Annotated in this window: 55 protein-coding genes and 2 riboswitches (2 of these 57 running past the window's edge); of the genes, 11 read left to right on the top strand and 44 right to left on the bottom strand. The window is 54.4% G+C overall.

From position 1 onward, the window contains the following. The 3 genes from KI809_RS14890 to KI809_RS14880 all read right to left on the bottom strand — a co-directional run. On the bottom strand, window positions 1–555 hold the 5' end (the start) of the coding sequence (locus KI809_RS14890) for an MMPL family transporter (RefSeq protein WP_214172374.1). It extends 2,127 nt beyond the left edge of the window; 555 of the gene's 2,682 nt are visible here — the first part of the coding sequence; the start codon lies at window positions 553–555; its stop codon lies off the left edge, out of view. 63 nt (window positions 556–618) lie between these two features. Further along, the gene (ltaE, locus tag KI809_RS14885; protein WP_214172373.1) at window positions 619–1,638 is read right to left on the bottom strand and encodes a low-specificity L-threonine aldolase; all 1,020 of its coding nucleotides are present in this window, start codon (window positions 1,636–1,638) and stop codon (window positions 619–621) included. Window positions 1,639–1,774: 136 nt separating this feature from the next. Beyond that, window positions 1,775–3,154: a TldD/PmbA family protein gene (locus KI809_RS14880; protein ID WP_337833325.1), complete on the bottom strand. Its 1,380-nt coding sequence runs from the start codon at window positions 3,152–3,154 to the stop codon at window positions 1,775–1,777. A gap of 1,476 nt (window positions 3,155–4,630) precedes the next feature. Between KI809_RS14880 and KI809_RS14875 the strand changes: the two genes are divergently transcribed. From KI809_RS14875 to KI809_RS14865, 3 genes are all read left to right on the top strand, one after another. Next, complete coding sequence (locus tag KI809_RS14875) at window positions 4,631–5,647, top strand: FRG domain-containing protein (RefSeq protein WP_214172372.1); 1,017 nt, start codon at window positions 4,631–4,633, stop codon at window positions 5,645–5,647. Between the two features lie 101 nt (window positions 5,648–5,748). Continuing rightward, entirely contained in the window at window positions 5,749–6,747 is a 999-nt protein-coding gene (locus tag KI809_RS14870) for a virulence RhuM family protein/type II toxin-antitoxin system death-on-curing family toxin (RefSeq protein ID WP_214172371.1), read from the top strand. Window positions 6,748–6,852: 105 nt separating this feature from the next. Continuing rightward, window positions 6,853–7,428 (top strand): hypothetical protein, encoded by a 576-nt coding sequence (locus KI809_RS14865; RefSeq protein ID WP_214172370.1) that lies wholly within the window; start codon window positions 6,853–6,855, stop codon window positions 7,426–7,428. 197 nt (window positions 7,429–7,625) lie between these two features. Here KI809_RS14865 and KI809_RS14860 read toward each other — a convergent pair whose 3' ends face one another. Continuing rightward, window positions 7,626–8,594: a DUF5666 domain-containing protein gene (locus KI809_RS14860; protein ID WP_214172369.1), complete on the bottom strand. Its 969-nt coding sequence runs from the start codon at window positions 8,592–8,594 to the stop codon at window positions 7,626–7,628. Window positions 8,595–9,062: 468 nt separating this feature from the next. Here KI809_RS14860 and KI809_RS14855 point away from each other — a divergent pair, with 468 nt between their 5' ends. Beyond that, window positions 9,063–9,470 (top strand): bacteriohemerythrin, encoded by a 408-nt coding sequence (locus KI809_RS14855; protein WP_214172368.1) that lies wholly within the window; start codon window positions 9,063–9,065, stop codon window positions 9,468–9,470. A gap of 47 nt (window positions 9,471–9,517) precedes the next feature. Here the strand turns inward: KI809_RS14855 and KI809_RS14850 are convergent, their stop codons facing one another. From KI809_RS14850 to KI809_RS14835, 4 genes are read right to left on the bottom strand one after another with little or no spacing between them, the layout of a single operon-like run. Further along, window positions 9,518–9,967, bottom strand: coding sequence for an N-acetyltransferase (locus tag KI809_RS14850; RefSeq protein ID WP_214172367.1), 450 nt, complete (start codon window positions 9,965–9,967; stop codon window positions 9,518–9,520). Beyond that, window positions 9,957–11,627: a DNA repair protein RecN gene (gene recN, locus KI809_RS14845; protein ID WP_214172366.1), complete on the bottom strand. Its 1,671-nt coding sequence runs from the start codon at window positions 11,625–11,627 to the stop codon at window positions 9,957–9,959. The genes KI809_RS14850 and recN overlap by 11 nt, the downstream gene beginning before the upstream one ends. 4 nt (window positions 11,628–11,631) lie before the next feature. After that, complete coding sequence (locus KI809_RS14840; RefSeq protein ID WP_214172365.1) at window positions 11,632–11,778, bottom strand: hypothetical protein; 147 nt, start codon at window positions 11,776–11,778, stop codon at window positions 11,632–11,634. Continuing rightward, complete coding sequence (locus tag KI809_RS14835) at window positions 11,775–12,632, bottom strand: NAD(+)/NADH kinase (protein WP_214172364.1); 858 nt, start codon at window positions 12,630–12,632, stop codon at window positions 11,775–11,777. The genes KI809_RS14840 and KI809_RS14835 overlap by 4 nt, the downstream gene beginning before the upstream one ends. A gap of 143 nt (window positions 12,633–12,775) precedes the next feature. On the opposite strand from KI809_RS14835, the gene KI809_RS14830 reads away from it, so the two are divergent. From KI809_RS14830 to KI809_RS14820, 3 genes are all read left to right on the top strand, one after another. Continuing rightward, window positions 12,776–15,310, top strand: a complete 2,535-nt coding sequence (locus tag KI809_RS14830; RefSeq protein ID WP_214172363.1) for a glycogen/starch/alpha-glucan phosphorylase — start codon at window positions 12,776–12,778, stop codon at window positions 15,308–15,310. Between the two features lie 14 nt (window positions 15,311–15,324). Then, window positions 15,325–16,692, top strand: coding sequence for a replication-associated recombination protein A (locus tag KI809_RS14825; RefSeq protein ID WP_214172362.1), 1,368 nt, complete (start codon window positions 15,325–15,327; stop codon window positions 16,690–16,692). Window positions 16,693–16,765: 73 nt separating this feature from the next. Then, a riboswitch (cyclic di-GMP riboswitch) is annotated at window positions 16,766–16,842 on the top strand. 115 nt (window positions 16,843–16,957) lie between these two features. Beyond that, window positions 16,958–17,034, top strand: a riboswitch (cyclic di-GMP riboswitch). Between the two features lie 60 nt (window positions 17,035–17,094). After that, the gene (locus KI809_RS14820; protein ID WP_214172361.1) at window positions 17,095–17,685 is read left to right on the top strand and encodes a cytochrome c3 family protein; all 591 of its coding nucleotides are present in this window, start codon (window positions 17,095–17,097) and stop codon (window positions 17,683–17,685) included. A gap of 66 nt (window positions 17,686–17,751) precedes the next feature. Here the strand turns inward: KI809_RS14820 and KI809_RS14815 are convergent, their stop codons facing one another. Both KI809_RS14815 and KI809_RS14810 read right to left on the bottom strand, forming a co-directional pair. After that, window positions 17,752–19,932, bottom strand: a complete 2,181-nt coding sequence (locus KI809_RS14815) for a putative bifunctional diguanylate cyclase/phosphodiesterase (RefSeq protein WP_214172360.1) — start codon at window positions 19,930–19,932, stop codon at window positions 17,752–17,754. Then, window positions 19,929–20,762 (bottom strand): PstS family phosphate ABC transporter substrate-binding protein, encoded by an 834-nt coding sequence (locus tag KI809_RS14810; protein WP_214172359.1) that lies wholly within the window; start codon window positions 20,760–20,762, stop codon window positions 19,929–19,931. The genes KI809_RS14815 and KI809_RS14810 overlap by 4 nt, the downstream gene beginning before the upstream one ends. Window positions 20,763–20,895: 133 nt before the next feature. Between KI809_RS14810 and pfkA the strand changes: the two genes are divergently transcribed. Further along, window positions 20,896–21,855: a 6-phosphofructokinase gene (pfkA, locus tag KI809_RS14805; RefSeq protein ID WP_214172358.1), complete on the top strand. Its 960-nt coding sequence runs from the start codon at window positions 20,896–20,898 to the stop codon at window positions 21,853–21,855. A 190-nt stretch (window positions 21,856–22,045) separates the two neighbouring features. On the opposite strand, the gene KI809_RS20780 is transcribed toward pfkA, so the two are convergent. Further along, complete coding sequence (locus KI809_RS20780) at window positions 22,046–22,171, bottom strand: site-specific integrase (RefSeq protein WP_281416918.1); 126 nt, start codon at window positions 22,169–22,171, stop codon at window positions 22,046–22,048. Window positions 22,172–22,319: 148 nt separating this feature from the next. Here KI809_RS20780 and KI809_RS21040 point away from each other — a divergent pair, with 148 nt between their 5' ends. From KI809_RS21040 to KI809_RS14790, 3 genes are all read left to right on the top strand, one after another. Further along, the gene (locus KI809_RS21040) at window positions 22,320–23,075 is read left to right on the top strand and encodes a macro domain-containing protein (RefSeq protein WP_214172357.1); all 756 of its coding nucleotides are present in this window, start codon (window positions 22,320–22,322) and stop codon (window positions 23,073–23,075) included. Between the two features lie 55 nt (window positions 23,076–23,130). Then, window positions 23,131–23,451 carry a hypothetical protein gene (locus KI809_RS14795; protein WP_214172356.1) on the top strand — a complete coding sequence of 107 codons (321 nt, stop codon included), beginning with the start codon at window positions 23,131–23,133 and terminating at the stop codon, window positions 23,449–23,451. 207 nt (window positions 23,452–23,658) lie between these two features. Further along, window positions 23,659–24,081 (top strand): hypothetical protein, encoded by a 423-nt coding sequence (locus tag KI809_RS14790; RefSeq protein WP_214172355.1) that lies wholly within the window; start codon window positions 23,659–23,661, stop codon window positions 24,079–24,081. Between the two features lie 62 nt (window positions 24,082–24,143). On the opposite strand, the gene KI809_RS14785 is transcribed toward KI809_RS14790, so the two are convergent. The 33 genes from KI809_RS14785 to lpxA form a co-directional block, all read right to left on the bottom strand. Beyond that, complete coding sequence (locus tag KI809_RS14785; RefSeq protein WP_214172354.1) at window positions 24,144–24,755, bottom strand: transglutaminase-like domain-containing protein; 612 nt, start codon at window positions 24,753–24,755, stop codon at window positions 24,144–24,146. 100 nt (window positions 24,756–24,855) lie between these two features. Next, entirely contained in the window at window positions 24,856–25,491 is a 636-nt protein-coding gene (locus KI809_RS14780) for an HAD family hydrolase (RefSeq protein WP_337833324.1), read from the bottom strand. Next, on the bottom strand, window positions 25,488–25,784 hold the full coding sequence (locus KI809_RS14775) for an HNH endonuclease (protein WP_214172353.1): 297 nt from the start codon (window positions 25,782–25,784) through the stop codon (window positions 25,488–25,490). Before KI809_RS14775 ends, KI809_RS14780 begins: the two co-directional genes overlap by 4 nt. Before the next feature lie 35 nt (window positions 25,785–25,819). Continuing rightward, on the bottom strand, window positions 25,820–26,647 hold the full coding sequence (gene lpxC, locus KI809_RS14770; RefSeq protein WP_214172352.1) for a UDP-3-O-acyl-N-acetylglucosamine deacetylase: 828 nt from the start codon (window positions 26,645–26,647) through the stop codon (window positions 25,820–25,822). A gap of 70 nt (window positions 26,648–26,717) precedes the next feature. Beyond that, a complete protein-coding gene (locus tag KI809_RS14765) occupies window positions 26,718–27,308 on the bottom strand; it encodes a hypothetical protein (protein WP_214172351.1) in 591 nt (196 codons plus the stop codon). A gap of 57 nt (window positions 27,309–27,365) precedes the next feature. Beyond that, window positions 27,366–27,707, bottom strand: a complete 342-nt coding sequence (locus KI809_RS14760; protein WP_214172350.1) for a P-II family nitrogen regulator — start codon at window positions 27,705–27,707, stop codon at window positions 27,366–27,368. A gap of 26 nt (window positions 27,708–27,733) precedes the next feature. Continuing rightward, window positions 27,734–30,838, bottom strand: a complete 3,105-nt coding sequence (locus KI809_RS14755) for an efflux RND transporter permease subunit (protein ID WP_214172349.1) — start codon at window positions 30,836–30,838, stop codon at window positions 27,734–27,736. Window positions 30,839–30,899: 61 nt separating this feature from the next. Further along, a complete protein-coding gene (locus tag KI809_RS14750) occupies window positions 30,900–32,177 on the bottom strand; it encodes an efflux RND transporter periplasmic adaptor subunit (protein ID WP_214172348.1) in 1,278 nt (425 codons plus the stop codon). Continuing rightward, entirely contained in the window at window positions 32,174–33,433 is a 1,260-nt protein-coding gene (locus KI809_RS14745; protein WP_337833323.1) for a TolC family protein, read from the bottom strand. Before KI809_RS14745 ends, KI809_RS14750 begins: the two co-directional genes overlap by 4 nt. A gap of 170 nt (window positions 33,434–33,603) precedes the next feature. Then, window positions 33,604–33,960 (bottom strand): hypothetical protein, encoded by a 357-nt coding sequence (locus KI809_RS14740; RefSeq protein ID WP_214172346.1) that lies wholly within the window; start codon window positions 33,958–33,960, stop codon window positions 33,604–33,606. Window positions 33,961–34,040: 80 nt separating this feature from the next. Next, window positions 34,041–35,510, bottom strand: a complete 1,470-nt coding sequence (gene rfaE1, locus KI809_RS14735) for a D-glycero-beta-D-manno-heptose-7-phosphate kinase (RefSeq protein ID WP_214172345.1) — start codon at window positions 35,508–35,510, stop codon at window positions 34,041–34,043. Further along, window positions 35,503–36,462, bottom strand: a complete 960-nt coding sequence (locus KI809_RS14730) for a GSU2086 family protein (RefSeq protein WP_214172344.1) — start codon at window positions 36,460–36,462, stop codon at window positions 35,503–35,505. The genes rfaE1 and KI809_RS14730 overlap by 8 nt, the downstream gene beginning before the upstream one ends. Then, a complete protein-coding gene (gene waaC / locus KI809_RS14725) occupies window positions 36,459–37,478 on the bottom strand; it encodes a lipopolysaccharide heptosyltransferase I (protein ID WP_214172343.1) in 1,020 nt (339 codons plus the stop codon). The genes KI809_RS14730 and waaC (KI809_RS14725) overlap by 4 nt, the downstream gene beginning before the upstream one ends. Next, window positions 37,478–38,542 carry a lipopolysaccharide heptosyltransferase I gene (waaC, locus tag KI809_RS14720; RefSeq protein ID WP_214172342.1) on the bottom strand — a complete coding sequence of 355 codons (1,065 nt, stop codon included), beginning with the start codon at window positions 38,540–38,542 and terminating at the stop codon, window positions 37,478–37,480. Before waaC (KI809_RS14720) ends, waaC (KI809_RS14725) begins: the two co-directional genes overlap by 1 nt. Before the next feature lie 37 nt (window positions 38,543–38,579). Then, window positions 38,580–39,446, bottom strand: a complete 867-nt coding sequence (locus tag KI809_RS14715; protein ID WP_214172341.1) for a DUF6492 family protein — start codon at window positions 39,444–39,446, stop codon at window positions 38,580–38,582. Beyond that, a complete protein-coding gene (locus KI809_RS14710) occupies window positions 39,446–40,792 on the bottom strand; it encodes a glycosyltransferase family protein (protein ID WP_214172340.1) in 1,347 nt (448 codons plus the stop codon). Before KI809_RS14710 ends, KI809_RS14715 begins: the two co-directional genes overlap by 1 nt. Further along, window positions 40,785–41,906 carry a glycosyltransferase family 9 protein gene (locus KI809_RS14705; RefSeq protein ID WP_337833322.1) on the bottom strand — a complete coding sequence of 374 codons (1,122 nt, stop codon included), beginning with the start codon at window positions 41,904–41,906 and terminating at the stop codon, window positions 40,785–40,787. Before KI809_RS14705 ends, KI809_RS14710 begins: the two co-directional genes overlap by 8 nt. Next, window positions 41,893–42,675, bottom strand: coding sequence for a glycosyltransferase family 2 protein (locus tag KI809_RS14700; RefSeq protein ID WP_214172338.1), 783 nt, complete (start codon window positions 42,673–42,675; stop codon window positions 41,893–41,895). Before KI809_RS14700 ends, KI809_RS14705 begins: the two co-directional genes overlap by 14 nt. An 18-nt stretch (window positions 42,676–42,693) precedes the next feature. After that, the gene (locus KI809_RS14695; RefSeq protein WP_214172337.1) at window positions 42,694–43,452 is read right to left on the bottom strand and encodes a glycosyltransferase; all 759 of its coding nucleotides are present in this window, start codon (window positions 43,450–43,452) and stop codon (window positions 42,694–42,696) included. Between the two features lie 355 nt (window positions 43,453–43,807). Then, window positions 43,808–44,533, bottom strand: a complete 726-nt coding sequence (locus KI809_RS14690; protein WP_214172336.1) for a glycosyltransferase family 9 protein — start codon at window positions 44,531–44,533, stop codon at window positions 43,808–43,810. A gap of 363 nt (window positions 44,534–44,896) precedes the next feature. Continuing rightward, a complete protein-coding gene (locus KI809_RS14685; protein ID WP_214172335.1) occupies window positions 44,897–45,556 on the bottom strand; it encodes a class I SAM-dependent methyltransferase in 660 nt (219 codons plus the stop codon). Window positions 45,557–45,675: 119 nt separating this feature from the next. Next, window positions 45,676–46,458: an alpha-1,2-fucosyltransferase gene (locus KI809_RS14680; RefSeq protein WP_214172334.1), complete on the bottom strand. Its 783-nt coding sequence runs from the start codon at window positions 46,456–46,458 to the stop codon at window positions 45,676–45,678. Window positions 46,459–46,625: 167 nt separating this feature from the next. Next, complete coding sequence (locus tag KI809_RS14675) at window positions 46,626–47,534, bottom strand: glycosyltransferase family 2 protein (RefSeq protein ID WP_214172333.1); 909 nt, start codon at window positions 47,532–47,534, stop codon at window positions 46,626–46,628. Window positions 47,535–47,621: 87 nt separating this feature from the next. Beyond that, window positions 47,622–48,692, bottom strand: a complete 1,071-nt coding sequence (gene waaF, locus KI809_RS14670) for a lipopolysaccharide heptosyltransferase II (RefSeq protein WP_337833321.1) — start codon at window positions 48,690–48,692, stop codon at window positions 47,622–47,624. Window positions 48,693–48,697: 5 nt separating this feature from the next. After that, the gene (locus tag KI809_RS14665; RefSeq protein ID WP_214172332.1) at window positions 48,698–48,865 is read right to left on the bottom strand and encodes a Trm112 family protein; all 168 of its coding nucleotides are present in this window, start codon (window positions 48,863–48,865) and stop codon (window positions 48,698–48,700) included. Between the two features lie 13 nt (window positions 48,866–48,878). Next, complete coding sequence (gene lpxK, locus KI809_RS14660) at window positions 48,879–49,952, bottom strand: tetraacyldisaccharide 4'-kinase (protein ID WP_214172331.1); 1,074 nt, start codon at window positions 49,950–49,952, stop codon at window positions 48,879–48,881. Next, the gene (locus KI809_RS14655) at window positions 49,949–51,238 is read right to left on the bottom strand and encodes a 3-deoxy-D-manno-octulosonic acid transferase (protein ID WP_214172330.1); all 1,290 of its coding nucleotides are present in this window, start codon (window positions 51,236–51,238) and stop codon (window positions 49,949–49,951) included. The genes lpxK and KI809_RS14655 overlap by 4 nt, the downstream gene beginning before the upstream one ends. A 26-nt stretch (window positions 51,239–51,264) precedes the next feature. Next, a complete protein-coding gene (locus tag KI809_RS14650) occupies window positions 51,265–51,933 on the bottom strand; it encodes a lysophospholipid acyltransferase family protein (RefSeq protein ID WP_214172329.1) in 669 nt (222 codons plus the stop codon). Continuing rightward, entirely contained in the window at window positions 51,930–53,648 is a 1,719-nt protein-coding gene (gene msbA, locus KI809_RS14645) for a lipid A export permease/ATP-binding protein MsbA (protein ID WP_214172328.1), read from the bottom strand. The genes KI809_RS14650 and msbA overlap by 4 nt, the downstream gene beginning before the upstream one ends. Next, entirely contained in the window at window positions 53,648–54,781 is a 1,134-nt protein-coding gene (gene lpxB / locus KI809_RS14640) for a lipid-A-disaccharide synthase (protein WP_214172535.1), read from the bottom strand. The genes msbA and lpxB overlap by 1 nt, the downstream gene beginning before the upstream one ends. An 86-nt stretch (window positions 54,782–54,867) precedes the next feature. Next, entirely contained in the window at window positions 54,868–55,956 is a 1,089-nt protein-coding gene (locus tag KI809_RS14635) for a DegT/DnrJ/EryC1/StrS family aminotransferase (protein WP_214172327.1), read from the bottom strand. A gap of 32 nt (window positions 55,957–55,988) precedes the next feature. Continuing rightward, window positions 55,989–56,924 carry a Gfo/Idh/MocA family protein gene (locus KI809_RS14630; protein WP_214172326.1) on the bottom strand — a complete coding sequence of 312 codons (936 nt, stop codon included), beginning with the start codon at window positions 56,922–56,924 and terminating at the stop codon, window positions 55,989–55,991. Continuing rightward, a protein-coding gene (gene lpxA, locus KI809_RS14625) for an acyl-ACP--UDP-N-acetylglucosamine O-acyltransferase (RefSeq protein ID WP_214172325.1) crosses the window boundary here: on the bottom strand, window positions 56,921–57,671 show its 3' portion. Its footprint extends 32 nt past the window's final position; the window shows 751 of its 783 coding nt (coding positions 33–783); its start codon lies off the right edge, out of view; its stop codon occupies window positions 56,921–56,923. Before lpxA ends, KI809_RS14630 begins: the two co-directional genes overlap by 4 nt.

Below are 57,671 nucleotides of genomic sequence, written 5' to 3'. Positions count from 1 at the left end.
CAGCATGAAAGACAGGCTCTTCAGCTTGTTACGGGCTTCGGCGGAATCGGGCGGCAGGGCAAGATAACTGTCGATCTGGCCGGTGATGCTGGTGAACAGGGTCTGCACCGACGGCGCTGCTGCCAGGTCCTTCAGCACCGGCGCTGCCAGGGTAAGGGTCTTGCTCAAGCCCTGGATCTCTTCCAGCGGCATGAACAACAGCCCGTTCTTCCGGAAAAACGGCAGACCGCCGGGGTAGAACAGTTCCCGGTAGGCGCCGGGCGTCTTGTTAAGCCTGGCATACAGGGCATCGCCAAAAGCGAGCGACTGGCTGGCATCACCCGACTCGATGACCACCACGATATCTTCCTGGTCGCCGAACTCTGCCCGATAGGCGTAGTATTCCCGCTGGAACGGCGCATTGCTCGGCATCAGGGAATCGCGACCGGTAAGAAAGGTCATGCTGCTCTTGGCGTAGAAGAGCGACAGGGCTGAAAGAAGAAGGGCGACCACGATGATCGCCCTGGGATAGGTCGAGACGAAGGCAAAGAGCCTTCCGGGACGGTTTTGTTTCACGTTTGCTTCTCGCTTGAGTGTATTTTTTACCGGGGCGATACTACCACCACGGCTTGAGTGGCGTCAATGATCTCGTCCGGAAAAGAACGCACAGAATGCCGCCACTGCCTGCTCGATATCCGCCCGGTCGATATCCAGGTGGGTCACCAGCCGCATGGTCCGCCCTCCCCTGACCAGCACCCCGCTCTGTTTCAGGTGGAACTCCAGGGCTGCAGGGTCGGCGGCTGTCAGCGTGACGAACACCATGTTGGTCTGGGCGCTGGTGACTTCCAGGCCTTCGATAGCGGTAAGCCCTTCAGCCAGCAGGGTTGCGTTGGCATGGTCTTCACTGAGCCGTTCGATGTGGTGCTGCAGGGCATAGATCCCTGCGCCTGCCAGCATGCCGGCCTGGCGCATCCCGCCGCCGGCCATCTTCCGCCAGTGCCTCGCCTCGCGGATGAAATCCCTGCTGCCGCACAGCACTGAGCCGACCGGCGCGCCCAGCCCCTTGGAGAGACAGACATTGATGGAATCGACATGGTCGGCAATTGTCGCAGCCGGGAGATTCTGGCTTACCGCGGCATTGAAGAGCCGCGCCCCGTCCATATGAAGCCTTAGTCCGCATCGGAGAGCCAGAGAACGGATCTCCGGGAGATATGCCGCTGGCAGCGGTTTGCCGGCCTGGGTATTCTCCAGGCAGATCAGGCGGGTCCGGGCGTAGTGGTCGTCAACCGGCTTGATCGCCGCCTCCACCCTGGCAACGGCCAGGGTCCCGTCCGGCTCGAACTCCACCGGCTGGGGCTGGATACCGCCGAACACCGCTGCCCCGCCCCCTTCCCAGCGGTAGCAATGGGCCATGGAACCGGCAATATACTCGTCACCCCGCCCGCAGTGGGCAAGCAGAGCAATAAGGTTCCCCTGAGTGCCGCTGGCAACGAACAGCGCCGCCTCCTTGGCGAGCAACTCGGCCGCCATTCCCTCCAGCCGGTTGACCGTCGGGTCTTCGCCGAAGACGTCGTCACCGACCTCTGCCTCGGCCATGGCAAGACGCATGGCAGCAGTCGGCCGGGTAACGGTATCGCTGCGCAGGTCAATCGGTTTCAATATCGCGCTCCTGATGGCAAAGCAAAAAGCTCCAGATGCAAGGCTTGCGAAATCTGAGGAGCGAGGCGTAGCCGGAGGCTACGTCGCAGTGACGAAGATTGAGCGTAACGCAGCAGATGGACTTTTGGCGAAGCCATCATGTGCCGCTCACGTCCAGAGATGCAATGCGCAACGACGGCGAGGCGATGGAACCGTAAAAGCGGAGGTCATCGCCCACTGCCTCCACCTTGGCGAACAGCTCCATGATGTTGCCGCTGATGGCGATCCCCTTGACCGGCCTGGTAATCGCCCCGTTCTCGATCAGGAAGCCGCTGGCGCCGACCGAGAAATCGCCGGAGATCGGGTTGGCGGTATGCATGCCGATGACATCCACCAGCAGGAGGCCGCGGCTGATGCCGGTCAGCAGATCACCAGCGCAAGTAGCGCCGTTTTCAATGTAGAAATTAGTGACCCCCATGTGCGGCAACCCTCTGACCCCGCCGCGGGAGGCATTGCCGGTGGAGGCGCAGCCATCCTTCCGGGCGCAGTAGCTGTCGTACAGATAGCGCAGCAGCTGGCCGTCCTCAACCAGCAGGGTGTCCTGCGACGCCACCCCTTCACCGTCGAACGGCGTGGTGGCCATCCCCCCTTCGAGCAGGCCGTTGTCACGGATGCGCAGGATCGGGGAGAACAGCCGCTCTCCTAGCTTACCGGCCAGCATCGACCGCCCCTTCTGCACGCTCTCGGCAAGAAACGATGACGCCAGCACCCCGAGGATTTCACCGCTGACATGGCTGTCGAGAATTGCCGGGCAACGCATGGTGGGGATCGTTGCGGCTCCCAGCAGGGCTGTGGCCTTGCGGGCCGCCTCGGCGGCAATCTTTGCCACATCCACCCCGTCGAAGCGGCTGCTGAAGCCGAAATCCCACCCCATCTGGGAATCGCCCTTAGACTCGGCAATGACAGCGATGCTCGACGACACCGAGGTGCCGCAATACTCCGCGGCAATGCCGTGCGAATTGCGAATGGCAACCGAGTAAAACGATTCACCGTAGCTGCTCTTGCGGACCCGCTTCAGACGCGGATCGGAAGCCAGAGTCAGCCGCTCCAGATCCATGGCCCTGGCGATCTTTGCCTCTTCGGTAACCTGCTCCAGTTCCGGATCGAACAGCCCGGTCAGTTGCGGGATCGGCATCGCCTGCGGCAGGCCGTTGCACGGGTCCGGGGTCTGGGTGACTGCGCCGACCAGGGCATTGTCGACCATCCTGCTGAGATCGGCCTCAGCCATGCTGGTCGAGTACGAGAAACCAAGCCCCTCCCCCTGCAGCAGCCTGACGCTGACCCCGATCGGTTCGGAGCAGCGGAAGGTATCGACCTTCTGGTCCTTGACCTCAATGGAGAGGTTGCGCGACTCCCCGGCCATGATCTCCCAGCCGTCCAGCGCCCGCCCCTTGAGAAGCGCTTCTATCCGATCAATCATCTGTTGCAGCTTCATATATCCCTCGTTGCTATCAGGTAATGATTCAAGCCGGCCCATTAGGACTCTCCAGCCAGGAGACTATAGCCTTTCTTGACGGAATACTCAACCCGACTCTATCGCATCCTGAGTCAACACTTCAAAAACCAATAAACCGCTTTCTAACATCCATAGACGACATAACGGCAACTGCTTTCTATTCAAGGCAGCCAACAGATCTCAATCTAAAAAGTTTTTCAACCTGGGAATTATCTCGGCAATGAGATCCGAGGTAAAGCCTGATAATCGTTTCATGTGTCGAGCGAGCCTTTAACATCTACTTTCGTGAGTAATGGCTCACCGATGATAGGGATATCCCCATCTATTAATTTTCCGCAAAGCCACATATAAGTATAAAATTTCTAATAAGTCGGGTGGCACGTCAGCATGATTCATTTTATGAAAAGACCCTCGTGGGTTGACCTACTGCCATCTAAAGCCAGGACAAAACGGCACGAAACGGCTTGTAGAACAGTATGGACAATCTCTGCTCTGTGTGCGTTATCGGTATGACGAAACGCGGGGCTTACGTGTAAAGACAGTTGAAATTGTTATTGAAGAAAGACCTTGGCAACCTCCGTTCCGCTTCAGGGATGACGACATAGTACCTGTTGCAGTTGGATATGAGGAAACAGAACTCAGGGCAAAACTGCGCAAAGCCCGCGCACAATGGGATTCTCACGCCAAAGTATGGCTGACAGCGTATCGCTTTGTGCGTGGGACAGAATTAGAACAAAGAATGCCGGAAGAATTTATAAAACGCCGAGAACGGTAAATATTTCTTATATAAGAAACAAGTTTCCTATATAGGGAAACTGTTCAATTACGAGTTGGGCAGCAAAAAACATAAAAAGGTGAAGGCATGCGAGTAGAGACGTTATCAGGACTTATTTTAAGTACGGCTGCCCTTGTGCCATATACTCTAACTTTACACAAAGCCATGTTGAGATGTTCACCGGAGTCCCGAACATTATCTCCGCGTTTAATATGGCTGCTTATTATTCCTTTTTTCTCCTTTGTGTGGGAGTTCATAGTAGTCGTAAAACTTGCTGAGTCCCTCCACAATGAATTTTTAAAAAGAGGCATAGAGACAGACAAAGCTCCAGGTCAGACCTTAGGACTTGCCGCAAGTACTCTGTTTATCATTTCCGTAATTCCTTCCTACATTTTGGATTTGACCGTTATTGCGGGTCTTCCTGCAATAATATGCTGGATTATTTACTGGATAAAAATATGGCGTTTCTCAAATCGGCTAAAAGTCCCAGTACAAACAGCCCAACCAGACGCTCAGACCATGACCGGGCGATAAAACTGCCCAGCAGGTCAAGCGCCACACCGTTGACATAAAGGAAGAAGAAAGAGAGCTATCATCGTGGCCGCTGCAAAATTATTTGCTCAAAGGATCGAGGCAAGAAACCAGGACGTCCGAGGAATGATAACAGATTAATCTATCCCGCGTTTACCCAGGTAGTTGCTACATCTCGATTAGGAGACAATATGGCAAAATGGAATCTTTACTGGGTTACTGTTCCTCATTCTCCCGATGAAAATTGTTTTGTGATTGCCAAGAATGTTCAAAGTGCTGCTTCTTATGAAATCAGGAGTAGTGGAATGGCTCTCGGAGATGCTCATGCTGAATTTGTAGATCATCTTCCTAATAACTTCGAGCAAGTTTACGCTGATTTTTTGGGAAAGAATTCACATGATCTACCGGATTATGCTCGGGAACCGTTATTGCGGAAATTAGGTGCATCTTTTACCATGATTGAAGGTAGACATATTACCCTATATAAAGGAAGACAATTTGCTGTAGCCGGAATTGAAGAAGGGTTACTGGGCAAAGATCCATCACTTATAAGAACAGTTGAAGATTTTATCCGAGAGGTTACTCGTTTTGGCAACGATAGTTGGTTATTTCGTGGCCAACAAAAATGTACTTGGGAATTCAAGTCAAGCCTCTATCGTGAATCGGCTAAAACAATTCGTGGCAGAGTCAAAGTTGAAAACTATGAAAAAGCATTACTTGATCAATTTAAATTACGTGCTATTCCATATCTTAACATTAGCCCGAAGAATGATTGGGAATGGTTGGCTCTCGCTCAACATCATGGCCTTCCAACGAGGCTTCTGGATTGGACAGTCAATCCTCTTGTAGCGCTTTTTTTTGCTGTTGATGACCATCAAAATGACTGTGATGCCATTGTTGTGGCCTATCAACACAAAAAACCTCCAATTGATCCTTTTGCAGCAGACCCCTTTGCTATAAAGAAAATTGAATTATATGTACCTCCGCATATTAACCCAAGAGTTGCAGTCCAAGGATCGGTCTTTACTGCTGAGCCCCCCAAATTACCCAAGAGCAGTACTCCAGGTAGAAGCATAAGGCATTTCTTCGTCTCTTCAAAAGCTACAACTAATATTGCTTCTGAGTTGAGGACTCTCGGTATTAGCAGGGAAGCTCTTTTCCCTGGATTAGATTCTATTTGCCTCAATCTGAAAAAAGTGAAATTTTGAGTCGGCAAATCTCGTTAACCCTAGCCCATATTAATACTTTTGGGAAAACCTTAAATGTGCCCCATGTGGTTCATTTATATGCAACTTCCACTGGATAACATATGACTACCGACAACACTAACGACATCATTATTTACCAAAGTCCCGATGGCAACGCATCACTCGACGTTCGCCTTGACCATGAAACTGTCTGGCTGACTCAACAACAGATGGCGGAATTGTTTAATAAGGACAGCGACACTATCGGCTTGCATATCCGTAATGCCTACAAAGAGGGAGAGTTGCAACCGGATGGAACTACCGAGGATTCCTCGGTAGTTCAAATCGAAGGTACCCGCAGGGTTCGCAGAAAGATCCGTTTCTATAATCTTGACGTCATTATTTCCGTAGGCTATAGGGTCAAATCCAGACAAGGAACCCAGTTCCGCCAATGGGCCTCGCGAGTTCTGCGAGACCACATCGTCAAAGGCTACACCATTAACGAGCAGCGTTTTCGTGATCAGGCCGAAAAGCTGGCGGATATGCGCCAGACTGTGGAACTATTAGCCCGCACCCTTGCCAATCGGGAACTGGTCAGCGAAACAGGGAAAGACGTTCTCCGGGTTATCACCGACTATGCCTATGCCTTGACGCTTCTGGATCGTTATGATCATGGCACCCTGACCATTGAGGAAACTACTCGAAAGACGCTGCATATCATCACCTACGACGAGGCAATGGAAATAATCACTTCCATGAAGCACGATTTCGATGGTCTCTTCGGCATCGAGAAAGACCAAGGATTTAAGAGCGCCTTAGGGACAATTTATCAGACCTTTGACGACAAGGAACTCTACCCCAGCATTGAAGAGAAGGGAGCAAACCTCCTGTACTTCGTTGTTAAAAACCATGCTTTCAGCGACGGCAACAAGCGGATCGCCGCCGCCATCTTCATCTTCTTCCTAGGCACGAATGGTATTCTCTATCGCTCCGACGGCAGCAAGCGTTTGGCAGACAACGCTCTGGTCGCTCTGACACTCCTGATTGCCGAGAGTAAACCCATTGAAAAGGACACCATCGTCAAAGTAATTATAAATTTGATTAACCGACTGAATGATTGATGACAAGCAGAAAAAGGGAAGAAGCAGCCAACAATCGGTACGACCGGGCCAAAAAAAACCGCCCGGTCAGCCTCGCTACCGTTAGATAATGAAGAAATGCAATTGATGAAAAATAAAATAAAATCAATTTCAAGAGTTGTTGCGCTCTTGCTGCTCATTCCCTCCGTAGCATTTGCAGACGGTGGCGGCCCCCTACTTCTGATTGTAAATTTCCTCGCATTTCTTTACGGCAGCATCCTTATCATCCTTGTTGAGTGGCTTTTGTACGTTCGACTGGCTTCGGTTCCAAAAGGGCCAGCATTTTGGGACTCTCTGGTCACTAACTTACTTTCAACAGTAGTCGTGGGTTTTGGCTTCCCATTCGTGATCGGATTGATCAGTTGGGTCGGACTTTTCATCCCGTGGGGTGTCGGAGATGTTCTGTTAGCCCTTGGAACGTGGGTTTATGAAGGGATTAAATATCCGAAGCTATCAATGTCCATGACAGCCTTTTGGTTACTGGTGACGTATTTCCTCACGGTGCGTTATGAAACTAAGGTTTTACGTAGACGATGGGAAAAGCGGGAATTTACAGGCAAGATGACTCCTGAAAAATTGAATTGGATATGCAACAGTGTGACTTATTCAGGGTTATTCATTTTTTTCTCAGCCGCGTGGGTATTCGAGAAAAATCATATCTAACAAGGCCAGCAGAGCGGTTGCGGCAAAAAACTGCCGCCCCGTGTGCCTGCCCCCTTATTTGCGTGCGCCCGAAAAGACGGGGGACAGACACCTTGCCTGCCCCCTTATTTGCGTGCTTATGTTTGTTGTAAGATGGGGCAAAGCAAGGCCCCATCGTTACTGCATGACACGTCACTCAACCAATTAATCAATTACTATCAGCTGGACATTTTGATCCTGGATGCCATAAGAACACCGCTGCTTAACACTCCTTCGACCTCTATCTTCTTCGTCATGTCTATCCCTGACAGCGAAAGTGTCCCTGTATTTACCGTTTGTCCATTTACCTTGAATGTGTTGTTCCCCTGAGTAAAGCCGGTGACAAACCCCTCCACGGACAACTTGGCACCTTCTGTGCCGTTGGCGTCTTCCTTGTCGTTCTCCACCTTGGTTGCTTTGAACGTAGGCGATGCGCCTAGCGTGTAATTTCCGCCACTACCGCTTACCTCGACATAAAGCCCGTTTGCAATGCCGCTCGACAGATCATTCAGCGAGGCGACGCTGTAATCCACTGTCAAGCCGTTGATTTTGAATGTCTTGGCCGTGGTGTTTAGTGTGGAGATCGCTCCCTTTAACTCGATGCTGCTGGTAGCCAGTGTCGAACTCTTCTTTTCGATATAGCTCGCCTGGATTATTCCGTTGGCATCGGGCATCCCGCTCACTTCAACCACGGACCCTGCCGCCAGATCGGTCAAAGCGGTAAACCCCTGGAACACTGTCTTGCCTGCGGCAACAGTGGCGGCTGTTGTGTTGACGGAAATGGTCTGACCAAACGCCTGGAACTGCGTAGCCCCTGCAGTCGGGGTGACATCAACCGGGCCTTCAAGATTGTCCTTGTACTCTACGGTAGTTGCGATACCGTGCAGGTCATCGCTTTGTGAGCCCTTGACGGTCACAACACGCCCAACCTTAAGCTCTGACTCTGTTCCCGAACTCTTATCCACAGTCACACTGGACGAAGTGGTCGCATACTCGACGCCGTTGACGAAAATGCTCCCCAACGCCGTGATGACCCCCTTACTGGTGCCAGCCACGCCGCTGCCTCCGGAAGAGCTGCTGCCGCAACCAGCTGCGGCGACTGCCATGGTTACTACCATTGCTGATACTATTAGTCGTCTTGCTTTCATGATTGATTCCTCCGTTTCTTTTGAACTCTTGAATTGGATTAAAGGGACCAAAATAGTCTTGTATCATAATAGGCATTAATCGCGCCATTTTTAATTACATCAAAATTGCCAATCATTATGACCAGTTACTTGTATAGATAATGAGTAACCGTCCGATCGATCTTGCAATTAACGGTGCAGTTAAAATGTAGCGAATCGTTGATAAGACCAGGACAATTTGGCAGGGGAAGGGAATAAATGTTTTTTGCTTCAGAAACAATTGTTGACGGATCCAATGCTACCTGATCAAGCCAGTGACTTACATAAAACTTTTCGCCACAATCAAAACTAAATAGTTTATTGACCAGACTGGCACTTGTATTCTTGGGTAATTTATGGAATCGTTACATTCATTAGGACGTGAGGCGTGAAAGCCAATTCCTGGGCGCCGTTCAGAACGGTCCGAAAGTTCGCATGAAGGAGATGGGCATGTCATATTTTCAGTGGTCAGATACCTTAAGTGTCAAGGTCAGGGAGATCGATGAGCAGCACAAGACGTTGATCGGCATGCTGAATAAGCTGCATGATGCCCACATGGCGCAAAAAGGCCGCGAGGCGCAGAAAGAAATCATCGATGCCATGGTGAGCTATGCTAAAAGCCATTTTGAAACAGAAGAGAAGTACATGCAGAAGTTCGATTACCCCGGCTATCCCCTCCACAAGCTCGAACACGATCAATTCACGATAAAGGCCCTTGATCTAAAAGCGCGGGTGGAAAAAGCCGGGTTTGTGTTCACCCTCGAAATACTGGAATTCCTCAAAGGCTGGCTGGAAAACCACATTCTCGGCACTGACATGAAGTATTCAGGCCATTTCGCCGAGTGCGGCCTCTGTTAAGGTCCGCCCTGGATGGGCAAGCGGCCTGACGGATTCAGGCCGCGGAGCTACAGCTCCATGATCATGGCAATTTCGTCGCAATCCGGAAACTTCGCGCACTTGATGCAATCGCCCCAGACTTTATGCGGCAGCTCGGATTTATCAACGATCCGGAAGCCGAACTTGGCGAAGAAATCCGGTTTATAGGTGAGACAGAAAACCCGTTTCAGGCCGATCACCCGCGCCTCATCGATGCATGCCTGGACCACCTGGGTCCCGACCCCTTTACGGCCGGCCTCTTCAGCCACGGCCACTGAGCGCACCTCGGCAAGATCATCCCAGACGACATGCAGCGCGGCAGCGCCGAGCAGCACGCCATCCTCCTCGACCACATAGAAATCGCGCATCGATTCGTATAATTCCGACAGGGAGCGGGACAGCATGTCCCCTTTCCCGGCATAATGGGCCAGCAGTTTCTGGATCGGCTTGATATCGGTCAGTATTGCCTTACGCAGCATGGACTTTGGCCTCCTTGATCAGTTCCCGGGCATGTTCCCTGGTTGTCTCTGTTATCTTGACTCCGCCGAGCATGCGGGCCACCTCATTCACCTTCTCTTCCTCTTCCAGCAGCACCACCCTGGTGACGGTGCGCTCATTTTCCTGATGTTTTTCAACACTATAATGACTGTCGGCAAATGCCGCCACCTGCGGCAGATGGGTGATGCACAGCACCTGCTGCTGATCGGCAACGCGCTTGAGCTTTCTGCCGACCTTGGCTGATGTGGCGCCGCCGATGCCGGTATCAACCTCGTCGAAGATCAGGGTCGGCACGTCACTCTCAGGGTGAATCTGTTTCAGCGCCAGCATCAGGCGTGACAGCTCGCCGCCAGAGGCAACGCGGGCCAGCGCACGTGGCGGTTCGCCGGGATTGGGGGAAAAGAGAAACTCAACCCGGTCCAGGCCGGTGTTCCTCGGCTCGCTGCCGGTATCAATGGCAACCTTGAAAATGGCATTGGGCATAGAGAGTTCGGCTAGCTCGCGCTGCATCGCCCCGGCCAGCTGGTCAGATGCCGCCTGACGGGCATCGGTCAGCTTGGAGCCGATGCGGTTCATCTCTGCAGCCAGACTGGCAAGCCGTTCCTCCAGGCCACCCCGCGCCTCTGCCGAGTTGCGGAGCATTGCCAGCTCCTGCTCGATCGTCTCGCCATAGGCCAGGACCTCGGCCACGGTTGCGCCATATTTCCGTTTCAGGCGGTTGATCAGGTCGAGCCGGTCGTCAAGCTGCGCCAGCCGGTCCGGATCAGACTCGATCCTGGCGGCATAGTCGCGCAGGGCAAGGGCAACGTCCTCAAGCCGCGCATAGGCATCGTCCAGTGATTCGCGAAACGGCGCCAGCGTCGTATCAAACTGCTCGACGTCGGCAATGGCAGCGATGGCTCGGCGCAGTTGCCCCAGCAGCGCACCATCACCGGCATACACGGTTTCGTATCCCCCCTGGCTGGCGCTGAAGAGCCGGCCGCTATGGGTCAGAACCTGGCGCTCGGCCTCCAGCTCCTCCTCTTCGTCACCCTTCAGAGATGCCTTTGCGATCTCGTCCAGCTGAAACGACAGCAGGTCGATCCGGTGCTCCCGGTCGCGCTCCCCCTCTTCCAGCACTTTGAGCCGGTCGGCAGTCGTGCGGTATTCGGCGTACAGACCGGCAAACTCAGTTCTCAGCGTATCAGCCCCGGCAAAGCCGTCCAGCAGCAGGAGATGGTTTTCCGGCCGCAGCAGGGTCTGCGATTCGTGCTGGCCATAGATATTGATCAGCCTCCGGGAAACCTCGCCAAGCAGCGCTGCCGTAGCAAGGCTCCCGCCGATGAACACCCGGTTTTTGCCGCTCCTGGCAACAACCCGTTTCACCAGCAGCTCCCCGTCCGCCTCGACGCCGGCCTCGGCAAGCATGGCAACGGCATCCTGCCTTCCGGCGAGATCGAACACCGCTTCTACCGTTGCTTCATCGGTCCCGGCGCGGATCAGGTCAGCCGACGCCCGCCCCCCGAGCAGCAGCTCGACCGCGTCGATGATGATCGACTTGCCGGCCCCGGTCTCACCGGTCAGCACATTGAGACCCGGTCCGAACGAGACATGCAGGGAGTCGATGATGGCAACATTTTTTATGTTAAGGTCGGTCAGCATATTTTTATTTTAAGCCACCCAAAAAAGATTCGCGATCAAAAATGCCCAGATGCAAGGCGCCAAGAAGCGAGGAGTGAGGCGTACATCGGTACGCCGCAGCAACGAGCGACGCAGGCAACACCACAGATGGGCGTTTTTCATCGTGAATCATCGTTCGCCCCATTTGAGCTTGGTCCGCAGCACCTCAAAAAAGTCGCGCTTATTGGACATAACCAGGCACGAATAGTGTTGAGCGCGGCTGACATGGATCAGGTCGCCGCTCTTGAGCTCAACCCCCACCTGGCCATCAAGGGTCAGGTAGACGTCCTCATCGTCAAGGGAAGATACCGTGATGCTGATCAGGGAGTCTTCGGCAACGATGATCGGCCGGTTGGTAAGGGTATGCGGGCAGATCGGCGTTATGGCGATGCAGTGCAGCGATGGATGAATGATCGGTCCGCCTGCGGAAAGCGAGTAGCCGGTGGAGCCGGTCGGAGTCGAGATGATCAGGCCGTCGGCCTTGAAGGTGGTCAGATGGTTGCTGTTGACCCTGGTATCAAGATCTACGATCCGGGCAAGCGCCCCTTTGTTGATGACCACATCGTTGAGCACCTGATGACGGGCGATTTCATCCCCGCTCCGCTCGACAGTGCAATCGAGCATCATCCTTTCGGAGACGTTGAAATCCCCCCGGAGGCAGTCACTAAGCATCGGGTAAAGCTCAGGCACTGTGATTTCAGTCATGAAACCGAGGCTGCCGAGGTTGACCCCAAGGATCGGGATATCCCTGCCGCCGATCAAACGGGCCGCGGAAATAAGGGTGCCGTCACCGCCGAGGACCACTACCAAGTCAGCCAGTTCAGGAAAGCGGGCTGAGTCGATCCCCTTGGGATACAGCAGATGGTGGGCCAGATGCGCCTCAACCAGCGGCTCGACCCCCTGGTCGGACAGCCACTCGATCAGTTCGCCGGCTATCCCCTGACAGCGGGGGTCATGGACCTTGGCAATAATGGCAACCCGTTTCATTCTTGGCTCCTGCACAATGGAAACTATCAAAAGGTAATAACAGAGTTCATTTTAGCTGTCCAATGGAAATTCCGGAGACAGCGGCTATAATGTAGTCACCGGTTTTTCCAGCAGGCGGTAAATCACTTTTTCGAGGTTTTTACATGGATCAACTTCCGCAGGAACCTGTTGAATCAGCAGAACTCGACAGCATGATGCTGACAATCAAATCATTCCTCGAACATCTTGAGTACTCCCTGGGCAAGGACAAGTATTCAGCCAGTAGATACGACATCTACAACGCCCTGGCCTATGCGGTCCGGGACCGGATGGTCGAGCGGTGGCTGGATACCCAGCAGGCCTATTACAACAGCGACCAGAAGCGGGTTTATTATATCTCCATGGAATTCCTCATGGGGCGAACTCTGGAGAACAGCCTGATCAACCTCGGGCTGTATGATGAGTTCAAGGAAGCAATGACCTTGCTGGGGTACAATTTCGAGACCATCGTCGATGACGAGCAGGATGCCGGGCTGGGCAACGGCGGCCTCGGCAGGCTGGCCGCCTGCTTTCTCGATTCCATGGCAACAATGTCCATACCGGCATACGGTTATGGCATCCGCTATGAATACGGCATCTTCCGCCAGAAGATTATTGACGGCGCCCAGGTTGAGCGGCCCGACAACTGGCTCCGTTACCGGAACCCGTGGGAGATGGACCGCCAGGAACATCTGCATCCGGTCAAGTTCTACGGCCGGGTGATTACCACAACCAACCGCGAGGGGCGGACCGAGCACAACTGGGTTGACACCGAAGAGGTCATGGCCATGGCCTATGACACGCCGATCCCCGGATTCCGCAACACCACCGTCAATACCATGCGGCTCTGGAGCGCCAAGTCGAGCCGTGAGTTCGATCTGAAATTCTTCAACGAAGGGAACTACATCCGGGCCGTTGAAAAGAAGATGCTCTCGGAAAACATCTCAAAGGTGCTCTACCCTGCCGATAACGTCATCGAGGGGAAAGAGCTCCGCTTCAAACAGGAGTATTTCCTGGCCTCGGCCACGGTCCATGATGTCATCTACCGCTTCAAGAAGATGCATACCGATCTGAACCTTTTGCCGGAAAAGGTTGCCATCCAGCTGAACGACACCCATCCGGCCCTGGCCATCCCGGAACTGATGCGGGTGCTGATTGATCTTGAAGGCCTGGAATGGGAAGCCGCCTGGAAGATAACCACCCATACCTTTGCCTACACCAACCACACCATCCTCCCCGAGGCTCTGGAAAAATGGCCGATCTGGTTTTTCGAGCAGATTCTCCCCAGGCATCTCCTGATAATCTACGAAATCAACAATCGCTTTCTCGAAGAGGTGCGGCAAAAGTTCCCTGGCGACAACGGCAAGCTTGAGAGGATGTCGTTGATCGAAGAGAGCTGGGAGCGCAAGGTCAGGATGGCCCACCTGTGCATCGTCGGCAGCCATTCGGTGAACGGCGTTGCCGCCCTGCACTCGGAAATACTCAAGACCGACCTGTTCCGGGATTTCTTTGCAATGTATCCGGAACGGTTCAACAACAAGACCAACGGCATTACCCAGCGGCGCTGGCTCAAGAAATCCAATCCCCTGCTGTCCGACCTGATCAGCGAAAAACTGGGGGAAGCCTGGATCACCGAACTTTTCGAGCTGCAACAACTGGTGCCGCTTGCCGAGGACCATGAGTTCGTTGCCCGGTGGCAAGAGGTAAAAAAAGCCAACAAGGCGTGCCTGGCAAGCTACATCGCCCGGCACAACTGCATCAAGGTCGATGTCGATTCATTATTCGACTGCCAGGTAAAGCGGATTCATGAATACAAGCGGCAACTGCTCAATGTCTTGCACATTATTACCCTCTATAACCGAATCAAGGAAGACCCTGATATTGACATGGTGCCGCGCACCTTCATCTTCAGCGGCAAGGCTGCCCCGTCCTACTTCATGGCCAAGCTGATCATCAACCTGATCAACTGCGTGGGAAATATCGTCAACAACGACCTCGATGTCCGTGACCGGCTCAAGGTCGTGTTTCTTGCCAACTATGGCGTATCGCTCGCCGAGAAGATCTTCCCGGCCTCCGATCTTTCGGAGCAGATTTCGACTGCCGGGACCGAGGCGTCCGGCACCGGCAACATGAAGTTTGCTCTGAACGGCTCCCTGACCATCGGCACCCTGGACGGCGCCAACATCGAGATGATGGAAGAGATCGGTCGCGAAAACATGTTCATTTTCGGACTCACCACCCCGGAGGTGCATGCGCTCCGCACCAGGGGTTACAATCCACGGGAGTTCTACCAGCGCAACCCGGCATTGAAGAAAGTCATCGACATGATCTCCGGCGGGGCGTTCTCCCCCGGCAACCCAGACCAGTTCAAGCAGATCGCCGACAACCTCCTTAACCAGGGGGATTATTACATGCTGCTCGCTGATTATGACTCATATATCGCCTGCCAGGACAAGGTGAGCGAGCTGTATCGCGATAAGAAGGCATGGGCCAGGATGTCCATCATCAATACCGCCAGAATGGGGAAATTCTCCAGCGACCGGACCATCGCGGAATATGCCGAGGAGATCTGGGACGTGAAGACCCTGGCAGTGGAAGCAACGGAACAACACTGTCTGCATGAGGGAGCCTGCCTGGATCACAAGGGGCATACCCCGTGAATGGTGTTTTCTGAATGGATCTCTTCTCCTCTGCCGCTGACAATAACGCTAGCAGGAATGCCCCGCTTGCCGAGCGGATGCGACCGCGCGCCCTTGACGAATACGTAGGACAGGAGCACCTGCTGGGGCCAGGTAAGATGCTCAGGAGCCTGATCGAATCGGATCAGGTGCCGTCGCTGATCCTCTGGGGGCCTCCGGGGTCAGGCAAGACCACCCTGGCCCGGGTCATTGCCAATGCCACCAGCGCCCACTTCATCTTTTTTTCAGCGATCCTCACCGGGGTCAAGGAGATCCGCGAGGTTCTCAAGGAAGCCGAAGATGAGCTGAAGTACCATGCAAAACGCACCATCCTCTTCGTCGACGAGATCCACCGCTTCAACAAGGCCCAGCAGGATGCCTTCCTGCCCTATGTCGAGCGGGGTATCTTCACCATCATCGGCGCCACCACCGAGAACCCGTCATTTGAGGTTATCGCCCCGCTGCTATCGCGCTGCAAGGTCCTGGTCCTGAATCCGCTGAACGAAAGCGAGATTGCGACAATTCTCCGGCAAGCTCTGACAGACCTGGAACGGGGCCTTGGCTCGTCCGGTGTTGCCGCTGACGACAATGCCCTGGCCTTCATTGCCGAACAGTCGGGCGGCGATGCCCGCATTGCCCTGAATACCCTGGAAACCGCTGCCAGGCTGGCAAAGAACGGCCAGGTAACGCTGGAAACCGCCCGTGAGGCCCTGCAAAAGAAGGCCCTGCTCTACGACAAGGGGGGAGAAGAGCACTACAACGTCATCTCCGCGTTCATCAAGTCAATGCGCGGCAGTGACCCGGATGCCGCCCTTTATTGGCTGGCGCGGATGATCGAGGCTGGCGAGGATCCGTTGTTCATTCTGCGGCGCATGGTGATCCTTGCCAGCGAGGATATAGGCAATGCGGATCCGCGCGCTCTTCAGATCGCCATGTCCAGCGTGCAGGCCTTCCAGCTGGTCGGCATGCCAGAAGGCCGGATCATCCTCGGTCAGGCAGTCACCTACCTGGCAACAGCGCCGAAGTCGAATGCCTCGTATCTCGGTATAGACGCGGCCCTGGCAGAGGTAAGGCGCAGCGGGGCACTGCCGGTGCCGTTTCATATCAGAAACGCACCGACCAAACTGATGAAAGAGCTGGGGTATCACCAGGGATACCAGTACGCCCACGACTTTCAGGAAGGGTATGCCTTTCAGGAGCACCTGCCGGACCAGCTGCGCGGGAGGAAGTTCTACGAGCCTACCGAAAGGGGCTACGAGAAGAGCATCAAGGAACGGATGGCGTGGCTGAAGAGCCTCGGGAAACGTGCCGCCGATGAAGATTCTGCTGCTACACCAAACTCCCCGTCAACACTGAAGGAATAAAGTTCTTGCTTGACATCGCGAAGATTACAGTTTAATGAGAAGCATACTTCGCAAGCGCTGACGCTCAAGCAGATATCGATACTACTCAACCATCCGCGAGGATGGGGCGGAAAGCCCATAGGGTCTCACCGAGACAGCCGGGTTGCCGAAATATCACTTTCGGCAACCCGGCTTTTTTTATTGCATCAGAAGGGGGGTGATAATCAGTAACAGGAATAGAATAAGATTTTGTTGAGCAGCGAGAGAAAAGTCACTTTCACCTGATAGACGATAATACTCAACCATCCGCGAGGATGGGGCGGAAAGCCTACTGGGTCTCACCGAGACAGCCGGGTTGCCGAAATATCACAGCTTTGGCCCCGGCTGTCTGTATTTCAGCACCGGGGCCACGGAGGTCTATTCATGGTGAACATCATCGGAATCAAAGTTCGCTTGAAAAAATTAACGCTGGCGGCAGGAATGGCAACACTCCTTTTGGCAAGGGGCATGGATTGTCCCGCCGCCACGACAGAAGGAATCAAGCCAGGGTGTGATTATCAGGTCTACCTGGATGACCCGGCGGAAAAGACGGAATACCTTGCCATGAAGCAAGAAATGGAGCTTATTGCCCGGATCAGGATGGATAATCTTGCGAAAGGCGAAAGCATCTGGACATTCGGCTCATCGGAAAACACCAGAGAGCTCGACGAAAATTCCAAGGAGTGCATATCCTGCCATGAACAAAAGGGGCGCAATGCGGCCGATGACATTAAGGACAAGAATCATCCGGGGATGGCGGCCATTTCCGTAACCCACGCCATAGGGACTGATTACATCTACGCCAGCTCAAAACTCCCGAGCCTGCGCAAGCCGGATGCCCTCCCGCCCAGCATGACCTTGGTCAACGGCAGAATTGCCTGCATAACCTGCCATAACCCGCTGAACGCTGAACGCTTTAACCTGGCAGTTGCGGATACCAACCCTTCCCTCTGCTTCGGGTGTCACATCATGTGACGATACAGCAAAGGCTCTCGTTTCACGAGAGCCTTTGCTTTTTACTGAATCGTTTGCTCGTGTAGATCATAGCGACTTCAATAGCTCCAGCAGTTTCTCCTCAGACAGCGGCCGGTAAAAATGGAACCCCTGAATCTCGTCGCAGTTACGGGCCTGGAGAAAGGCAACCTGCTCCGGCGTTTCCACCCCTTCGGCAATGATATAAAGGTTGAGGCTCATGGCAAGGGCAATGATCGCCTCGACGATTGCCTTGTCATCAGGGGTTTCACAGACATCCTTGATGAACGAACGGTCAATTTTAACCCTGTCGATCGGGAAATTCTTCAGATAGGTCAGCGACGAATACCCTGAGCCGAAGTCATCCAGGGCGATCCCCACTTCCAGTTCCTTGAGCCGGAAAAGGCTCTTAACCGTGGCATCGGCATGTTCCATCAGAGAGGTTTCGGTAAGCTCAAGCTCCAGCAGCCTGGGGTCCACCCCTGTTTCCCCAATGATCTTGGCCACATCATCCACGAAATTGGCTTGCCTGAACTGCATGCCAGAGACATTCACCGAGACCCGCAACGGCGGCACCCCTGAGTCAGCCCACTGCTTCATCTTGCGGCAGACGGTCCTGAGCACCCAATCGCCAAGGGTTACAATCAAATTGGTCTCTTCGGCTAGCGGGATAAAGGAATCCGGCATGATTCTGCCCTGCTCCGGATGATTCCATCTCACCAGGGCCTCCGCGGCAACCACCTTGCAGGTGCGGGCCGTAACGATCGGCTGGAATTCCACAAAAAACTCGTCCCGCTCCAGCGCTGCCCGCAGGCTCGTTTCCAGTTCCATCCGTTCATGGGCCTTGACGTTCATCTCCTGGGAGAAGAAGTTATACATGTTCCGGCCCCGCTCCTTTGCCGCATACATCGCCATATCGGCAGAGCTGAGAAGCGCCTGACCATCGAGGCCGTCAGTAGGAAATATGGCAATGCCGATACTGATCGAGGTGCTGACCTGCCTGGTGCCGAGATCGAACGGCAGAGCTGCCTGTTCAAGCAGATGCTGGGCAACATGGGCAGCGTTCAGCTCTTCTCCCATGTAGGAGAGGAGAATAACGAACTCGTCGCCACCCAGCCGGGCAATAGTGTCACTGCTCCTCAGGCAGTCGCGGAGCCGCAGCGATACCTGGACCAGAAGCAGATCGCCATAGGCGTGCCCCAGGGTATCGTTGATGAACTTGAACCGGTCCAGGTCGATGAACATCAGGGCAACCTTGCCCCCTTCCCTGGTGGCGCGGGCCAGTGCTTGGTCAAGGCGGTCCTGCAGCAGCTGACGGTTGGGCAGCCCGGTCAGAATATCGTAATAGGCAAGCCGCTTGATCTGCTCTTCAGATCGCTTCTTGTCGGTAACATCTTCGATCAGCGTGGCAAAGGCCCCCGGGCTCGGAAAAAAGATCGCAATACTGAGAACCCGTGAGATCGACTCCATGGGATATTCGAACGAGATGGTTCCCGAGCTCTTGGCTGCCGACAGAATATCCGGCAGATGATCTTTAATCGCGGCGCCGAAGACCTTGGCGCCGTCACTGCCGACTGTGCTGTTCCTGTCGATATTCAGGATCAGTTCCGCGGCGGCATTCATGTCGATGACGGTAAATGTCGCTTCCCCACCAGGACCGGTTGCAATCCGGTGCAAGGCAACCCCTTCGTTCATTGACTCGTAAAGCGAGCGGTATCGCGCCTCGCTCTCTTCCATCGAGGCGTAGGCCTTTCTGACAGCGCGGAGCGGGATGGTCCTCAGGGCAATGAAGACAATAATGCTCAGGGCGATGGAAGCAAAGGCAAGCATCACAGTTTGCGACAAGATCGGATAGAGGGATCGGCAGATTTCAACCCTGGCCACAACCCTGCCGGCATCATAAATATTATGGCTCTTGGCAACCACCGGCGGGGTCAGACGGTCCGCGCTCTCGGCAACGATGGTGCCGCTAGTATCGATGATGCGGCGCTGCTCAGGAATGTTGCCCAACGGCCGCCGCTCCAGCATCTCGATGAGCCGGATCTGCTCGAACTGCCACATGTTGGGGCTGTCATGGACAATACTGTTGATATTCCGGGAAGAGAGATCAGCCTGGGCGTCGAGGCTCCCCATAAGGAACTGATAGGATATGGTAAAATGGCCCAGGGGGATGACAATGGCGACAAATGCCGCAAAAATGCCCGCAATGATCGAGGTGACCCGAACGATGGAGCGGGCATCGCCTTTCATTTGGCCGCCTGAGTTTGGGCAGTCAAGAGTACTCCTGATTTTTCCGCGATCCCACGCCCTTTGGCAGAGTAGACAAAGTCGAGAAACCTTGTTGCCGCCAGAGGGCTCTTCGCTGTTGTCACAAAGCGTATCTCCTTGGCAGCAGGGTAACTGCCGTCGCTCAGGTTCCGGGTGCTGGCCTTGACCCCGTTCAACGCAAGCGGGTTCAGTTTCGGCTTTAAAACCAGCAGGGTGCAGAGCGATGTCGCCCCCACGGCGCCGGGGGTCTTTGCCACGGTCTCGATGAGATCAGGATCGGTAATGGCGACCTTCATCCCGTGCCTCTTCATGGCCACTGTTACCGCAGCATCGACAGCCGGCGCAAGCCCCCTGATTATTTTTGTGTCGATATCCCCCTCGGGCCTAAGCACCAGGCGCAACGGCTTGCCGTCAGGCCAGCTAAGCATCTTCCCCTCATAGATCTCTTTCAGCTCCTGCAGGGTGAAGTTGTCTTTTTTGACATCCATATTGGTTACAAACAGCAGGGGCGTTCTGCCGTATTCCCTGGCAATGGCACCCTGCTGGGTCTCTTCCGGTTTCAGGTTTTTGCTGCTGACCACGATATCCAGCACGCCGGCCAGGAGCGCCTTGACTGCCCCCGAGCTCCCCAGCGGCTTTTCCATGATGATCGTCACTCCGGGATTGGCCTTCCGGTAGGCGCTAATCATCGGCCTCAGCATATCCAGAGCACTTCCTGAGCCATTGATCCGAATGGTGTCGGCAGCTTCAACAGTCTGCAAGCCCCCCAAAAGCACCACCACAGCCACTATCAACCGTATGTTCCCCAGCATCTCCCCTCCTTTATTCAGAATACTCTCATAACAGATAATGTATCGGCATGCCACCATCAAAATTAAGATGTTGCATTCGCACTGGTTGCCGGTAAACTCCTCAACATATTGTCATAGTTTTCAGGGGGAAAGTATGAAAAAAATCGGGATACTGACCAGCGGTGGCGACTGTTCCGGGATGAATGCCTGCATCAGGAGCGCAGTGCGCACCGCCATCCGGATGAATATCGAGATTGTCGGATTTCGCAAAGGATATCTTGGCCTCATGAAAGGGGACTGCATCCCGCTTGACACCAAGGCGGTTTCCGGCATCCTGCATCGTGGTGGCACCTTTCTCCAATCGGCACGCTCACAGGAATTCAAGACGCCCGAAGGACGGCAGTTGGCCATGGATAACTTAAAGGCCCTGGGGATCGAAGGGCTGGTAATACTGGGCGGCGACGGATCACTTACCGGCGCCCTGGAGCTGAGCAAAATGGGACTCCCGGTGGTCGGCATTCCGGCGAGCATCGACAACGATATCCCGTTTACCGACATGGCCCTGGGCGTTGATACCGCCCTCAACAATATCCTCTACGCCGTTGACTGCATCAAGGACACTGCCAGCTCGCACGCTCGGGCCTTTGTCATCGAAGTCATGGGGCGCCACTCAGGCTACCTGGCAAGCATTGCCGCCATAGCAACCGGGGCCGAGTTTGCGCTGGTCCCGGAACGAGAGGTCGATCTTTCGGAAATCTGCCAGCAACTCCGCGTCAGATATGAAGAAGGGCGCGACAACGCCATAATCATCCTGGCAGAGGGTGCAGGCAAGGCCCAGGACATTGCCGACGCCGTAAAGGATGCCATCGGCTTTGAAACGCGGGTAACGGTTCTGGGCCATTATCAGCGCGGTGGAGCACCGACGGTCTTCGACCGGCTGCTGGCCAGCAGGTTCGGCAAAAAGGCGGTAGAACTGCTCGTAGCAGGCCAAAACGGCATGATGGTCGGGCTTTCCTGCAACACAGTGCTGGCAGTGCCGATAGAGGATGTGATCAAGGGGGAAAAACGACCCCAGGATGAAATGCTGCGGCTGGCCGAGGTGTTGGGGATATAGGCAGTGATGATGCTTCAGAAATCCAGCGGGCTTTTGCCTCCGTGATGGTCCGAACCGGTACGCAGTGGGTGTAGATCATGGTGATCTTCAGGCTTGAGTGTCCGAGCTTGGTCTGGATGGAGCGGTCATCCAGAAACACCCCTTCATAGCCCTCGGCCAGCTCCTTGGCATGAACAGCCACTCGCTTAATCTACTTCTGCAACTCCTCCACGATCGACTCCGGCAGTGGCACAGTCCGGTCTTTCGTCTCCTTGCCATGCACTATCAGCACCCCGGCATCGAAGTTGAAATCCCTTACCCTGCGCCGCAGACACAATTATTCTACCGTATACTTGTTATACCCAGTTGTTATACCCAGATAAGGTATGGAAATCTTAGCAGCAAGGTGTCACAGACTAGTCTCTACCATGAAGATACACCGGGCCAAAATACTGCCCGGTGATCTCCCGACCCGTTGAAAGGTGATGAAAATATCAATGGAATTGATTGTGGTGACAGGCGATTTATTGGATCAAAAGGTAGAAGCAATAATTAATCCATGGAACCGCAATCTCATTCCTTGGTGGCTTCTTATACCGAAAGGTGTCTCAGGTGCAATAAAGAGAAGAGCCGGTTTCGGGCCATTCATTGAACTTAGGCGAGCCGGGACTCTCGCTCTAGGCGCTTCTGTCGTTACCTCTGCAGGGCGACTGCCATTCAAAGCGATTATCCACGTGGCAGGTATAGGTCATAATTGGTGTTCATCAGAGAAGTCAATTCGATCTTCAGTAAAATCCGCTCTTGACGATGCCAGAAGTCGAGGTTTTGCGTCCGTGGCACTACCTCTGATCGGTGCCGGCACCGGTGGTGGATCTGAGGAAAGCGTTCAGAAACTGATAGAAGACGAGTGCCGTCACTCGAATTATGGTGGGAAAATCGTGATTGTTCGCTACAAGCCATTGCCATGGGCAAGCGGTGACTGTTATTGCAGTTTGTGGGAGAGTGCCCCGGATACTCTCGAAAAAAAGGGGATTCCCAAAGGGTATTGTGGATTATGCGATGTGTGCGGAGCGCCTGGCCATCTGCGGCATTTCCCCGGGTCGGCACCATTCACAGGTGGGTGGTGCAAGAAACACTATTACCGTGCCATGTTTCTGCATCCAATGGGCACTATCGGAACACTTGTCTGGGTAGCAGGGATACTCGCCATCATAATTTTTGTCAAACGCCTCCTTGGCTAGTGCAACCTGTGGAATATAAAAGACCGCAACTGCAGAGAGAGGATGTGCCGAAATAATGACCGTAGAACAAGAAAGCACCCTGAGGACGCTGCTGGCGGCAATATCTGGCTTTTTTATCTGCCTGGCACTGCTGATTGCGGTGCTAAACATGTCGATCATGGCCGGAAACCGCAGGAAGCGGGGAGAATCCGGCGACAGGCCCGCCTCCTTCATTCCCATACTCTCGCTGCTATTTGCTGGGGCAGCATACTACACGGGCAAATCCGTCTTAGGCTTCTGGCCCCTGGCGGCAACACTGGCAGACCCTGCCACTTGGTCGATTATCTCCCTCCCTTTCTACCTTCTGTCCAAGGCGGTGCAGCGCAAGGAGGGTTGAAAAGAGGCTTGGGGATGTCTGCGAGAGTCATTCATATATTCACCCCAACTATCGGCAAGACCCGCCGAGGGCGGGTGAGCCTCATAACCGTTAGCATAATTTGAAGAAATCTTCGTTACTATCGAATCTTTTTAGCATCGCTTCAGGAACTTGGCTATGGAAGCTTGGAAGACTCAGAACAATCCTAGTAAACAAAAGATGCTCTCAATGGTGTGCGCGGCAGTGGGGATGATACTCGCGATCGGCTGCCATGGATTCGAAGGTATTGGCAGCAACACCGGTGCTGGGTTTCTTTTGGGCTTGCTCCTCCTGCTCATTGGGGTTGCCAGTCTCTTGACAAGCGGCAAACAGACCGTGACCGTTGACCCCGAAAAGCGCTCCATCACCATTGAAGACACCAACCGCTTCAGCACGAAGAAGCAGACTATCCCCTTTAGCGACATAGTCGGCGTCGGCATAGGGTATCTCGGCAAAAAGTCCAATTTCGTGACCTGGTACTACCTGGTGCTTAAGCTCAGAAGCGGTAAGGATTATCCGCTATTCCCTCCGGGACGTTTTTTCGAAGGAGGATCGGACAGAGCTACTGTGGAGAGTTGGAAACAGCGGCTTGAGCGGTATCTCAGCAATTAGGCGTTTCTGCAACTGCCGAAGGGGATACAAGAAAGATGCGAGGTTATGAGCCTGGAGTGTTTTTACGGCACTGCCGGGTGGCCGAAACCTTTCAACATGTTCAGCCGGGATACGATGGCAAACGACTTGTCGTTGAAGGCAAAACCCTCGCGGCGGATGAAGGTGCGGGTATAGAGAAGATCCTTGAACTGATCGAACATGAACAGCCCCAGCAGGTTGGAAGCATCCTGCTGGATACAGACCCCTCCCAGCTCGGTCTCGACCCAGGCATGGTCGATGATGGCATTCGGATCATCCACCTCGCCGGTAACCACCCGGACCGATTTAGCCGGAATCCCCATGGCACGATACAGTGAACAGAGCAGCACCGCCTTGCCGATACAACTGGCCCGCCCTTCGGACAGGATCTCCCCGGCGGAGGTGACCGGCAGCGAAGGGTCATTGGCGATCCGGTCGCGCACATACGAGAAGGCGTTTTCCGGGGTCTTTAGTTGGGCCGCAAGCTTCCGGACCCGCTTGTCTTTCGGGGTAATCAACACTGTCAGGGACTTGGGGGGATCGACGATCATGTTATGGAAGGAAACATCCGAGGGTTTACTGCGCCGGTCAGCAGCATAAAAGCCGCAACAGAAGGCAAGCGCGATTGCACACAGCACTATCAAGACTCTTTGCATAACCCCTCCCAGCAGAGATTTCCGGTTTGACCGGGAATCTGTCGGGATTATAAGGTTCTAAGGCTTTTAATTCAACAGTAAACAGAGTTAATTAATTATTTTAAAGAAGCTGCAGAATGTCACGGTGGTTATTGATGCGGGCAAAAGCCTGATGGTCGGCCTTGTAGGCGATAAAGGGCACTTGTGCGGCTCTGGCCGCGAGCTGGTCCACCTCGGAATCACCGACAAACAGCGCCTCAGACGGAGCAATGCCATAATGGTCAAGCACCTTGAGTAACGGCTCCGGGTGGGGCTTGGGATTGGCAACCTTGCTGGCTGTCATGACACAGCCGAAATATCGGGCAAGGCCGAACGACTCCAGTACCATGTCCATCGAGGTGGAGCGGTTGGTACAGACTGCAAGCTCAACCCTGCCACTGAGGCTATCGAGGGTCTCGCGGAAACCGTCTTCCATGATCATGAACGGCACCAGCTCCAGGTAATCGATCGACGCTGCCGCAGCAACTGCGGCCTGGAACCCGGCCGGCTCCGGGAAAAAATAGGCGAGCACCTCCCGGTTGGCATAGGTGTGCAACACCCGCATATGCTCTTCATCTGCGGTATCCAGCGGCTGACGCCCCATGATTTCCATGATCCGCTGGTAAAAACGGAGGTTGGCGTCGAAAGAGTCGAACATGACGCCGTCACAGTCGTAAATAACCGCCTTGCAGGATTTTGTTTTTGCGCTACCGTTCACTTCTCATCCTTGACACTGTTCAGATATTCCTCCCACTCCATCGGCAGCAGGTACTTCTTCCGGCTGTTGCACTCTTTGCAGGCAGGCACCAGGTTGCCACGGCTGCTCAGCCCTCCACGCGTAATGGGCACCACGTGGTCCATGGTAAGCTCCTCTTTGGGGAAGCTCCCACCGCACCAGTGACAGACCCCCTTGGCAACGATATTCTGCCACCAGCGGCTTTTCCGCAGCTCTCGGGCCTTGTCCTTTTCCCGGCGGATCTGCTGTTCAGTCACTTCAATGGTAAAAGACAAAGTAATGCCACCGTTTTATTAAGCAGTGAATAGGTTCAATAAATTGCGTAGTTGTCCGGAGAAGAGAAGATTTCGCGGAGTAGCAGGTTGTTCAGGTAATGGCCGGTCTTGAACGCCTCGACCTTGCCGAGAAGCCGATAACCGCTGGTGTAGAGATCGCCGATGCAGTCCAGTATCTTGTGGTTGACCAGTTCCTTTTTGTAGCGCAGACCATCGGGATTTACGATGCTGTCCTCGCCAATGGCCACGGCATTGTCAAGGGATGCCCCCTTTGCCAGACCGGCTCTCTGGATCGCCTCAAGCTCTTCTAAAAAGCCAAAGGTGCGCGAGTTTATGATGGAAAAGGCGTTCTCGACATCGGTCACCCGCTTCTTCTGCTTGCCGACAGGCTCCCTGAAATCAATGGACATCGTTATATCCAGGGTATTGAGCGGCTTGACCCGAATCCAGGCGTCGTTATTGCGCGCCTCCACCGGCTTGAGCACCTTGAGATAAACCCCGGAATCCGGGAATTCATAGACCCCGGCCCGCCACATTTCATGGTAGAACTCCCAGGCCGAGCCATCGAGAATCGGGATCTCCGGGCCATCGATGTACACCAGACAGTTGGTAACACCTGCGAAATAAAAGGCAGCCATCAGATGCTCGATGGTGGAGATAGAAGCGTTTTCGCTGGCAATCTGGGTGGAGAGCCGAGTATCAGCCACATGATCGTAGCGCGCCGGAATCATGCAGCCGTTAGCAATAAAAGCTATCCCGGCCTCGCGTCGCGGCAGGAACTCAAGGGTGACATTTCTGCCGCTGTGCAGGCCGATTCCGGTGATCTTAAAGATCCTGTTGATTGTTGTCTGGCGCTTTATCATGATGCTTGTTTATGGCACAGAAGCAGCGGCGCGTCAAGGTGCCGACTACATGATTTTACCGGCAATTCTCTCAGAGCGGCACTCCATTGATGGTAACCTTTACTCCCTTGATACCTTCATGGAAGTCGGCGACCGGCACGGTCGAGCTCCGCTGGGAACCTGATCGTGAATTATAAACCGGCTCAATTCTCACACTGTTGATAGTCTTTTCATCGAGCACAATCTCCCTGGCCACGGCAATCCCATCATCTGGCAAACTGACGATAAGCTGATGCTTACCGCTCGCCAGCCGCAGCTTCTGCCGAAAATTGTATCTGACGCCAACCCCGGCCTCAGGATCGCTGGAGCCAGCAGAAAGGTTCTCTTCCTTCAGCTCCCCCGATATGAGGAGCGGCTGGCCGTCAATATTGATCAACAGCTTGTAGTCGGGTGTGCCGTGGGAATGCTGCTGGTTGATGGGGCAGTCAAACTCCCGGTGGGTCTTCAGGCTCGCCGAGATGTTCAAGTCCGACTGGCCTGCCTGAATAGGGACAGTATCGCCGTTGCTGCTAAAGACATTGCTCCTGCTGCTGACGGCAGCCTGTTTGCTGAGACTTGCCGCACACCCGCCAAGGTATGCGCTGATGAGGATAATGGCACAGATTAACGTTACCCTTTTCATTATTCTTGCTCCTTTTGCTTGCTGTTTTACAGGCATCTGAATTTTGCAGGCGAGACGCTAAAGAGCATCTCGCCCCCGCTCATTGGTTCTGATCTTTATTATGTCATCAATCGTCGAGACGAATATTTTCCCGTCACCGGTATTGCCGGTATGGGCGTATTTCTGGATGACATTGACAACAGCATCAACCATCGCGTCATCGACCACGACTTCCAGTTGAATCCGCGGAATGAATTCCACCATCTCATACATGACTTTGTCTTTTGCACCCTTGGCCCTGCTTTTGCCGAAGCCCCTGATTTCCGACACGGTCACTCCCGGCAGGCCGGCAATGCTCTGCAGTTCTTCGGTTACCTCCAGTAATTTGGCCGGCCGTATTATTGCCTTGATCTCTTTCATATCTCCCCCTTGATCAATTAAGGCTGCTACATCTCTGCTTCAGGCTCTCTCTTTTCAAACCAGCTGTACACCGACGGAATGATCAGCAGCGTAAGCAGGGTTGAAGTCACCAAACCACCGACAACAACAGTTGCCAGCGGCTTCTGGATTTCAGACCCGGCTCCACCGGCAAGCAGCATCGGGATCAGACTGAAGATTGCGATCGATGCGGTCATCATTACCGGACGCAAGCGGTCCAGGCTCCCTTTCCTGATCGCCTCCTGCAGTTCAAGCCCTTCGTCGCGCAGCTGCGAGATCCGCGACACCAATACCAGCCCGTTCAGCACGGCAACGCCGAACAGGACCACAAACCCGACCGATGCCGGAACCGAGAGGTATTGCCCGGAGATGAAGAGCGCAAAGACCCCACCGATCAGGGCAAACGGCAGGTTGGAAATGACCAGCAGCGCCAGCCGGATCGACCTGAAGGTGACATAGAGCAATAACAGGATCATCCCGATGGCCACCGGCCCAATGATCATCAGCTTGTTCATGGCCCGCTGCTGATTCTCAAACTGGCCGCCCCAGGTGAGATAATAACCTGGCGGCAGTTTGACCTGTTCCTTGATCTTCTGCCTGGCCTCAGCGACGAAACTGCCGATATCCCGGCCGGTAATGTTCATCTCGATGCCGATCCTTCTCACGCCATCCTGACGGCTGATCTGGGCCGGCCCCTCGATCATCTTCACCTCTGCCAGCTGTTCGAGCGGCACGTTGATTCCGGTTTTTGTGGTGATCATCAGGTTTTTGATCGCCTCCAGGGAATTCCTTTTCTCTTCCGGCAACCGGACCGAGATATCAAAACTCCGGTTTTCCTCAAACAGCTGTGATGCCGCTTTACCGGCAACGGCGATTTCGATCACCTTCTGGACATCGCTGATATTGAGGCCATAGCGGGCAATTCGCGACCGGTCGATGTTGACAGTCAGGTATGGTTGTCCGGTGACTTTTTCCGCATTAAGATCGGTCCCGCCCTTGACCGTGGACAGCACCCTGGCAATCTCGGCCGATTTTTCACTGAGGACACCGATATCCTCACCAAACAGCTTGAGGATCAGCTGGGCCCGGGTACCGGCAACCAGTTCATCGATCCGGCATTGGATCGGCTGGCTGAAACCGAAGGTGATCCCGGCAACCGATTCCAGGGACTTGCGCATCTCATTGGTCAGCTCTTCTTTCGAGATGTCCCGTTTCCATTCGCTCTTCGGCTTGAAGATCCCCACATAGCCGGTCTTGTCCGACCCCCTGGTATCCAGGGCGACCCCGGTCTGCCCGGTCCGCCCCACGATAGTATCCAGTTCCGGAAACTGCTTGAGCCTGGCAGCGGCCATCTGGTTTACCTCCATGGCCTTTGCCAGGGAAACGCCGGGAAGCATGGCAACATCCATGTCGAATGAGCCTTCATCCATGATCGGGATGAATTCCGTTCCCAGCCGCGTTACCAGAAAGAGCGAGGCAACCAGGAGAATACCGGCAACACTCAGCACCACACCCTTGGTGTTCATGGCATATTCGAGCAGAGGCAGATAGAGCCTGCTGGCATGCTTCATGATGAAGCTCTCTTTTTCCGGGTGCGGTTTCAGAAACATGATGCAGAGCACCGGGATGACGAATACCGACAGGAATAGCGAGGCCAGCAGCGCGATCGCCACGGTTATGGCCAGCGGGGAGAACATCTTCCCTTCGATCCCCTCCAGGGAAAGGATCGGGATAAAGGTCAGGGCGATGATCAGCTCGCCGAAGATACTCGGTTTTCTGACCTCCATGACTGCTTTCAGCACGGTCAGTAATTTGGGGTGCCGTCCCCCCTCCTCGCTCAAATGGCGCTGGACGTTTTCCACCTGGATGATGGTCGTGTCGATGATCATGCCGATGGAGATGGCCAGGCCGCCCAGGGACATCAGGTTTGCGGTTATGCCGACCAGCTTCATGACGATAAAGGTCGCGAGCAGCGACAGAGGCAAGGCGATGAGCACTACAATGCTTCCCCGGAAGCTGTTCAGCAGGAGATAGAGGATGATCAGCACCAGGATGGAGCCTTCGAGCAACGCCTTGTTGACCGTGGCAACGCTCGCTCTTACAATGTCGCTCCGGTCGTAATAGGGAACGAGCTTGATCCCCTCGGGCAGGACATTGTTTTCATTCATCTCCTTCACTTTAGCCGCAACCCGGGCTACGACGTCGCGGCTGTTCTCGCCGCGCAGCATCATGACAATGCCGCCGACACACTCATCCTTGCCATCCTTCATGGCCGCACCCATCCGCACGGCCTCGCCGACCTTCACCTGGGCCACGTCCCGGATAAAGGTCGGAGTGCCGCCGGCAGATTTCAGTACAATATTTTCAATGTCGCTGACATCCTTGATCAGCCCGACCCCGCGGACGATGTACTGGTCAGTGCCCCGTTCCAGCAGGTTGCCGCCGACGTTCTCGTTGTTGCTACCGATGGCGGTGTAGACGTCATCCACGGTAACGGCATATTTCAGCAGTTTTTCCGGGGACACCAGCACCTGATACTGCTTGAAATAGCCGCCAAAGGAGTTGATCTCATTGACCCCGGCAACGCTCTTCAACTGCGGGGTGACGATCCACTCCTGAATGGTGCGCAGGTTGGTGAGGTAGGCCAGCTTTTGTTGCGGATCTTGCGGCATCTTGCCTTCGAGCGTGTATTGGTAGATCTCCCCCATGGCAGTGCCGATCGGCCCCATGGCGACTTCGACCCCCTTGGGAACCTTCTCCCGCGCCTCTGCCAAACGCTCGAACACCAGTTGCCGCGCAAAATAAATATCGACGTCATCCTTGAAAACAATGGTGACAATCGACAGGCCGAACTTGGTGACCGACCGCATCTGTTCGATATCCGGCAGGCCGCGCATGGCCATCTCGATCGGATAGGTCACGTTGCGTTCGATCTCTAAGGCGGACAGACCATCGGCGTGGCTAACGACTTCAACCTGGATGTTGGTGACATCCGGAAAGGCATCTATCGGCAGCCGTAGATAGGAATACAATCCGAATACGATAATCAGCAGCGACAGGAATATGATCATCCCTTTCTGCCGTAAGGTATAGGCAATCAGTTTTTCTAGCATCTGTGCCTCGCTTCAGTTCGGAAATAAGAAAACAGCGGGAATGGCGCAATGGCATCTGTCGTCATTTTTTCTCACTCCCGCAGGTATCACCGACAACTTCACCCTTCTTCAGTTCCGATTTAAGAATGAACGCTCCCTTGACCGCATAGCGCTCTCCCTCCTGCAGGCCGGAAACAATCTCCACCATGCCGCTTGCCATCCGGCCCGGCTCAATCTGGCGTGCCGCAAACTCAGCGTCTCCTTCCGCGACAAAGACCACCTTCTTGCCATCCAGATCCTGCACGGCATCTTCGGGAACAGCCACCACCGGCGGCGCGTCAGCTGCCAGCGTCAGTTCCACGGTAGCGAACATCTCCGGTTTCAATTTGCGTCCCGGATTAGCAACCTCGACCCGTGCCTTGACCGTGCGGCTGGCCTCGTTGACCAGATCGGCAATGTAGGTGATGCGCCCTTTCAGTTTAAGATCGGGAAAGGCGCCGACCCTGACGGTTGCCGCCTGGCCGCGATGCACCTTGGCCAGATCTTTTTCGTTGATATCAACCATGACCCAGACCGAGGTGAGATCAGCCACGGTATAGAGGCTCTTGGAGGGATCGGCAAGCTCGCCGACAATGGCGTGTTTTTCGGTGATGATGCCGCCGATGGGTGACCGGACCGGCAGGAGCGGCTTTTTGCGGCCTTCTCCCTTCAGGTCAGAACTGGCAACACCATAGAGGGACAACCGTTCTTCGTCGGTGTGCAGTTCGGTCTGGCTGGTTTTGTAATCGGTTTCCGCCTGGAGGATGTCCTTGCGGGCCGCAATTTTTTTCTCCACCAGATTCTTGATCCGGTCCATGTTGGACTGAGCCAGGGCAAGCTTGGTCTTTGACTGGTGGTAACGGTTGAGCGCTTCCCCCAGCTCGACGCTATCCAGGGTCGCCAGTGCCTGCCCGGCTGAAACGGCGTCGCCCAACGATGACTTGACGCTGACGACTTTGCCGCTGATGCGCGGCGAGACATGGGCGATCCGGTCGGCATTGGCCTCCACCTTGCCGGTAACGCTGATGACGCCTGCCAGCCTCTGTTTTTTTGCCGGAACGACCACCACGCCGTTCTGCTTCTGCACCTCGGCAGTCATCTTGATGCACCCCGCCTCGCCATGCTCGGCGTGGCCTTCATGCCCCTCCTTCTCGCCTTTATGCTCCCCGGCTGCTTCATGGCCGCCCTTTTCTTCCTTGTGGCCGGCCTCCTTATGTTCCGCATGCACTTCGTTGCCAGAAGACTGAAGATTGCGATAATAAAGGCCACCGCCAATGGCTACAGCCAGGATAACTCCGATAATGATTCCCTTTTTTGTCACTGCACACCTCCGGTAAGATCGGTTGCCACTGCTGATTCAAGCTTTACCAGCGCTGTCTGCCGGTCATGCAGTGCAGTCAGGTAACTGTCGTTGACCTCGAAGAACAGCTTCTGTTCCTGAATGACGCTCAGAATGCCGAGTTCCCCGAGCCGATAGGCCTCCTGGGTCAGTTTCAGATTTTCCTCCAGCTGGGGGAGTATGTTGGACCGGTACAGCCCAAGGACTTTTTCGGTATTACGATAGCTGAGATAGGCGGTTGCCACATCCCGCTCAATACTGTTTACCGCAGCCGCCCAGCGGCTTGCAGCGCTGTTCTGCCTGGCCCGGGCCTCCTGGACCCCGGCCTGGTTCCGGTCGAACACCGGGATCGGGATCGACAGCTTCAGGCCGAGCGTATAGGCTGTGTCCTTCCCCTCGACGCCGCCGATCTCCATGGCTGTCGTGTCGCGTTTCAAAGCAATGCCAGCGGTCAGATTGGGGATAGACTCGGCATCGGCAAGGACAAGCTCTGCGTCGCCCCGGACTTTTTCTGCAGCCAAGGCCTTGAGATCAGGCCGCTTGCCCTGCGCCAGCTGTTTCAGGTCAGCCAGCTCTCCAGTTACCTGGGTTTTATTGTCCAGGTTCCCGGCAACGTGCCGCGATTCGCCGCGGGGCAACCCCATGAGGGTCCAGAGTCTCGATTGGCGCTGCTGCAGAGACTTTTCGACATCGATTTTGGCCCCTTCACTCCGGGCCAGCTCGACTTTAACCAGGTTCAGTTCCAATTCCGGAATGTCACCGGCCAGCAACCGCTCGTTCGTCACCTCAAGCAGCTGACGATTGAGCGCAATAAAGCGGTCTGCCAGTGTCAGACGCTGTTCAGCAAGAACGACGTCATAGAATGCCGTCTTCACTTCTTCGGCCAGCACGCGCTCCCGATCGGCCAGTTGCCAGCGATAGCTCTCCATCTCCTGTTCGGCGATAGCGCGCCGCTTGTCACGCTTCCCCGCCAGGAGTAACTCCTGGGAAAAACCGATTGACAGGCTATTTTCGGCACTGCTGCCGGTCAAAGCACCGGTAGCGGCATCCAATTCAAGGGTCGGATTCGGCAGGAGCCCGGCCCTGATTTTAGCGGCATCACGGCTCCCTTTTTCTGCACGGAGCGCGTTGAGCTCACCATTATTCTGCAACGCATAGTCAACCAATTGCGGCAATGCCAGTGGCTGCGACTCTCCCCACACCGGAGCGGAGCAAAGCAGACCCAGAATTCCAGGCACAAGGAGCAGGGCTCCTCTAGTAAGAACAGTTGTTCCCAAAGTGATAACCTCCCATTTTTGAATTAATGTAGTGCGTGTCAGCAGTTGCTTGTCAAATGCAGATCAGTGGTCCTATGACAACGAACGGACCACTCCCCGAGGCTCAAGACGTGGCTATGCCTTGGCTCAGGTTAGGCGAGACTTTCAGGCGGAACGAATTTGGGGATGAATACTTCGGGAAAAACCGATGACGGCTCATTGCCGGAGAGGGTTGTTACCAGGGGTGAGTAGTGCAGATAAACCACAGTAGAAACAACGGACCTATTGCAGGAACAACCGCAACAGTCGTCGCAATGACCGTCGTCGGAATGGCCGTCGTGATCCGGGTTACACGGGGTGCTGCTGCAGGGGGCTTTGCTGATTTTTGCGCAGGAGCTGCCCGCTTCAAGCGAACAGTGAGCATCGGGATGCACGTCGGAACAGAGCCCGCCGACCACAGAAGCGATCAGAGAGACAATTACCAGGATTGCGATGACAGCTCTGTTCATGAATTGCGTAGTGACCCTTTGATCCGGATGGAAATTACCTTGTAACCATACTAGAGAGTCTAATGAACTGTCAACGTTCATTATTCGCCATAGCGCTCGACAATCTTCTCAATAATCCCTGAGGTAGACCTGCCGTCAACGAACTCGACCAGTTCTACCCTGCCGCCCCACGACTCCACCTGCTCGTGGCCGACCACGCCCTCACGGGTATAATCGCCCCCCTTGACCAGGATATTCGGCCGGACCGCTTCTATCAGGTGCAACGGGGTGTCATCGTCGAAAATCACCACATAATCGACACAGTCCAGGGCTGCCAGGAGATGCGCCCGTTCGTCCTGGTTGATCAGGGGGCGTTTCTCCCCTTTCAGCCGTCTGACAGAAGCATCGCTGTTCAGCCCCAGCACCAGCAGGTCTCCCAACGACCGCGCCTTCTGCAGGTATTTGACATGACCGAAATGGATCAGGTCAAAGCAGCCGTTGGTAAAGACAATCCGCTGCCCCCGCGCCCGGGCTTCATCGGTGATCCGGCGCATGACATCGAGATGCTTGATCTTGGAGTCGCTGTCAAGATGCCCCCGGCCGACCTCGGCAATGATCTCCGCAGGGGTGACCGTTGATGTCCCGACCTTGGCAACGGCAATACCGGCGGCCACATTGGCCAGTCTGGCTGACTCACTGAACGGCATCCCTCCGGCAAGCGCCAGCCCCAGCACCGCCAGCACCGTATCGCCGGCGCCGGTGACGTCAAAAACCTCGCGGGCCACGGTCGGGATATGCTCGATCTCGCCATCGCCCATGAACAGCGACATCCCCTGCTCGCTCCTGGTTATCAGCAGCGCATCAAGGGCTGCACCGTCGAGGAGTTGCTTGGCAGCCAGGCCCAGAGATGCCTCATCGCTGATGGCAATGCCGGTGGCAGCCTCGGCCTCTTTCCTGTTAGGAGTAAGAATGGTAACGCCGCTGTAACGGCCATAGTCAGTGCCCTTGGGGTCAACCACCACCGGGATTCCGGCGCCCCTGCCGAATTCCACGATTGCCGCAAGAACTCCGGAGGTAAGCACCCCCTTCAGGTAATCGGAAACGAGAATGACCCGGCACCCTGTGGCGGCACTGCGGATATATTCCACCAGACGCCGTTCGCTCTCGGCGCTGATCGCGCCCCGTGTCTCCCGGTCGATCCTGACGATCTGCTGGTTGGATGCCAGCACCCGGGTCTTCTTGCTGGTCTTGCGCGCCGGATCGACGAAAACCCCGGCAGTATCGACCCCGCGGGAGGTAAACGCCTCCAGCAGCATCTGGCCGTTCTCATCGTCGCCGATGATGCTGCACGCCGTAACCCGGCATCCCAGGGCAACCAGGTTGTTGACGACGTTGCCTGCCCCGCCGAGCCGTAATTCCTCGCGTTTTATATCCACCACCTGTACCGGCGCCTCCGGGGAAATGCGGTCCGCCTTGCCCCAGAGGTATTCGTCCAGCATCAGATCACCAACCACCAGGGCCCGAATCTCCCCGGCGCCGGCAAATAATGATTCAACCGCTCTTCTATCCATGGCAACTCCCTATCCGATCGAGGACACCGGCTGCCAGCAGCGGCAGCATGATCTCGTGATGCCCGGTAATGGTATACCCCATGCTCTTGCCGGCCGTGGGGCGCTTCACCACGTTCTGCAGTGGCCGGTAATGCTGCTGCATGTCCATGTTGACCGTGGTGAAGTTATCCACGTGGTGTCCCAGGTTCTGGGCGATGGAAAGTGCCTTGAGGAATACCTCCGGCAGCAGCACGGCGCTCCCCACGTTGAGATAGACGCCACCGTCACCAAGCTCTGAGACTATCGAGGTCAGCAGCCGGAAGTCACGAAAGCTCGCCTCACCGATAACAGCACCGTCAGCCGAGGCATGCTGGTGAATGATGTCGGTGCCGACGGCAACATGCACGGTCACCGGCACCCCGCGCTCCTCGCACAGGGACAGGAGGCTCCAGCCGCGATGCGGGTTGTTGTTGGCATTGATGAACCGGCCGACCGACTCGCCGTACCCTAACCCCAGCGCAACGCCCTCTTTCAGAGCGCCGTTGATATCGCGCCCGGTCTCCTCGGCCATGCCGAACAGCCCGGCATGGAGCACCGCGCCGACATCCTCGCTGGTCTCGCCAATGAGCGAGATCTCGTAATCATGGATCGATCCGGCGCCGTTCAGGGCAAAGGCGGTGATGACATCCGCCTCCACCAGGCTCTTCAGCACCGGCTGCAAGCCGCATTTGATAACATGGGCCCCCATCGCCATGATCACCGGCTTCCCCTTCTGCCTGGCTGACACAATGGCGTCAATGACCCCATTAAGTGCCTGCGAGCCCAACTGATCGGGCATGACTGACAGGAGCTCGGCCACGGTCATCCCCGGCCGTACCTCTCCGGACTTGTCCCGGCTCATGATCGTCTTGTTTTTCCGCTCAGAGAGCGGATATGTCTTGACCCCTGAAAGGTCGATAAGATTCGGTTTCATCTCTTCTCCTCGTAATATTTTCCAAGAAGCTCTTTGGCAACCCGCACAATGTCTGCCGGCGGGATGCTGCGAATGGAAAGGTCTGCCGGGTTTGGCCTGCCGTAATTGGCGGGACTGGCAGAGGTGATAACCCGGTTTCGCTCTGTGGCTACGATGCAATTAGATGGCGTGGCGCCGAACAGGGCGATTGACGGCACGTTCATCGCCCATGCCATGTGAGTTGGCCCGGTATCGCCGCCGATCACCAGATCGGCCAGTCCGATTGCCGCCTTGAGCCGGTTGATGGTCAACCGGGGAAGCAGCGATACGTTTGGCGCACGCTGCGCTATTGCCTGAGCTGTTGCCTCTTCCTGTTCGTTGCCGTGGCAGATGAGAACCTTGGCATCAAGCCCGGCTGCCACTTCGGCAAAGCCTTCAGCAGGGTAATTCTTGTAGCCGATGCTGGTCCCGGCCACCAGCAACAGATGGGGACCGGTGCCGGCAAAATAGCCGCTGACTGCCGCCCGGTCTTCAGCTCCGGCAAACAGGTATGGTGAGTGGTCCGCCAATTCTGTTTGGTTTAACTCGAAACCCAAGGCTGCGGCGGCCAGACCGGCATAGCGGGCAACACCGATCACATCCTTAGGGATTCGCACCCTTTGCCGGTAAACGGCTGTTGCCAACGGTTCTTTGGCAATGCTCGGGTGGAGACCGGAAACAGGTCCCCCCAGCAGCCGGGAGACTAAGGCTGACTTCAGCATGCCGTGCATATCAATGACAAGATCGAACGGGCCGAGGCCGCTGAGTTTTTGCAGCTCCGCCCGTAACCCGGCGATGGTCAAGCGCCCTTTCAGCCCTTTGAGCCCAAGCTTGACAACCCGCTGCAGGTCCGAGTTGCAATCAAGGATGTCGGCAAACTTCGCATCAGCGACCCAGGTGATCTCGGCATCGGGGAACCTGCGGCGAATCAGCTGGAGCGAGGCCATGCAGAAAACAATATCTCCCAGGGAAGAGAGGCGGACAATGGCAATTTTCATTACAACTGCCCGTCGTCGGTGGTCTTGTGAAGCAGTTTCCGCACCCCTTCGATCATGGTACCCACCGCAATGCTTGAACGGCACTCCTGGTCGTTATCACACTGCTTGTTAAGGCAATCGGTACAGGGCAAAGGCGACTGTACCGTAATATGCGACTCCCCCCGCGGCCCGGTACGTTTGCCGTCAGTAGCACGGTAGAGCGAGAGCGTCGGGGTGCCGACTGCCGCTGCCATATGAACCGGACCGCTGTCGCAACCGACCACCAGATCGACCTTGCGCATGACAGCGGCGAGTCGTTTCAACGACATGGCAGGGAGCACTCTGGACTGCCCCCCCACCCTCGCAGCAATGGTCTCAACCATGGCCCGTTCCGCATTTCCTGCCGACGACAACAGGATGGAACTGTCGGGAAATTCCGCCAGGATCCTTTGCCCTAGTTCAACCCAGCCATCCTCATGCCACAGCTTAGTGCCCCAGGTAGTCCCCGGATGGATCAGTACGGCAAAACCGTCACCAAGGGTGGCGAGATAAGCCTCGGCCTCACCCTCTTCCGCACTGCCGGTATGAATGTCTGTTGAGAGCTGCATCCCGGCGTAATCACGGCCAAAAGCAGTGGAGACGATACGCAGGCACCGGTCGGTGACGTGATAATCCTGCCGCCTGATATTCACCGACGATGTCATGAAATAACGGTTCAACGGTTCGCGGGCCTGGTCAGGCGCAACGCCCACCCGGCGGGGAGCCCCGGAAAGCCAGGCAACTATACCGCTCTTGGTGTTGGTCTGCAGATCGAACACGATGTCGTAGCCGCACGCCACTATCTCCTCGCGCAGCCGGGACGCCTCTTTCCAGGTCTGGCGGGACAAGGGCCGCTTCTTCCACTCCCTGGTCCTGATGAGATGGAGATGGGCAACCAGCGGGTTCCCCTCCAGCAGCTCCCGGAATCGCTCCTCGACAACCCAGCCGATCTCTATCCCGGGACGGACCTGGTGCAGATAATCCAGCACCGGCAGGGCATGGATCACGTCCCCCAGGGCGCTCATTTTTACGATCAATATACGCATATCAATAACTCTGCACTGCACATCTGCCTACACCGGTTTATCGCTTCAGCCACAATGACTTCCAGCTTCTTTTTTTCTTAGGGATTAGATCTAATGCTTTATCCCAGTTGGATTGATTTATAATGCCCAGGTAATTCTCTGCAAGAACTTTTTCGTTTTCCATTAAGGCAAGACTCTCTTCATATTGCTCAATATAGTGAAATACTTTGAAAAGCGGCTCTACCGGCATAATCGGGATCGGTTTGTAATAAAGAAGCGCCTCGCCATACCAGAGCATTTCATTGGGAAACAGGGTAATCATCTCTGCAAAACTCAACCCGTGCGCTCTGCCGTAATCTTCGCTAAGCCTCTTCCAAACATCGGCATGACAAATGATAGGAGTCGGCCCAAAGTCATAGATCCGGCCGGGACGTCCAAAATAGTTTTGGGCCGCAGCCCGGTCCTTGATGAAGTTTCTCCTGATCTTTGCCTGCCCACTCCTTGCGGCAAACCCCAGCAGTTCCTTCCCTTCATGCATAACAGTGTATGGAGTGACGTCGTCATACATGAAATCGCTGATCCCAAAACTCCGAATGAAGTAGGAGTCAGAATCAATCATGAGGTAATTCAGGCATAATCCCAACCGCCAGAACTCAGACTTCACGACCTGCTGCAGGTGATTACCCGGCATCTTAGCGATCAGAGACTCGCTGTGCTGAGGATTGGCCGACAAAATCTCTTCATCTGCAAGCAGGGTAAGTTCAATACCGGCCAGGTGTTCACGAAACAGGGTTAAATCGTCTCTGGGAACGGAAAGATAAAAAGGGAGCGAGTCTTTATTGAACTGCTGCACACTCTCAGCCAGACGTTTCGCACGCAACAAATCGTTTTTGTATGATTTACAGAATAAGACAATAGTATCCATTACACCGGCCTGTGTTCCTGGTTCTGAGAGGTGCCTGAAACTGCCGCGACAATCTTCGTTATTTTCTCGACCGCGCTCTGCACTGTAAATGGAGCCAGAGTTTCGCAGTCATGTAATTGACCTGCTTGCCACTTTTTCAGCAGCGCAAGCAGGGCCGCTTTCACCCCTTCCACATCAAGGGCATTGAGAGAAATCTGCCCCCGCTGCCGGAGGATCTCTTCTAGTTGGGGATTCTTCCACACCAAACCGATAATCGGCCGCTTGGACCAGAGGTATTCAAACAGCTTGGACGGGATGTATTCTTCACAGAAAGGGTCGCTGCCATGCAACAGGATCAAGGCATCTGACATGCGCATCGCCTCCAGAACCTGCTGGCGACCGCTTTTACCAGTCACGGGGTCACTCTCAAGCCGGCCATGCTCAACAACGACCTCCGGCAAGGGAAACTGCTGGAGCGCCGTTCGCGATACCGGATCAAGACGCGAACCGTAAATATCGACCTGTACCAACTGTTTATAGTCGGGATAATCCTGCAGCAATCGATACAGCCCTTCAATGAAAACAGCGAGATTTCTAGTTTCAGCCAAAGAACCAAAATGGCCAAAGTGCAGTTTCTCCTGGCGGCGATAGATGGCGCCCTGGAAATCCGGCTCCTGAACACCCGGAATTATCATATGACCGCGATCGCCTAACTCCGGGTTTCTTGCCATCGCCTTGGCCAAGGCTCCCTCAGTAAACCACCAGGCTGCATCAGCCTTCTCACAGATCAGGCGCTCCAGGTATGCCGCCCATTTATAAGCCATGGCGGTCCCGCGCCAGTCACCATGGATCATCGGATCATGCAGCTCTGCAATCCAGGGGATGGAAAATTTCCTGGCCAGCAGGTATCCGGCAAAATGAGCAGAATTGGCGCCGCCGGTTGAGTAGATGACGGCAGGGTGCTGCTCATTAATGATGCGGCTCCCCTTGAGATAGGCCATGACAAACCATGACCATTGGCTCTCCAGATGAATCATCGCCCTTTCTATAAAGTAAAGAGGGAGCAAGATAACGTTTGCCAATCCCTTTGCAGCACGATACCAGAAAGGGCTGCGAATATGCTTTTTCAGAATATGCCGCAGGTCGAACTTTAATCCCGAAGGGGCAATAGCCGGGACTTGATAATGCTCCACCACAGTGTCTCTCTCCCCGGTCTGGGCACTGATAACTACCGGCACGATCCCCTTTTCCATCAGGTAAGGGATCTTGTCCGTGATGGTCTGGCTAGCAGCACGGCCATCCATGTTAAAGGCGTGCGAAATAATGAGCCACTTCTGGCCTGCCAACTTGGGCAACTGTTCAGACATGCTTCATCTTCTCCTCAATAACTGACCGTGCCACAGCTTCATCTTTCAGGAGCAGGCCGACAGCCATCAGTACCTCATCGACACCTATCGCTGCCAGACAGGGGCTTTCTGCATCTCCGCCATCATCACACCCGGCCTTGCCGCACGGCACGCATTCCAGATCTTTCTGCAGTACCACAATGTTGCCACGTTGAAGCACCCCTCTCGTTTCAGGGGAACCCTGAGCGGGGTCACCGTCATTATGCCAGGGAAACCAACGAGATGTGAAAGTCGGGCCATACAGGGCAACCATCGGAATTCCAGTGCTTGCGGCAAGATGGGTCACCGCAGTGTCGAGTCCCAGATAAAATGCGGCGCGGCTGATAAGACAGGTCATCTGGTTGAGTGTCAACTCGCCGGCTATCAATACCGGTCTGGTGCGGCACAGGTCGGCAGCCTCGTTCAAAAGCCTTTTCTCTTCAGCCGCCGGGGAAGAAGTCCAGACCGGCTGCAGGCCATACCGCTCGGCAATGGCGTCACTGACAGCGGCAAAGCGATCGAATTTCCAGTATTTATAGATCCAGCGCGCAAAGGGGTGTACCACAAAAAATGGAGTGGCGCAGTTATGCCCCTTGAGGATAGCGGACACTTTTGACTCGTCAGTTGCGTCCCAGAAGACTTTCACCTGCAGCCGCTTCCCCGGAATGCTCAGGGCATCGGCCACCAACTCGCAATACCTGGCAACCGGAATATTCTCCTGGAATTCCAAAGAATGAGTAAAAAAAAGCCTTTTCCAGACATCTTTCCAAAACGACCGCCCCAGGTAGAATCCGACACGCTGCCGCCGGCCGGCAAACAGCACTGCCGAATTACCCCTGTCCGACGCGTTCATGTTTATCGCCAGATCGTAGCGACGAAATATCTCCCGGAAATACCCCTTGCCACCCTTTTCCGAATAAAGCACACGACGCACGCGCGGGTCTTTCTCCAGGAACTCGCCGGTGCCTTTCCCTACCAGGATATCGATTGCCGCCTCAGGATAAGCCTCCTTGAGCAGGCCAATGAGTGGGGTCGTCAGAATCACGTCGCCGATCAGGCGGATGCAGACGATCAGTATGGACTCAGGAGGCTTCACGGTTCTTCTCCGATTTCGCATGTTGCAGTTCGCGAAGTTTTGCGTACTTGTAAAACACCGACACGGCATTGGATACAGCAACGGCAAATCCGGCAAATCCGTCAAGAAACCCCTTCTGAAGAAAAAAGGTTTTGCTGAACGCATACAGTGGCCTGAAAACGACCTGGCTGAAACAGCTCTTCTTACCTCTGGCGAGAAGCTGGGCAGCACCGATGTCCGTATAGCGGTTCATTTTGACGATGAGATCGCTGAAACCGTCAAACGAGTAATGCAAAAGCTCGCCATGACATATGCCGGTTTCCCCATTCACAACAACCTTCTCATGTACAAGCTCCGAGGAGAAACTGGCCATGCGCCTGTCGAACAACCGTACTGTCCGGTCAGGATACCAACCACAGTGGCGAATCTCGTTGAGGCCAAGAAAGGTGCGGCGCGGCACCGAATAGGCGGCTTTCTTTTCGTCGCTAGCGAGAATCTGCTTGATCTCTTCAGCCAGTTCCGGAGTCACCCGTTCATCACAATCAATATTAAACACCATGTCGTAAGCAGCAAGGTTCACAGCAGCCTGCTTCTGCGGCCCGAACCCTATCCAGGGGACATCATGAACCCTTGCCCCGTAGTTGCGGGCAAGCTCAACAGTGCCGTCCGTGCTTCCAGAATCCACCACTACGATATCGTCTGCCCATTGAACACTCTCCAGGCAGCCAGCGATGCGGCGAGACTCATTCAGGGCGATGATCACAACAGATAGTTTTCGAGATTCAGCCACAGGTTGCCTCGCGCAGGTTCATGCAGTCAGCACCCGGTACAGGTGCTCTCCGCTGTTTTCGACCTGAAGAATGTTCCCGGCCTGACGGGCATTTTTCTGATAGGACTCATAATTCGCCATGATGTGGCGTATTGCCGCCAGAATGGCGAGCGGGTCAGCTTTCTCCAGAACTTTTCCCGCAGAGAACCGCTCTACCACAGCCGCTATCCAGGTCCCGGTCAGGGTAACCACCGGTGCTCCGCCACTCATTGCGTCAAGGGTGACGCCGCTGACGCGGTCTCTAAAATCCTTTTGATTATAGAGCTGAAGACAAATAGCCCCGTGAAAGAGGCTCTGATACTCGGCCGTCGGCAATGTCTCAGATTTGAAGCTCAGTGACGGATAACCCAGCGCAACAAGACGCTCCAGAGCCTTGCGGGTCGTATCATCGCACTTGTTGTAATGATCGGGGGATGTCTGCACGACTATCGGGATGGCTTCCCCGCTGGCCGCAAGATGTTCGACAAATGAGGCGACATCCGCTATCCCCTTGTCTGCACGCGCTGCCCCGGCACTGAGGATAAATCTGAACTGCGGCTCCTGCTCAGCGTCGGACATTGCAGAGGGGGTTATCGGGTAAGGAGCCACCTGGACATTGTGGAATCCGCACTCACGCAACTGCTCCGCAACGAGCTCTGTCGGCGCAAGCAGGTCAAGTGCCGGTTGACGCCGGGCAATGCGGGAGAGCTGCCCCTGCTTTTTCAGGTTAAGATTGAGCCAGTGAAAAAAGCAAAACACCTTTCCTCTTGGTATTTCGCTTCTCGCCGCCCAATCCAGGAGCAAAAGATCCGTTCGTCCTGCGGTGGCAATAAATAACCTACCTGGTTGCTGCAGTAAGGCCCGGTACAGGAAATAACCCTGCACCCGCCTCAGGCGCCGGTAAAAATGCCCCTTTACCTGAACCGACAAAGGAAGGACGTTTGAGCAGTATCCCTTGCCTGCCCAAAGAGTAATTGCGGCTGATCTGTCTGCAGAAGAACAGATGCTTTGGATGAAACTGGAACAGTGCCCAGCATCGCTCACCAGGGTTGGTTCAATTATGTGAAGTGGCCATTGCACGCTAATTACCACCAAACCACTAAAGCATATGCTGTCACCTCTCCCACATTATGACCCTTTCGAAAACCTGCTCAGGAGTTATGGCTTCGGTACAGGCACAGGATCCGACAATGTTGCCATCGGGGCAACGGCTCCCACCTGGCTTGCAGCGCTCCTTAAGACAGATGAATTGGCCTTTTATGCCAATAGGCCCCCAGTGAGCCGGATCGATCTCGTCACGTGGCGGAAAAATCCCCAACGCATGCTTTCCCATAGCTGCTGCAATGTGTAACGGACCGGTACCACTGGCAATAAGTCCGTCTGAATATGCAATGAAAGCAATTGACTGTTCCAAGGTCGTTTTCCCGCAAAGATCAATAACATCTGTAGATTCAAACAGTTCAGGGATTTCCTTGCGCAATACCTCACCTTCACTGTCAATTCCGGTGATAAAAATTCGGAACCTGTCTTTTGGCAACAGCCGCGCTAGCTCCAGATAATGGCGGGCGGGCCACTCACGACCATGCATTCTGGATTTGGGATGGAGAATGATGTTTATTTTGTCAGAAACTAGCAGATTTTTCAGTCCAGGATTCAGTTCAGGTATCCTTGTAAGGCCGAAATATCCGGCGATCTCCGTCCTGGAGTAATGCGCTGGCAAGCCAAGCCCTGCCAGGTTTTCCAAGTTTAGTTCAATTTCGTGACGACCAGACCTGCGGCGCCTGTAGGCAACAAAGCGGTTGCAATAACGAGCTGTTTTCAGCCGACGCAGATTTCCCACCCTAATCGACACTTTTGCTTTATAAGCAGCGATTGCAAGCTCCGGATCAGGAAAAGGATTTAGAAAGATATCAACTCCGAGGTTTTTTAGAATTCCGGGATCGGCAATAACCGTTTCTGCGTCCAGAAGCAGGTCAATATACTGGCAGCAGTCTATCAGCGGGCGTACATAGGAATTGCCTATGAAGCATATCTTCAGATGAGGATATGCAGCCTTGAGCACACCAGCCAGAGGTAAGCATGCGAGTACATCGCCCAGACCCATGTGTTGAGCTATCGCCAGGCAACGGGCATTCTTTATTTGCCTGGACGTTGTAAGCCTATTTATTGCCCGTAATAGATTCCACATAAATAATATATGCTCTTAATCGCCCCTATATGAATTATGACTTACAGTACTTCTCGCGACAAAAATATCATGCTCAATGTGCCAATTCAGTGCATTTTTGCGGGCCCAATCTACCAGAAAGTTTATGTCCGGGTAATCCGCATATTCTGGGATCGATGGATCAAAACATCTTATATCGTCAATAAGAATGGTTACATTATTAAACTTAGAAAGGTTCTTCTCAATGCACAGAAGTTCTTCAACAACTGGGCAGTCAGTGGGACCTTTATGTGTTATCCCGCCTGAATAGTGCCCGTCCAGCCAGAAATTAATTGTTCCACTCAAGGTTGGAAGCAATGTAGGGAAAACGTCTTCAGATAAACCGTGTATCACATGAATATAAGGATTATTGAGAAACCTGGCATTTGCCTTCTCAAACAACACATTATCAGGTTCAATTGTATAAACCTCTTTAGACCCTTCAGAAATTAACGCCGTGGTATCTCCCATAAATGTTCCTGTCTCTACCCATATTGCATTCTTTGTCCCAAGACGAAGCAAGACTCTTCTTTTGATATCTGAAGGGCTTGGTGATGCGTACCCCCTTAATATCCACTCGCGATGCTCGTTATTTAGCCCCTTACGTGCTTTGCGTCTGCTTTTATAATCTGAATAAATTTGCATTATACTCATCATTAACCCTTTCCATTAATGTTAATAAATGACAGTATTTATCTATAGAATATTTAGGTAGGCATGTTCTTGCAGTTAATATATTTTAGGACGTTATTCAGAATAATGTACCCATTAGTCTTTCATAGATCAATATTGTTCTTAATGATTTGAAAAAAGCACCTAGAGTGTATTGGTGCCTCAATGTAACTAATCTTACCTTCAAACCAATGTTTAGGGATAATTGCCAATGCATCAGAATTGAGCGCAGCAGCAGTAAGACTAAAAGTGCTATTGGAACAGATTAAAACCATTGCTTTTCGCATGATCCGATGTGATGTAAATGCATCAATATTATCAAGGAAAAAGACCTTCTTAAAATTTGGTGATATTGTTTTCCTAAAATCCGACTCAATTGGAGAATCGGATATGACTACCACATTTTCAACCAATCTTGAAAACTTTCTTATTAAACCGAGGAACTCATCGTCCGCTACTAATAGATGACTTGCAACATTGACATAGTCACCACGTCGCAGATGCATACAGAGAAAACTCTCCGGGATGTTGCCCGCAAGGACATCGCTAAGATCGTCCAGAATTGCAAAATTTCTCTGAATTTCGGGCTGAGCAAGCGCATTAAGAGCAATTGCCAACATTCGCTCACCATCTTTGATTATGTCAGCATTTTTACTGGTGAGGCCAGGAGAAACATCAAAAGAATCTGTAAACAACCCGAAAGGTTCAAGTTGCCAGGGTCGATAAATAATCTCCCCCGAATTGCCAACCAGTGCAAGGTTTTTCGGACTGTCGAAGTACGACATGTCGGCATAAACGATATGCCCGGTCGCTTTCATCGAAAAGTAAACTGCAGATTGAACAATCTGGGCACCCATGCCACCTTCAAAGACAACTACGATGGGCATCTTCCCTCGACGAGAGAAGCATCGAAATAACTTGCTATAATCCATAAATCTATGAACCGCCTTTGTCCGCTATTGAAAGACACCTCTTTTTAGACATGACTGACTGTTAGAGTGAATACTTTGCAAGTTGATACTCCTGCTAATCGTCATAATATAATATTGCCAACTCATGACGTTGCCGCAAATTTGACCACTGTCCTTACTGCAAGGGCCATCCAGTAATCGGCCCTCGCATAGCGTGACCAACGGTAGCTTTTCAGGAATGAGGCGGCCAGGAGATATCTTTTGGAACAGGAGCCAATCTCGGACTTAAGAAACTTTTTGTAAATGAAAGAGCGATAATCACTCAACACTCCGTTGCCCAAAATCGTTCGATTCTTCTTGAGATACCCGAGAAACCGGAGCCGGTCCCGCAGGGATTCGACAGTTCCGTCGCTGCTGCCATGTATCCGGTAAGTCATCAGTGGTTTATTGATCCAGACGACAGAACCTTTGCCGGCAAGATTAAGAAGCCATGTCACATCGGCGTATTTCCCACCCTCAACCGGCAACCGTTCGTCGGCAACCAGTTGCCGGTTGTAGAGATAGCCGGGAAACGGCGCAATCCCGGATTGAGCGCCGGAAAAGTATCGACGTGCCAGATCTTGAGGTGATTTAATAATTTCATGCTGCCGGAATGATCTGAAAGAGCTCCGCGCCTCTAGCTTTCCGAATGATTCTATCTTTGCATTGCAGCCAAGTGCAATCGCCAGGGGATAAGCCTCAAGGCACTTTTCCATCTCTTCAACATAGTCCTGACTCATAACGTCATCGTCGTGGAACAGACAGAAATAATCGGTTTGCGCTTCTTCTATGCAGCGGTTGAAATGTTCCAGAGGCTGAAGCATCGGAGCCCTGCGGATATAGGTTACATCAGGGAACTCGTCACCCAACATTAAACCTACGTCGTCATTACTGGAGTTGTCGGATACTATCAGCTCGAACGCTTGAGAGCTCTGCCCTAAGACTGATTGAATGGTCTGCCTGGCGAAATCCGGCCTGTTATGACAGAGAATGTATATTGTCAGAAATCCCACTAAACCATTCTCCAAAGCACATCCATACGCAGCGCCATAAGGTCAATGTTCAAAATTGATTGAAATCAACCATCCGGTAGCTGATTTTCAACCAGTAACACGTGACAATAACTTTTTTGCCGCCTCAACCACCGCCTCCGGCGTTACCGCTGTCATACATCGATGATCGGTCGGGCACTCCCGCTTCATGCATGGGCTACAATCAACGGTTTGCCGGATAATCACCGCGTTCGGCGCCAGAGGGTAGGTGGTCGTGTGATCCGTGGAGCCGAAGATCGCCACCAAAGGCACCTCAAAAGCGGCGGCAAGGTGCATCGGCCCGGAATCGTTGGTCACAAAGAAGTTGCAGCGCTTGACCAATGCCATAAGCTCCCTGACTGAGGTCTTCCCGGCCATATTGATGCAGCTGCCGGCAAGCTCCCGTTCGATATCCGCTGCAATGACCGTCTCACCCGGCCCGCCGGTTATGACGATTTTTGCCCCCCACGCTGATGCAAGCTCTCGGGCCACTGCAGCAAACCGCTCAGGATACCAGCGCTTGGCTGAGCCATAGGTTGCGCCAGGGTTTACACCCAGAAGGAAGTCTCCGGCTGCAATCCCCCCCTCGGCCAACCGTCCTGCCATAGCCAGATCCTCAGCATCGGTAGTGAACAGCAGCTGGCGCTGTTTCCCGGCAATAATCCCGAAATGGGCAAGCATTGCCAGATAGTTTTCCGACTGATGCACTCCTTTGGGTTGCAGCGCAAGCGGGAAGGCGTGGGTCAGGAGAATCCCCCTGCCATCGCTCCTGTTGCCGAGGCGACGTGGGACCCGTGCCAACCAGGCTATTAAAGCTCCATCGAATGAGTCAGGGAGGAGTACGGCCAAGTCGAAATCATGCTGCCGCAACTCCTTTGCCAGCCTGAGTCGTCCTCCCACTCCCTTGTGTGCACCTTTTCTATCATAAATCAGCACCTCATCCACCCAAGGGTGAGTGAAGAACAGTCCGGCAACCATCTGATTGGCAAGAACAGTGATCCTGGCCTCTGGAAAGGCAGCGCGGACCGTACCGATAGCCGGCAGGGTCATCACCGCATCACCGAGCCAGTTGGTAGCCCGTATCAGGATTTTCCGGATACCTGATCGGTCAAAAATAAGTTTGTTGTCTTTATGATTCACGGCAATCAGATTTTCTCGGCCTCATCAACCAGCATCACCGGTATCCCTTCCCGCACCGGGTAGCGAAGTCTGCAGGCAGAACAGAGAAAGGCCGTTTCATTAGGCTCCATGTCGAGTTTCCCTTTGCACTGCGGACATACAAGAATCGATATCAATTCGGGTGATAGTGCCATAGAATCTCCCCTTTTACAGCAATTTTTCCAGCGCTGCCAGCAGCAGCCCAGGTTCGTTGATCTTCAGTTCCAGTTGGGCGACACAGCAGTCCCTCAGGATGCCACGATACGGCAGCAGTTTGACGGCATCTTTACCAGTGGTAATCAGGCAGTCGGCCCTTTTTGACCGCTTTAGCCCGCCAAGGGCCTCCAGCTCTTCTTTGCCATACTTTGTGTGGTCTGGAAAGGCAAGGGTGGCAAGCAGTGGCAAGCCCTGCTGCTCAAGGGTATCAAAGAAACCGGATGGGTCGGCAATACCGGCAAAGGCAATGATCCTGCGACCACTCAACTCAGAAAAAGGTCTCGCTTCTCCACCGGCAAGCGGTAGCCAGCCAGTCAAGGCATGGGAAGCGGTACAGTGCGGAATCTCCTGAATGGCTGGCGGTATCTCCGGAGCCACATCTCCGCAACGGGTGAATAGCACGAGATCGGCCCGGCCTGCCGCGGAGACCGGCTCACGCAGTAGACCTGCCGGGAGGGTCCTGGAACCGGCAAAGGGATCGCGTCCGTCCAGCAGGAGGATATTGAGATCGCGCTGCAGCCGCAGGTGCTGAAAACCGTCGTCAAGGATAAACAGGTCCGGCGAAAAGCGCTCCATTGCCAGCATGCCGGCCAGATAGCGGTCAGACCCCATGACGACAATCAACTCCGGAAGCTGTGAAGCCAGAAGGCACGGCTCGTCGCCCGCCTCTTCAGGGGAAAGCAGCAGCGAAGTACCGTCGCTGACCACCCTGGTTTCCCCTTCCAGGGTGCCACCATAACCTCGTGTGAGCACTACCACGCGCTTACCCTGGGCCATTAGCAGCCGGGCGAGATGCAGAACCGTCGGGGTCTTGCCGGTGCCCCCCACGGTGATGTTTCCCACAGAGATGACCGGTCGCGGCAACTTGCGCGATCGAAGAAGACCGACCCGGTAACCGAAGGCCCGCAGTCGCATGACAGCGGCATACACCAAAGCAACAATCTGCAACAACGTGAAAAGTAAACGGTCGCCGGCCCCGTGCCGTTTCCCGGAAATCAGATCTTTAAAATACGCTTCACCCTTCACGCCTCACCCTTGATCATGCTTTCGATCACCGCCATATGCCGGGCAGTGGCGCCGCCATTGTCGCTGAGCAGACGAATGCCGTTCTCTCCCATCGTGTTGCGTCTGACCGGATCGTTGAGCAGCTGGCGGATGGCCGTGACCAGCTGGTGCGCATCTTCCACCTCGTGACCGGCATCATACTGTTTCACCAGCGAGGCAATTTCCCGGAAGTTGGCCATGTGCGGCCCGAACAGGACCGGTACCCCCAGCGAAGCCGGTTCCAGCAGGTTGTGGCCACCTTTCGACACCAGGCTCCCACCGACAAAGACAATATCCGAAAGCTCATAGAACTGCATCAGTTCGCCGACAGTATCAACCAGCAGCAGCTCTCCCGGTTGCAACGGTTGGGAATCAGCAACAAGCTCTGATCTCAGCCTGTAACTGAGGCCATGTCTTTTTAAGAGTTCAGCGACGGCAGCTGCCCGCTCCGGGTGTCGCGGCACAAGCACCATGAACAGCTTCGGCTCTGCTGCCAGAAGGTCGAGATACGCGGCAATCAGCTGCCCCTCTTCGCCATCATGGGTACTACCGGCAGTGAAAACCGTTGCCGTACCGGGAACGGAAAACTTGTCCCTGAGCTCTTCCTTGCGGCCAACCGTTACCGGAGAAGCGGTTATGTCGAACTTCAGGTTCCTGGAGACCAGTACCAGGTCGGCAGGAGCGCCAATGGCAATGATCCGCCGCGCATCCTCCTCCCCCTGCATGCAGAAACGGGAGACATTTGCCAGCACCGGCCGGAAAAAGGCCTTTGCCCGAAGATAACCCCGGAAGGAACGGTCGGAGATCCGGCCATTGGCGATAACCACCGGGATCCCGGCCAACCTGGCTTCACGGAGAAAGTTCGGCCATAGTTCGGTTTCGACAATCACGATTACCGATGGCTTGACTGCCCTCAGCAGGCGGCGCACGGCAAACGGGTAATCAAAGGGGAAATAGAGCGCCAGATCCACTTCCGGAAAACCTGAAGCAACCTGCCGTCCGGTTTCCGTCATATTGGAGATCAGCAGTGGTGTAGCGGTGAAACGCGCCTTGATCCCCTTGAGCAAGGGGCGGCAGGCCACTGATTCCCCTACTGATACGGCATGAACCCAGATAGGACGGGAAGCGGCGGGAGGTAATATGGCCGGGACAAAGCCAAACCGCTCCCGCAACGCGGCAGGTCTCCCTCTGCTCACTGAGCGATACAGATGCCAGGCGATTATCACCGGCAACAGCAGTAGCAGTAGGATATTGTAGAGTAAATACATTTCGGCCCGGAGTGTCGGTTGTCAGGTTATTGCTGGGTTTCGGTGAAAAAACAATCAGCTTGCGCCGTAGTCTCTTTCAGGGCAGTCTCAATGCGCAATCGGAAAACTTCCAGATCTTCGCCTTCACAATAGCGAAGCGGCGCACCAATCACAAAAACCCCTTTGGAAAACGGTTTGGGAATCAGCATCTTGTCCCAGCTCGTGCCTCTCCAGCTGTGCGAAGAGGAAAAGGCAACCGGCACCACCGGCCTGCCGCTTACCCTGGCAGATTGCGCAACCCCTATTTTTGCGACTTCAGCCGGTCCGCGGGGACCATCCGGGGTTATGGCAATATCATCACCTTCGGCCAGCAGCTTCTTCATCTCTCGCAGGGCAGCCGCCCCCCCCTTTGAGGAGGAGCCTCGGACCAGGCCAAAACCGAAACATTTCATGACATCGGCGATCAACTGGCCGTCCCGGTGGGTGCCGATCAGGACATTCATCCGTTTCCCAGGATAGACAAACGGGATCATCAACAGCCTGCCATGCCAGAAAATCCCGATAAACCCCTCACCACTTTTGACAAACTCCTTCATGATTTCCAAACCAACCACCCGAATCCGCATGGTCAGCCGGAAAAAACACAACAGGATGTAGATCAACCAGGCGATCTGCGGACTGAGCCGGTTGAGTATGTTACGCCTTAGCTCTTTCATCCCTGGAATTGCATGTCATAGAGTCGCTTGTACAGACCATCCTTTGCCAGAAGCTCGGCATGACTCCCACTCTCCTTGATCTCCCCGTTTTCTATGGCAACTATCTTGTCAGCACGGAAAATGGTGGAAAGTCGGTGGGCAATGACAAAGGTGGTCCGATTGGCCATCAGGTTTTCCAGCGCACTCTGGACCATCTGCTCACTCTCGGTGTCAAGAGCGCTGGTGGCCTCATCCAGGATCAGGATCGGGGCGTCTTTGAGAATCGCCCTGGCAATGCACAGCCGCTGCCGCTGGCCACCTGAGAGACGTACCCCCCGGTCGCCGATGTTGGTAAGATACCCTTCCGGCATCTCCATGATAAAGTCGTGGGCAAAGGCCGCCTTTGCTGCTGCTTCGACCTCCGCATCGGCTGCATCGGTCCTGCCATAGCGAATATTGTTGGCAATGGTGTCGTTGAACAGGATGGTCTCCTGGTCAACCAGGGCAATCTGCTTCAGCAGATCAGCCAGGACAACGCCCCTGATATCCTGACCATCAATAAGAATGGCGCCGGACTTCACATCGTAGAACCGGGGAATCAGAGAAACCAGGGTAGTCTTGCCGCCCCCGGACGGACCGACCAGCGCTACCACCTCACCTTTTTTGGCAGACAGGGAAACCTTTTTCAGCACCTCTTCATCCTGGTAACTGAAGGAGACGTCCCTAAACTCAACTTCACCCTGTACCCGGGATACCGGCCGTGCATCCGGGGCATCGACAATCTCCGGCTCAGCGTCGATAATCTCAAAGACCCGCTCCGAAGCGCCGATGGACCGTTGCATGACATTGTAGGCATTGGTCAGTTTTTTCACCGGTGAATACATCATGACCATCGCGGTGATAAAAGAGAAGAATTCTGCGGCGCTCATCCTGCCGGACATGACATTGGCCCCGCCGACCCAGATCACGGCAGCCACCCCGAACGAGGTGATGAACTCGGTCACCGGGGTTGACAACGCCTCGTATTTTATCGATTTACGTTGAAAATAGTAAAACTCGTGGTTACGATCCCTGAACTTGGCAATCTCCCGTTCTTCAAGGCCGAACGCCTTTATCACCTTGATCCCAGAGAAGGTCTCCTGGAGGATGCCGGCGATATTACCCATCGTCTCCTGGCCCCCCTTGGCAATCTGTTTGATCCGCTTGCCAATTTTCTGGGCCGGGTAGACTGTGACCGGCAGAACAATGAAGCAGATTAAGGCCAACTGCCAGTTGCGGTAGAAGATTACCCCCAGGAGCGAGACAGCGGACAACCCGTCGCGGAAGAGTCCGGTAATAATGGTCCCGACCCCCTCCTGCATCATGTTGACATCGTTCAGCACCCGCGACATCAGGCCACCGGTGGTCTGGCGCTGGAAAAAGCCGAGCGACAGCCTCATATTCCGCTGGTAGATCTCGTTACGGACCCCCTGCACCGCCATCTGTCCTGCGGTACGCATCAGGTAGTCATTGGTGAAACGGCATATCCCGCGGATAACGAACAGAATAATGATGCCGAACGGCAACAGAGTGAATACCAGGAGATCTTTCTCCGCAAAGATCTTCTTGAGCAACGGCTCCACCAGCCAGGCAAAGGCGCCGTCCATGGCCCCGACACCGGTCGAAACAATGGCGGCAATCGCCATGCGCTTCCAGTATGGTTTGCTGTATAAAACGATACGACGGAATGAATTCATTATCTGGGATTCCCTTGTTCGAGCATATCTACTGCCAGCCTGGCAACGCGCTGCGAGGCCCCGCTTTCTCCGAGCAGAGACCTGACCCGGTGCAGTTTCTCACGGATGCTCTCGCTATAATCTCTATCAATCAGCATCTTTCCTAGTTCTGCAGCAATTTTTTCAGGCACGGCATCGTGCTGGGTAAGTTCCGGGACCACCCGCTCTCCCGAGACAATGTTGCAGATGCCGATATGATCGACCCGGATCAGCTTGGTGCCGATAGCGTAGGTGAGCGGTGAAACCTTGTAGATGATCACCATCGGCACGCCCAGTAGCGCGATCTCCATGGTAACAGTCCCGGAAACCGTAACAATGACGTCGCACGCCTGGATCACATCATGGACCCTGCCGTCCACAACAGTGACAGCCAACCCGCTGGCAGCAATCTGCGGCTGCAGATCATCCATGGTAAGGCTTGATGCCATGGGGAGGACAAACTGGAGATCTGGAAACCTTTCCCGCAACAACCTGGCAGTTTCCAGAATCACCGGGAACAACCTTTTAACCTCACCTTTGCGGCTGCCGGGGAACAGCCCCACTACCGGGCGCAAAGGATCAAGACCGCAGGAACTGCAGGCAGCAGTTTTCCCCATGGCCGGTTTGACCATATCGACCAGCGGATGGCCGACAAAGGTAACCGCGAGACCGGCCTTTTCATAGAAAGGGACCTCAAACGGAAAGACAACCGCCATATGGTCGACGAGCCTGGCAATCTTGTGGACTCTGCCGGCTCGCCAGGCCCAGACCTGGGGGCTGATGTAATAGAGGACCTTGACTCCGGCCTTTTTTGCCACCCTGGCCAGGAGCAGGTTGAAATCCGGGTAGTCGATGAGAATGAGCAGCTGTGGCGGATCCTCCCTGAGAATATTGCGCAGCGTGGCATAAGCCCTTCTGATAACGCCAAAGTGGGCAATGACTTCAATCAGCCCAACCACGGCCATGTCAGCGGCATCCACCAGGATGTCAACGCCGGCTTCACGCATCCGCTGACCGCCCATGCCGAAAAACGAGAGCCCCGGATTAATCCGTCGCGCCTCTTCAACCAGGCGTGCCCCGTACATCTCACCGGAAGCCTCACCGGAAACGATCATGATCCTGTTAGCCTGCACAATGCTCCCATAAACATAGAAACGCCCGGCAGGGCGTCTCTATCAGCCAAAAAAGTGAAACCCGCCCGTCAAACCGACTTGATAACCTCTACCACCTGACGCACCTGGTCATCGGTCATTTCCGGGAATACCGGCAGAGACATGCAGCGTGCCGCGACCGCTTCAGACACAGGAAGCTGAACCGACTTGAACTCATCGGCAAACACCTCCTGCTTGTGAAGTGGGATCGGGTAGTAGACAGCAGACGCGATCTGGGCCTTGGTCAGCGCCTCCATAACAGCATCCCGCTTGTCGGTAAGTGTCGTGTACTGATGATAGACATGCCGACCGATGCCGTCTTCAGCTGGGGGGGTCAAAGCCGAGCCGGCCAGCAGCGAGCTGTACAGATGGGCAACCCGTCTCCGCCCGGCGGTGAACTCCTCAATCCGCTTCAGCTTGACCCGCAGGATAACAGCCTGGATTTCGTCAAGACGGCTGTTGTAACCGATAACATGATGGTGATAACGGACCCTGCTGCCATGGTTGCGGAGCACTTTCAACTCTTCGGCTATTTTGTCGTCGTTGGTGGTTACCAGACCACCGTCGCCGTAGCAACCGAGATTCTTGCTCGGGAAGAAACTGAAACAGCCAGCCAGCCCCCAGGAACCGGTCATTTTGCCGTCAATATCGGCCCCGAATGACTGGGCGCAGTCCTCTATCAGAAGCAGCCCCTTGTTTTTGCACAGCTCTGCAATAGCCTTCAGGTCAGCAGGCTGGCCGAAGAGATGAACCGGCAACACCGCCTTGGTGCGGGGGGTTATCGCCTTTTCGATCAGGCTGGGGACGATGTTGAAGCTCTTGGGGTCAATATCAACAAAGACCGGCGTTGCTCCGACGTAGCGGATGGCCTCAGCGGTAGCGATAAAAGTAAACGGAGTGGTGATCACCTCGTCACCGGGGCCGATACCGGCTGCGGCCAACGCCAGGTGCAGGGCATCGGTGCCTGAGGCGCAACCGATGGCATGCTTTACCCCTAAGTACTCGGCTGCTTCTTTTTCAAAAGCCGCCACATTCGGGCCAAGGATATACTGGGTATTTTCAAGAGCCGCCAGGACTCCGGCATCGATCTCTTCTTTGAGAATGTGGTATTGCCCTTTCAGATCAACCATGGGAATCATCTTAACTTCTCCTTTTCATGGCATATGTTTGTTTAAAAATTAACCGCCTTTTCAATCATCAGTGCCGCTTCAAGCGCCCTCTTGCCGTCCAATCCGGTCACCGGAGGCTGTGCTCCGGCTCTGACAGCAGCAATAAACGACTCTACTTCATCCCGCAACGGATCGGAGGCGGGAAACGACTGTTCATCCTTTGCCAGGTCAGGTACACCGGGCATCTGCTCCCCTTCCCCTTTCGTGAGCCTGACGATCTTCCGCTCCTGAAAATCGACGTTCAGGTACGAATCGTTCTGGAAGATCCGCATCCGGCGCTCGCTCTTCAGGCTGATCCTGCTGGCGGTAATGTTGGCGACACAGCCGTTCTCGAATTCAAGCCGGGCATTGGCAATATCAACCTTGTCGCTGTATACCGGGGCGCCGGTCGCCCTGATTTCCCGGACAGGGGAGTCAACCAGGGAAAGTATGATGTCCAGGTCATGGATCATCAGGTCGAGGATGATACTGACATCAGTACCACGCGCCTTGAATGGCCCGATCCGGCTCGCTTCGATAAAGCGCGGAGTCTTCAGGCTATTGCGCAGGGCTTTATAAACCGGGTTAAACCGCTCCAGAAAACCGATCTGCAGGACAACCCCTTTTTCAGCAGCAATCCGATTCAGCTCGACCGCCTCTTCAAGAGTGGCAGTCATCGGCTTTTCCAGCAGGACATGAACACCGCGGGAAAGGAAATACTCAGCAACCTCAAAATGGGCCTTGGTCGGGACCACAATACTGACGGCATCTACCTTGCCGGCAAGGTCCCGGTAATCAGCCACGGCATTGACGCCCAGCAGGCCGGCAACCTCAGCGAGACGGCTCTGATCGGCATCAACCACGGCAACAAGTTCTGAGCCGTCACAAGCGGCATACTTATCGGCATGAAACTTACCCAAGTAACCGACCCCGATGACTGCAGTTCTGATCTTACTCATGGCCGGCAGATCCCGCGCTCAGACCGCTCGATAAAATCGACAAAATAGTCGACTTCCTTTGACTTTCTGACGTCGCTCTTGATTTTGGCGAGGATCTCCGGGAGTTTCAGCTTGGAGAAGGCCAGGATGCGGTAGGCCTTCTTCAAGTCGGAAATCACTTCAGGACTGAAACCGCGACGCTTGAGGCCGATCAGGTTCAGCCCGCGCAGTGAGGCATCCCGTTTGTCACAGGTAGCGGCAATGGTAAAGGGAGGAATGTCGTGGCCGACCATGGTGCCGCCGCCAATCATCACATAACCGCCAATATTGACAAACTGGTGAATAGCAACCAGTCCGCCCAGAATGGCAAAACTGTCTACGGTTACATGCCCGGCAAGGGCTGTGGCATTGGCCATGACAATGCCATCGCCAAGGATACAGTCATGGGCAACGTGGGAATAGGCCATCAGCATATTGTTGCTGCCGACAACCGTCTGTTTGCGGCCATTGACCGTGCCGCGGTGAATGGTGGCAAATTCGCGAATAACATTGCGGTCCCCGACAATGACCAGGGTTTCCTCGCCATTGTATTTCAAATCCTGCGGGGCAGCGCCGATGGCAGCCATCTGGAAGATCTGGTTCTCTTCGCCGATTGTTGTCCAGCCATCAATGACTGCGTGTGCGCCGATCTTCGTGCCACGCCCTATCTTTACATGCTCTCCAATCACTGCGTACGGGCCAACCTCTACATCAGGGGCAATCTGCGCG

It is taken from the genome of Geoanaerobacter pelophilus (genome assembly GCF_018476885.1).
Lineage (GTDB): Bacteria > Desulfobacterota > Desulfuromonadia > Geobacterales > DSM-12255 > Geoanaerobacter > Geoanaerobacter pelophilus.
Note: the sequence above shows the minus strand (reverse complement) of the source record. Positions and strands in the feature narration are given on the sequence as shown.

Excerpts from the sequence above, each read along its gene's own strand:
- KI809_RS14880 (WP_337833325.1), bottom strand. The coding sequence starts at position 3,154 with ATGGGCCGGCTTGAATCATTACCTGATAGCAACGAGGGATATATGAAG.
- KI809_RS14875 (WP_214172372.1), top strand. The coding sequence starts at position 4,631 with ATGGCAAAATGGAATCTTTACTGGGTTACTGTTCCTCATTCTCCCGAT.
- KI809_RS14870 (WP_214172371.1), top strand. The coding sequence starts at position 5,749 with ATGACTACCGACAACACTAACGACATCATTATTTACCAAAGTCCCGAT.
- KI809_RS14865 (WP_214172370.1), top strand. The coding sequence starts at position 6,853 with ATGAAAAATAAAATAAAATCAATTTCAAGAGTTGTTGCGCTCTTGCTG.
- KI809_RS14860 (WP_214172369.1), bottom strand. The coding sequence starts at position 8,594 with ATGAAAGCAAGACGACTAATAGTATCAGCAATGGTAGTAACCATGGCA.
- KI809_RS14855 (WP_214172368.1), top strand. The coding sequence starts at position 9,063 with ATGTCATATTTTCAGTGGTCAGATACCTTAAGTGTCAAGGTCAGGGAG.
- KI809_RS14850 (WP_214172367.1), bottom strand. The coding sequence starts at position 9,967 with ATGCTGCGTAAGGCAATACTGACCGATATCAAGCCGATCCAGAAACTG.
- recN (WP_214172366.1), bottom strand. The coding sequence starts at position 11,627 with ATGCTGACCGACCTTAACATAAAAAATGTTGCCATCATCGACTCCCTG.
- KI809_RS14840 (WP_214172365.1), bottom strand. The coding sequence starts at position 11,778 with ATGATTCACGATGAAAAACGCCCATCTGTGGTGTTGCCTGCGTCGCTC.
- KI809_RS14835 (WP_214172364.1), bottom strand. The coding sequence starts at position 12,632 with ATGAAACGGGTTGCCATTATTGCCAAGGTCCATGACCCCCGCTGTCAG.
- KI809_RS14830 (WP_214172363.1), top strand. The coding sequence starts at position 12,776 with ATGGATCAACTTCCGCAGGAACCTGTTGAATCAGCAGAACTCGACAGC.
- KI809_RS14825 (WP_214172362.1), top strand. The coding sequence starts at position 15,325 with ATGGATCTCTTCTCCTCTGCCGCTGACAATAACGCTAGCAGGAATGCC.
- KI809_RS14820 (WP_214172361.1), top strand. The coding sequence starts at position 17,095 with ATGGTGAACATCATCGGAATCAAAGTTCGCTTGAAAAAATTAACGCTG.
- KI809_RS14815 (WP_214172360.1), bottom strand. The coding sequence starts at position 19,932 with ATGAAAGGCGATGCCCGCTCCATCGTTCGGGTCACCTCGATCATTGCG.
- KI809_RS14810 (WP_214172359.1), bottom strand. The coding sequence starts at position 20,762 with ATGCTGGGGAACATACGGTTGATAGTGGCTGTGGTGGTGCTTTTGGGG.
- pfkA (WP_214172358.1), top strand. The coding sequence starts at position 20,896 with ATGAAAAAAATCGGGATACTGACCAGCGGTGGCGACTGTTCCGGGATG.
- KI809_RS21040 (WP_214172357.1), top strand. The coding sequence starts at position 22,320 with ATGAAAATATCAATGGAATTGATTGTGGTGACAGGCGATTTATTGGAT.
- KI809_RS14795 (WP_214172356.1), top strand. The coding sequence starts at position 23,131 with ATGACCGTAGAACAAGAAAGCACCCTGAGGACGCTGCTGGCGGCAATA.
- KI809_RS14790 (WP_214172355.1), top strand. The coding sequence starts at position 23,659 with ATGGTGTGCGCGGCAGTGGGGATGATACTCGCGATCGGCTGCCATGGA.
- KI809_RS14785 (WP_214172354.1), bottom strand. The coding sequence starts at position 24,755 with ATGCAAAGAGTCTTGATAGTGCTGTGTGCAATCGCGCTTGCCTTCTGT.
- lpxC (WP_214172352.1), bottom strand. The coding sequence starts at position 26,647 with ATGATAAAGCGCCAGACAACAATCAACAGGATCTTTAAGATCACCGGA.
- KI809_RS14765 (WP_214172351.1), bottom strand. The coding sequence starts at position 27,308 with ATGAAAAGGGTAACGTTAATCTGTGCCATTATCCTCATCAGCGCATAC.
- KI809_RS14760 (WP_214172350.1), bottom strand. The coding sequence starts at position 27,707 with ATGAAAGAGATCAAGGCAATAATACGGCCGGCCAAATTACTGGAGGTA.
- KI809_RS14755 (WP_214172349.1), bottom strand. The coding sequence starts at position 30,838 with ATGCTAGAAAAACTGATTGCCTATACCTTACGGCAGAAAGGGATGATC.
- KI809_RS14740 (WP_214172346.1), bottom strand. The coding sequence starts at position 33,960 with ATGAACAGAGCTGTCATCGCAATCCTGGTAATTGTCTCTCTGATCGCT.
- rfaE1 (WP_214172345.1), bottom strand. The coding sequence starts at position 35,510 with ATGGATAGAAGAGCGGTTGAATCATTATTTGCCGGCGCCGGGGAGATT.
- KI809_RS14730 (WP_214172344.1), bottom strand. The coding sequence starts at position 36,462 with ATGAAACCGAATCTTATCGACCTTTCAGGGGTCAAGACATATCCGCTC.
- waaC (WP_214172343.1), bottom strand. The coding sequence starts at position 37,478 with ATGAAAATTGCCATTGTCCGCCTCTCTTCCCTGGGAGATATTGTTTTC.
- waaC (WP_214172342.1), bottom strand. The coding sequence starts at position 38,542 with ATGCGTATATTGATCGTAAAAATGAGCGCCCTGGGGGACGTGATCCAT.
- KI809_RS14715 (WP_214172341.1), bottom strand. The coding sequence starts at position 39,446 with ATGGATACTATTGTCTTATTCTGTAAATCATACAAAAACGATTTGTTG.
- KI809_RS14710 (WP_214172340.1), bottom strand. The coding sequence starts at position 40,792 with ATGTCTGAACAGTTGCCCAAGTTGGCAGGCCAGAAGTGGCTCATTATT.
- KI809_RS14685 (WP_214172335.1), bottom strand. The coding sequence starts at position 45,556 with ATGATGAGTATAATGCAAATTTATTCAGATTATAAAAGCAGACGCAAA.
- KI809_RS14680 (WP_214172334.1), bottom strand. The coding sequence starts at position 46,458 with ATGCCCATCGTAGTTGTCTTTGAAGGTGGCATGGGTGCCCAGATTGTT.
- KI809_RS14665 (WP_214172332.1), bottom strand. The coding sequence starts at position 48,865 with ATGGCACTATCACCCGAATTGATATCGATTCTTGTATGTCCGCAGTGC.
- KI809_RS14655 (WP_214172330.1), bottom strand. The coding sequence starts at position 51,238 with ATGTATTTACTCTACAATATCCTACTGCTACTGCTGTTGCCGGTGATA.
- KI809_RS14650 (WP_214172329.1), bottom strand. The coding sequence starts at position 51,933 with ATGAAAGAGCTAAGGCGTAACATACTCAACCGGCTCAGTCCGCAGATC.
- msbA (WP_214172328.1), bottom strand. The coding sequence starts at position 53,648 with ATGAATTCATTCCGTCGTATCGTTTTATACAGCAAACCATACTGGAAG.
- lpxB (WP_214172535.1), bottom strand. The coding sequence starts at position 54,781 with ATGATCGTTTCCGGTGAGGCTTCCGGTGAGATGTACGGGGCACGCCTG.
- KI809_RS14635 (WP_214172327.1), bottom strand. The coding sequence starts at position 55,956 with ATGATTCCCATGGTTGATCTGAAAGGGCAATACCACATTCTCAAAGAA.
- KI809_RS14630 (WP_214172326.1), bottom strand. The coding sequence starts at position 56,924 with ATGAGTAAGATCAGAACTGCAGTCATCGGGGTCGGTTACTTGGGTAAG.